The organism is Burkholderia ubonensis (assembly GCF_001718695.1).
GTDB classification, from domain to species: domain Bacteria; phylum Pseudomonadota; class Gammaproteobacteria; order Burkholderiales; family Burkholderiaceae; genus Burkholderia; species Burkholderia ubonensis_B.
Genome location: NZ_CP013422.1, coordinates 630,056 through 687,726 on the forward strand (window position 1 = coordinate 630,056; position 57,671 = coordinate 687,726).

The following is a 57,671-nucleotide window of genomic DNA, read 5'->3' on the forward strand; positions in this document are numbered from 1 at the left end:
CCGCTCGCCGCGCTCACGAGCGTGCTCGCGTTCGCATGGCTGCCGGCCGACGCGCCGGACGGCAACCCGCCGGCGCTGGACTTTCGCGGCCTCGGGTTGAGCGCCACGGCGCTCGTCGCGCTGCTGTTCGGCCTGACGTTCGCCGGCCAGCCGGGTGCGGGCGGCGACGCGCTCGTGCCGCTCGCGATCGCGATCGCGGCCGGCGCCGCGTATGTCTTGCATGCGCGCCGCGCGGCCGCGCCGCTGCTCGATCTCGGCCTGCTCGCGCAGCCGCTGCTGCGCATCGGCGTCGTCATCTATCTGTGCGTGCCGGGGGTATTCGCGGGCGTCAATCTCGTCGCCGCGCTGTACCTGCAGAACGGCCTCGGGCTGAGCGCCACGCACGCGGGCGCGCTGATGGCGCCGTGGGCGATCGCGTCGTTCGCCGCCATCGCGACGACGCGCCGGGGCTTGCCGCGCTGGGGCGCGAAGCCGCTGTTCGTCGTCGGCATCGTGGTGGACTGCGCGGCATCGTGCTGCTCGCGACGCCGCTGGCCGCGCTCGAAGCGGGGCGCGTGGCCGCGTTCGCCGCGATGGGGTTCGGCGCCAGCCTGTGCACGAGCACCGCGCAAAGCGCGGCGTTCGTCGACGTGCCGGCGGAGCGCATGGGCGACGCGAGCGTGCTGTGGAACCTGAACCGGCAACTGAGCTTCTGTGTCGGCGTCGCGGTGCTCGGCAGCGCGCTGAACCTGCTGCTGTCGCTGCAGGGCGGCGCCGCGCAGCTGCCTTACCAGCAATGCTTCGGGCTGGCCGCGCTGGCGACGCTGCTGCCGCTGCCGTTCGTCGCACGCCTCGCCACGCATCGTGCGCCTGCCGCGCGCGCGGCTTCCCAACGTTCGTGAGTTCCAGCATGAATCCGTCAAACCCGTATTTCCAGGAAGTCGCCGACGCGCACGTCGACATCGAAGCATGGCTGTCCGGCCGCGCCACGCGCGACGCGCTCGCGCCGCTGCTCGCGCGCTTCTCGCGCGCGTTCTCGATGATCTCGCTGCAGGGCCATGCGCTCGACTACGCCGATATCGACATCCTGTTCTCGCGCGGCTACGGCGCGCGGCCCGGCCTGCGCATCGCGATCGACGAGCTGCACGAAGTGAGCGCATGGCAGCGCGGCGCGGTGATCGGCTATCGCGAGACGCAGACCGACGAAGCCGGCCGGCGTACCGTGCGCCGCTCGACCGTCGTGTTCGAACGCGATGCGGACGGCCGCATCGGCTGGCTGCGGCTGCACGAAACACCGGTGACGGGCTGACCGTTACCCGCAACGACGCGTGCCGCGCGGTGCGGCGGCACGCGCATGCGCTTCCGGGCGCCATATCAAGCAGAACCTGAGAGATGACAACAAAAGCAATCGACACCGCGCGCCGCGCCGGCGCGCGGCGTTCGCGCGTGCGCAGCCGGAGGCACGCATGACGGCGCAACCGTTCATCGACGAGCCGGCGTCGCTCGTGCGCGACACCGAGGTGCACAAGGACCTCTATCTGTCGCCGCGCATCTTCGAGCTGGAGATGCGCGAGCTGTTCCGCAACACGTGGGTCTACGTCGGCCACACGAGCCAGATTCCGCGGACGGGCGACTACGTGACGACGACGATCGGCGCGGAGCCGGTCGTGATGGTGCGCCACGACGACGGGTCGGTGCGGGTGCTCCACAATCGCTGCTCGCACAAGGGCACCCAGCTGGTGACGGACGCGTGCGGCAACACGGGCGCGTTCTTCCGCTGCCCGTATCACGCGTGGTCGTATCGGACCGACGGCAGCCTCTACGCGATCCCGCTGCGGCGCGGCTACGAGAACACGGGCTTCGCATCGTGCGAGGCGAGTAAGGGGATGCAGGCGGTCGGCGCGGTGCATGACCATCGCGGCTTCGTGTTCTGCCGGCTGAACCCGTCCGGCGTCGATTTTCACGCGTATTTCGGCGACGCGCTGTCGTCGCTCGACAATCTGGTCGACCGTTCGCCGGAAGGGCGCGTCGAAGTCGCCGGCGGCGTGTTCCGCTACGTGCACGGCTGCAACTGGAAAATGCTGGTCGAGAACCAGACCGACACCTGTCATCCGATGGTCGCGCACGAATCGTCGGCCGGCACGGCCGTGCGCGTGTGGGAGCGCGACGGCGCGCAGCACGCGAAGCCGATGGCGGTCGAACTGCTCGAGCCGTTCATCCAGCCGCACGCGTTCTTCGAGCAGATGGGGCTGCGCGTGTGGCCCAACGGGCACGGGCATACCGGCACCGCCGATTCGATCCATGCGCGCTATACGCCGATTCCCGGCTATCACGAGAAGATGGTCGCCGCCTATGGCGAAGCGCGCGCCGCGCGCATTCTCGGCGAGGTGCGTCACAACACCGTGCTGTTCCCGAATGCGATGGTGAAGGGGCCGATCCAGATCCTGCGCGTGTTCAAGCCGCTTGCCGTCGATCGCACGCTGGTCGAGTCGTGGTCGTTCCGGCTGGTCGGCGCACCGGACTCGCTGTTCGAGCGCACGCTCGCGTACAACCGCCTGATCAATGCGCCGACGTCGATCGTCGCGCACGACGATCTCGAGATGTACGAGCGCGCGCAGCGTGGGCTCGCGACGCAGTCGCGCGACTGGGTGCACGTCGGTCGTCTGTTCGATCCGCAGGAGTTCGCGCAGCCGACGTTCGTGACGAACGGCACCAGCGAGCAGCAGATCCGCAACCAGTTCCGCGCATGGCTGCGCTACATCGCGCCCGCGTCGACGCAGGAGGCCGCCGATGCGCGTATTCAGTGACGATGAGCTCGTCGCGTTCGTCTATCGCGAGGCGCGCCTGCTCGACGAGCGGCGCTACGACGAATGGCTCTCGATGTACGCGGACGATGCGCGCTACTGGATGCCGCTGTCGCCGGATCAGCCCGACACCGAGCTGCACGGCGCGCTGATGGACGAGGACCTGCTGCTGCTGCGCATCCGCATCGAGCGGCTCGGCGGGCGCCGCACGTTCTCGCAGCAGCCGGCGAGCCGCGGTCATCATCTGCTGCAGCGGCCGCAGGTCGATCGCGCTGAGCCCGATCACGGCGCGTACCTGCTGCGCACGCCGTTTCACTACGTCGAAACACGGCGCGACGAGCAGACCTTGTTCGCCGGCTGGTACACGCACGCGCTGGCGGTGCGCGACGACGCGTTGCGCATCCACGTGAAGCGCGTCGATCTCGTCAATGCCGACGCGCCGCTCGGCAGCATCCAGCTGCCGATGTGACCGCGTGCGCCGCGCACGCTCCTTACCGACCCCGATCCCATGAACGCTCCTGAATTTCTGTCGCGCACGCTGCCGTACATCGACACGCTGTACGACTACGGCGCCTTCCTGGCCCGCACCGGCGGACACCTCGGCACGCTGCCGGCGGATGGCGCGCGCGACGCGCGGATCGCGATCGTCGGCGCTGGCGTGGGCGGCCTCGTCGCCGCGTGCGAGCTGCTGCGCGCGGGTGCGCGGCAGCTCGTCGTGTTCGAGGCGAACCCGGCGCGCGTGGGCGGCCGGCTGCTGTCGCAGTCGATCAATCCCGACCATCCGCACCTGCTCGCCGAAATGGGCGCGATGCGTTTCCCGCCATCGCAGGCCGCGCTGTACCACTATCTCGAGCGGTTCGGCATCGACAGCTCGTCGACGTTTCCCGATCCGGGTGTCGTCGATACCGAGATCCATTACCAGGGGCACGCGTATCGCTGGCCCGCGGGCGAGCGCCCGCCTGCGCTGTTCGACCGCGTCGACCGCGGCTGGCGCGCGTTCATACGCGACGGCGTGCGGCTCGACGACGGCACGCAGCTGCCCGCGCCGGCCGAGCTGACGGCGCTGCTGCGCGCGCATTGCTACGACGACGCGCGTCGCGGCTGGCAGCAGTACATCGACCGGTTCGGCGACGAGTCGTTCTACTCGGCGATCGTCAAGATCTTCACGGGCGCGACGCCGCCCGGCGGCGTGCGCTGGCGCAGGAGCGAGGACCTGCGGCTGTTCGGCACGCTCGGGATCGGCTCGGGCGGTTTTCAGCCGGTCTATCGCGCGTCGTTCCTCGAAATCCTGCGGATCGTCGTCAACGAACTCGAAGTCGACCAGCGGCTGATTCCGGCCGGCATCTTCGCGCTCGCGCAGCGGTTGCTCGACGACGGCGGGCAAGCCGCGCGCGTACGCGACCGGGTGGTGCACGCGGCCGTGCGGCGCGTCGAGAAGCAGCCGGACGGCACCTTCGCGCTGACGCTCGACGATGGGACGACGCAGGTGTTCGACCGCGTGATCGTCGCGACGACGACGCGGGCGATGCAGGTCGGCATGGGCATCACCGGCATCGCGAACCTGTTCGCGCCCGAGGTCGTGCGCGCGATCAACGATACGCACATGGTCAGTTCGTCGAAGCTGTTCGTGCTGACCCGCGACAAGTTCTGGCTCAAGCACGGGCTGCCGCACAACATCCAGACCGACACGCTGGCGCGCGGCATCTACTGCCTCGACTACGCGCCCGACGATTGCGACGCGCACGGCGTCGTGCTGATCAGCTACACGTGGGAAGACGATTCGCACAAGATCCTGTCGCTCACGGACAAGGTCGAACGGTTCCAGCGCCTCGTGGCCGAGATCGGTGTCGTGTCGCCGGCGTTCGCCGCACACCTGCGTCCGCTCGACGACGATTACGCGCGCAACGTGACGAGCCACGACTGGCTGTCGGACCGCTATGCGCTCGGCGCGTTCAAGCTGAACTATCCGGGCGAGGACATCCATTCGCAGGCGCTGTTCTACCAGTTCCAGACGGCCGTCGAGCCTTCGACGGACCGTGGCATTTACTTGGCCGGCTGCTGCTGCTCGTTTACGGGCGGCTGGATCGAGGGCGCGGTGCAGACGGCGATCAATGCGGCGAGCGCGGTGATCCACAGCCTCGGCGGCGTGCTGGCCGACGGCAATCCGCTGGACGCGATGCGCAACCGCTATCGCTACGGCGACTGACGCGGCATGCGCCGCTAGCTGTCGAGCTCGGCGTAGTGCCGGAAGATCCCCATCTCGTTGAACGCGATGCGGCGCTCCGATGCCAGATAGCGCGCGACGCCCGGATGCTCGGCGACGCGGTCGTGCAGCGCGACGAGGCCGCCGACTTTGCGCGCTGCATGCTTCATCGCGTTCGGAAACGCGTAGCGCAGCCCTTCGATCAACTGGAACATCGACAGATCCACGTAGCTCAACGCATCGCCCGCGATGTAGCCGCTGTCGTGTGGATTCTGCGCGAGGACGCGGTCGAAGTAGCCGAGGAATTTAGGTAGCCGGTGGGCGATGAAATCGGCCGCGCGCTCGGCGGCCTCCGCCTTTTGATCTTCGTAGTACAGGCCGCTGCCGATCGGATGATGCGTGTCGTGAATCTCGGTGACGAAGTCGGTCACCGTCAACTGGAGCTGGTGGACCCACAACCGCCCTGCTTCGTCCTGAGGCGCGAGGCCGTGCCGGCCGCCGAGGAACAGCAGGATGTTGGCGGTCTGCCCGATGATCTGGTCGCCGGCTTTCAGGAACGGCGGCGCGAACGGCAGGCAGGTTTCGGTCGCGCTCTCCAGCACGCGCATCATGGCCGGCATGCCCATGCCGCGCCCGGATCGGCGCGCGACGTCCACGTAGTCGGCTTCGGCCGCTTCAAGCGCGAGCCGCACGAATTCGCCGCGGCCCTGGATGCCGGGCCAGTAATAGAGTTCGTATCGCATCCGGTGCTCCTGTCGGGCGATGCGCCGCGTGACGTGCGCATCGCGATGGCGGGAAGGGCGGCCGTGCGCCGCTCGTCGGGAATAGACAGTGTAGGAGATTGGGGGGAATGCGGCGTGAGGCGCGGGTGGTAGGGGGTGGGTATGTCGCGTGTGTCGCCGTTCGGGCCGTCGATTGACACCCACGTCGAGCGATCGTTGGAGAAGCCGATGAAACGGTGCGGCGCGAACGCGCGGACGAATAGCACGTCGCTGGCGTGCCACTGCACATTCTCGCCGGTCGCACAATGAAGCGCGACGCGTCCGCCGTGATCGCGTAGATCTCGTCGCACGTAAGCGGCGTTTGGCGGTCGTCGCCGCGCGCGGTACAGCTCGATATCGAGCGTGCCGTGGCGTAACAGCGTCGTGAATGGCGCGCCTTCGGTGTCGAGGCGGGGCGAGCGAGGTGCGGATGCCGAGCTTCATCGCGGCGGGCTCCCGGTTCGGCGAGACGGGACGTGCCGAACTGCGTGAATCGGTCGTATGCGCGAATCGCGCGCAGGCAGACCGGGGCGTTCCGGTGCGTCGCGATCCGGGCGTGGGCGGGTTTGGCTGGTAATGCCGATACAGGTATTGCCACTACCAGCCAAACCACTGTTTTTAATGGGTTTTTCGCGCCCGCACTGCGCGGCGGCGCGTTGCGCGTGGCATAATCGACCGCATCCGCAAGGCTTGTAAGTCACAACGACCCCGCATACCCATGGCACAGACTCTCTACGACAAACTGTGGAATACCCACGTGGTCCACACCGAGGACGACGGCACGGCATTGCTCTACATCGACCGTCAGCTGCTGCATGAAGTCACGAGCCCGCAGGCGTTCGAAGGGCTGAAGATCGCGCACCGCCCGGTGTGGCGCATCAGCGCGAACCTGGCCGTGTCGGACCACAACGTGCCGACGACGGACCGCAGCCACGGCATCGCCGATCCGGTCTCGAAGCTGCAGGTCGACACGCTCGACGCGAACTGCGACAGCTTCGGCATCACCCAGTTCAAGATGAACGACGTGCGCCAGGGCATCGTGCACATCATCGGCCCGGAGCAGGGCGCGACGCTGCCCGGCATGACGATCGTGTGCGGCGATTCGCACACGTCGACGCACGGCGCGTTCGGCGCGCTCGCGCACGGCATCGGCACGTCGGAAGTCGAGCACGTGCTCGCGACGCAGACGCTGCTGCAGAAAAAGAGCAAGAACATGCTCGTGAAGGTCGACGGCGCACTGCCGCGCGGCTGCACCGCGAAGGACATCGTGCTCGCGATCATCGGCAAGATCGGCACCGCGGGCGGCACCGGCTACGCGATCGAATTCGGCGGCTCGACGATCCGCGCGCTGACGATGGAAGGCCGGATGACGGTCTGCAACATGGCGATCGAAGCGGGCGCGCGCGCCGGCATGGTCGCCGTCGACGACACGACGATCGACTACCTGAAAGGCCGTCCGTTCGTGCCGACCGGCGCGGAATGGGACCAGGCCGTCGAGTACTGGCGCCAGTTCACGTCGGACGACGGCGCGCAGTTCGACCGCGTCGTCGAGCTGAACGCAGCCGAGATCGTCCCGCAGGTCACGTGGGGCACGTCGCCGGAAATGGTCACGTCGATCGACGGCCGCGTGCCCGATCCGGAACGCGAGAAGGATCCGGTCAAGCGCGACGCGATGGAGCGCGCGCTCGCGTACATGGCGCTCGAGCCGAACACGCCGATCGAATCGATCAACGTCGACAAGATCTTCATCGGCTCGTGCACGAACGCGCGCATCGAGGACATCCGCGCGGCCGCGTACGTCGTGAAGAAGCTCGGCCGCCGCATCGCGCCGAACGTGCGGCTCGCGATGGTCGTGCCGGGCTCGGGCCTCGTGAAGGCGCAGGCCGAGCACGAAGGGCTCGACAAGGTGTTCACGAACGCCGGCTTCGAATGGCGCGAGCCGGGCTGCTCGATGTGCCTCGCGATGAATGCCGACCGCCTCGAGCCGGGCGAGCGCTGCGCGTCGACGTCGAACCGCAACTTCGAAGGCCGGCAGGGCGCGGGCGGCCGCACGCACCTCGTCAGCCCCGCGATGGCGGCGGCGGCGGCGATCGAAGGCCACTTCGTCGACATTCGCAAGCTGGGGTAACGGGACGGATCATGGAAAAATTCACAGTGCATACCGGCGTCGTGGCGCCGCTCGATCGCGAGAACGTCGACACGGACGCGATCATCCCGAAGCAGTTCCTGAAGTCGATCAAGCGCACCGGCTTCGGCCCGAACGCGTTCGACGAATGGCGTTACCTCGACCACGGCGAGCCGGGCCAGGACAACTCGAAGCGTCCGCTGAACCCGGACTTCGTGCTGAACCAGCCGCGCTACCAGGGCGCGTCGGTCCTGCTCACACGCAAGAACTTCGGCTGCGGCAGCTCGCGCGAACATGCGCCGTGGGCGCTGCAGCAGTACGGCTTCCGCGCGATTATCGCGCCGAGCTTCGCGGACATCTTCTACAACAACTGCTTCAAGAACGGCCTGCTGCCGATCGTGCTGACCGAGCAGCAGGTCGATCACCTGTTCAACGAGACATACGCGTTCAACGGCTATCAGCTGACGATCGATCTCGACGCGCAGGTCGTGCGCACGCCGGACGGCCGCGAATACGCGTTCGACGTCGCCGCGTTCCGCAAGTACTGCCTGCTGAACGGATTCGACGACATCGGCCTGACGCTGCGTCACGCGGACAAGATCCGCCAGTTCGAAGCCGAGCGGCTCGCGAAGCAGCCGTGGCTGAACCACAAGCTGGTCGGCTGACGTCGTCCTTCGGGCGGGCGCACGCCGTGCGTGCGCCGCTTCGCATACACAACCTACCCAGTCAGGAATAACGCATGAAGATTGCAGTGCTGCCCGGCGACGGCATCGGTCCGGAAATCGTCAAGGAAGCGGTGAAGGTGCTGAACGCACTCGGCGAGACGTTCGAGCTCGAGGAAGCGCCGGTCGGCGGCGCGGGCTACGAGGCGAGCGGCCATCCGCTGCCGGACGCGACGCTGAAGCTCGCGAAGGAAGCGGACGCGATCCTGTTCGGCTCGGTCGGCGACTGGAAGTACGACTCGCTCGAACGCGCGCTGCGCCCCGAGCAGGCGATCCTCGGCCTGCGCAAGCATCTCGAGCTGTTCGCGAACTTCCGCCCGGCGATCTGCTACCCGCAGCTCGTCGACGCGTCGCCGCTGAAGCCGGAGCTGGTCGCGGGCCTCGACATCCTGATCGTGCGCGAGCTGAACGGCGACATCTACTTCGGCCAGCCGCGCGGCGTGCGCGCTGCGCCCGACGGCCCGTTCGCCGGCGCGCGCGAGGGCTTCGACACGATGCGCTATTCGGAGCCGGAAGTGCGCCGCATCGCGCACGTCGCGTTCCAGGCTGCGCGCAAGCGCGCGAAGAAGCTGCTGTCGGTCGACAAGTCGAACGTGCTCGAAACGTCGCAGTTCTGGCGCGACATCATGATCGACGTGTCGAAGGAGTACGCGGACGTCGAGCTGTCGCACATGTACGTCGACAACGCGGCGATGCAGCTCGCGAAGGCGCCGAAGCAGTTCGACGTGATCGTGACGGGCAACATGTTCGGCGACATCCTGTCCGACGAGGCGTCGATGCTGACCGGCTCGATCGGCATGCTGCCGTCGGCGTCGCTCGACAAGAACAACAAGGGCCTGTACGAGCCGTCGCACGGCTCGGCGCCCGACATCGCGGGCAAGGGCATCGCGAACCCGCTCGCGACGATCCTGTCGGCCGCGATGCTGCTGCGCTACTCGCTGAACCGCGCGGAGCAGGCCGATCGCATCGAGCGCGCGGTGAAAAAGGTGCTCGAGCAGGGCTACCGCACCGGCGACATCGCGACGCCGGGCTGCCGGCAGGTCGGCACGGTCGCGATGGGCGACGCGGTGGTCGCAGCGCTGTAAGAAGGCGGTAAAGGGTGCGAACGCGGCCGTGAAAAAACGGCCCGTTCGCGCCGGATTGGCCGTTGTGCGGCCAGAAAGGTTTGTGTAGACTCGTGCGATGGCGCTGATTTCCCTGATCTCCCCGGTCTTGAAACTCCACGGCAACACTGCCCGTGCGGTTACGCGCGCCGTCGTCATCACGAAAACCATTACCACGAAAACGATCATTAAACGCTGATCGTCCGTCGTGCCCGCCTGTTTCCCCGCGCGGTCACGCCGGGGGCGGAAATGGCGGGGAAGCTCCATTCAAAGGGTTAGTCATGAACGTAGGTCTCGTAGGTTGGCGCGGCATGGTCGGCAGCGTCCTGATGCAGCGCATGCAGGAAGAGGGCGATTTCGACCTGATCGAACCGGTGTTTTTCAGCACCAGCAACACGGGCGGCAAGGCGCCGTCGTTCGCGAAAAACGAGACTACGCTCAAGGACGCGACCAACGTCGACGAGCTGAAGAAGTGCGACGTGATCATCACGTGCCAAGGCGGCGACTACACGAACGACGTGTTCCCGAAGCTGCGCGCGGCCGGCTGGAACGGCTACTGGATCGACGCGGCGTCGTCGCTGCGGATGAGTGACGACGCGGTCATCATCCTCGACCCGGTCAACCTCGACGTGATCAAGGACGCGCTCGTCAAGGGCACGAAGAACTTCATCGGCGGCAACTGCACGGTCAGCCTGATGCTGATGGCGCTCGGCGGCCTGTTCCGCGAGAACCTCGTCGACTGGATGACGGCGATGACCTACCAGGCCGCATCGGGCGCGGGCGCGCAGAACATGCGCGAGCTGCTGTCGCAGATGGGCGCGCTGAACGGCGCGGTGCAGGAGCAGCTGGCCGATCCGGCGTCAGCGATCCTCGACATCGACCGCCGCGTGCTGGCCGCGATGAACAGCGATGCGATGCCGACCAGCCACTTCGGCGTGCCGCTCGCGGGCTCGCTGATTCCGTGGATCGACAAGGATCTCGGCAACGGGATGTCGAAGGAAGAGTGGAAGGGCGGCGCGGAAACCAACAAGATCCTCGGCAAGCCGGCGATGGGCGAGCCGGGCTCGATCCCGGTCGACGGCCTGTGCGTGCGGATCGGCGCGATGCGCTGCCACTCGCAGGCGCTGACGATCAAGCTGAACAAGGACGTGCCGCTCGACGAGATCAACGGCATCCTCGCGTCGGCGAACGACTGGGTGAAGGTCGTGCCGAACGAGCGTGAAGCGTCGATGCGCGACCTGTCGCCGGCGAAGATCACGGGCACGCTGTCGGTGCCGGTCGGCCGCCTGCGCAAGCTCGCGATGGGCGGCGAATACCTGTCGGCGTTCACCGTCGGCGACCAGCTGCTGTGGGGCGCGGCCGAGCCGCTGCGCCGCATGCTGCGCATCCTGCTCGACAAGTAAGCATCGGGCCGCGCACGCGCGCCGCCGGCGCGCGAAGCGAGACGCCTGCCAGCCCGTTCGCGGGCGGCAGGCGTTTTTGTTGATGTCCGGCGCTGGATGCGCCCATGAGCAGGCCGGGGCCGCGCCGCCGATACCGCGGCTTCGCGGCCGGCGCGGACGTGGACGTGGATGTCGATGGCGGCCGCGTTCGTTCCCGCCAGAACGCCGCCGGCGACATTCAGGCTGACGAATGGCACGTGCTCGATCATGCGCGCCGCGCGCGATCCCGCGATCCATTGGCGAATCGGTCGGTCGGCCGTATCGGCCGGCGACGAATTCGGCCCGAATCCGGGCGCGTGAAGTAAACTACGCGGTTACGACGCGCAGACCAGCGGAAAGCGTCGCGTTCCGCGCGGCGCTTTTGCATTTCTGCGGCGACTTTTTTGACGCTTCCAAACGCGAATCCGAGCCGCGCGCCAGCGTGGCGATAGAGCCAACGATGTCCCGAATTTTCTTGTTTCCGCGTCAGTCCCGTCTGGCGCGCGCCGTGTGCGGCGCGCTGGCGGTCCTGGCGCTCGGCGCGGCCGCTTCGGCCGGTGCGGCCAGCCCCGGCGAACAGCCGGCGTCGGCCGCCGGCGGCGCCGTTCCGCTCACCGTGACGGTCCAGCCGGGCCAGTCCCTCAACGACATCGCGATTGCGGCCACGCAGTCGCACGATCCCGGCGTGATCGCCCGGGCCGGGCGCGCGCTGTTCGATGCGAATCCGCAGGCGTTCATGAAACGCGATCCGAGCCGCCTGAAGGTCGGCGCGGCGCTGACGGTGCCGGCGCTGGACGCCACCGGCGCCGCGCTCGTGCCGGCCGGTGCCGGCGCGGCATCGGGCGCATCGGCCGGGTCCGCGGCAGGTGGGGGCTCCGCCACGGTGGCGGGTGCGCAGCACGGCGCGTCGGCTGCCCATCCCGGCTCGGCCGCCGTGGCCGCGCCGACGGCATCGGCCGCGTCGAGCGCCCCGATCGCACCCGCAGCGCCGGCCGCTCCCACGAGCAGCACGAACGCCCCGGCCGCCAACGGTGCATCGACTTCGGCCGGCGCATCGGCGACGCATGGTGCATCGTCGGCCGCAACCGCTCAACCGGCGGCGCCGGTCGGCGGCGCCAGCGGGCCGCACGTCTGGAATGGCGCGATCCAGTCCGCACCGTCGTCCGCGAGCGAGGCTGCGGCGCAGCCCGCCGCGGGTGGTGCGGCTCAGCACGCACAGCAGCAGCCCGCAGCGGCGCCTGCTGCGGGTGCGTCGCAGCCGCGGCCGTCGAGCCTTCAGCAACTGCTCGCGCTGAAGAACCGCGTGCTGATGGAGTTGCAGAAGCACGGCATCGGCAAGCCGGCGCCATCCGGCAACGTCGCGCCCGCGCCGGCCGCTGTGCGTCCGGTTCAGGGCGATGTCGCGGCATCCGGTGCTGCGTCGTCGGCGGTCGCGGGCGACGCGGCGTCCGGTGCGGCGTCCGGTGCCGCCGCCAGCGCAGTGGCGCCGGCGTCGGCCCCCGTGCCGCCGGTCGTGACGAGCGTTGCGCCGCCGTCGTCGCCTCGCGCGACCGGTCAGATGGACTGGCGTCCGGCCGCAGCAGCCGGCGCGGCCGTTGTCGTCCTCATTGCGGGGTTTGCATGGCGCAAGCGCAGGAAAGCGCGCGCCGCGGACGCCGCTGCGGCGTCGTCCGCCGACGTGCCGCCGGCGCAATCCCGTGATACGGCACCCGTCGACACCGACCTTGACGCATCGCCGCGTGCCGTCGAGCCCGTGCCGCCGACGCTGCCCGCCACACCGTTTTCCCGCGATGCGGCGACCGACGTGAGCCTCGTGACGGCCGCCGCGGTCGCGGCAGAGACGGCCGACGTGCGGGAGGCCGATGTCGCGCCGCCGCCGGAAGAGGCGTCGACGCACGACGATCACGCCGAAGCCGAAGCCGAAGCCGAAGCCGAAGCCGAAGCGCCCGCAGCAGCGCTCCCGCCCGACGTGCCTGCTGCTGCGCCCGCCGCTGCAGACGCGCCGGCTGAAACGGCGCCCGCGGCTCCTACACCGACCGACACGCAGCACGAGGCGCTGATGCAGAACGCGATCAACGCGTTGAATAGCCTCGACATGCCGTTGCCGCCGCGCATCGGCGACGAGCACGCCGTGCCGCAAGCGCCGCAAGCCCCAACCGAAAGCGAGCAATCAGCAACTAACGGTCAACCCGCCCCGCGCCCGCCGCTGGGCGCGACCGAAGCGTCGGATGAACGATCCGTCGAGCACGACGACGAGTTCGATTGGGACCCGGATGCGACCACGCCTGCCGAGCAGGCGGGAGGCGCGTCCACGGTGCCCACGCCGTCACCGCTGCCGCCGCTCGGCGCCCGGTTCGGTGCATTGAAGCTCGACTTCGATCTCGACCTGCCGTCCGCCCCCGATGCCGAGCTGCCCGCACTGACGCCGGAGGAGCTTGCGCGCATTGCCCGCAACAAGCTGGATCTGGCGTTGGAATACGTCGAGCTGGGCGATCTGGCCGGCGCACGGACGCTGCTGCAGGAAGTGATCGACGCGAACGACGCTGCGACGCGCGACGACGCGCGCGCGCTGCTGGCGAAACTGGCGGACGAGGCGTGATGCGGATCGCGCTGGGCATCCAATACGACGGCGCGGCGTTTTGCGGCTGGCAGTCGCAGCCGCACGGCAAGACCGTGCAGGACGCGCTCGAGCGCGCGCTGGCCGAGTTCGCGCAGACGCCGCTGCATACGACGGTGGCGGGGCGCACCGACACCGGCGTGCACGGCCTCGGGCAGGTCGTGCACTTCGACACCGAGCTGGACCGCGCCGACTTCTCGTGGGTCCGCGGCACCAACGCGTTCCTGCCGTCGACGGTCGCGGTGCAGTGGGCGAAGCCGATGCCGGACGCGTTCCACGCGCGCTTCTCGGCGTTCGAGCGCACCTACTACTACGCGCTGTACGTGCATCCGGTGCGCTCGCCGATGCTCGACGCGCGCGCCGGCTGGATTCACACGCCGCTCGACGACGACGCGATGCGCGCGGCCGCGGCGCACCTGATCGGCGAGCACGACTTCTCGGCGTTCCGGTCGTCGGAATGCCAGTCGAAGACGCCGGTCAAGCACCTGTACCAGATCGACATCCGGCGCGCTGGCCACTTCCTGCATTTCCGGTTCCGCGCCAACGCGTTCCTGCACCACATGGTGCGCAACCTGATGGGCTGCCTCGTCGCGGTCGGCCGCGGCCGCTATCCGGCCGAATGGATCGCGGACGTGCTGGCCGGGCGCGACCGCAACCGCGCGGCGCCCACGTTCATGGCCGACGGGCTGTATCTCGCCCACGTCGGCTACCCGGCGGAATTCGCCGTCCCGTCCGCGCAGCTCGGCAGCGTGCCGTGGAGCGGCGTCTGGGCTGACCTGGATCCACAAACATGACGGACCGCGCCTCCAATTCCTCCGCGCCGCCGCGCACGCGCATCAAGCTGTGCGGCCTGTCGCGTCCCGACGACGTGCTGCATGCGGCGGCGCTCGGCGCCGACGCGATCGGCCTCGTGTTCTACCCGAAGAGCCCGCGCGCGGTCACGATCGCGCAGGCGGCGGAGCTTGCACGCCTCGCGCCGCCGTTCGTGTCGGTCGTCGGCCTGTTCGTGAACGCGACGGCCGACGAGATCGCGGCGGTAGTGCGCGACGTGCCGCTGACGCTGCTGCAGTTCCACGGCGACGAAACGCCGGAGCAATGCGACGCGCTCGGCCGCGCGGCGCGGCTGCCGTGGCTGCGCGCAGTGCGCGTCGGCCCCTCGACGCAGTCGGCCGATTTGGTAGAATCGGCACTTCATTATTCGAAAGCGCGCGGCCTCCTGTTCGACACCCTCGTGCCGGACTACGGCGGCAGCGGCAAGGTCTTCGATTGGTCACTTATTCCCGCAGAGCTCGCGCGTCGGGCCGTTTTGAGTGGTGGCTTGAACGCGCAAAACGTCGGTGACGCGATCCGCCAGCTGCGTCCTTTCGCTGTCGATGTCTCGAGCGGCATCGAAGTGGAGGGCGCAAAGGGCGTGAAGGATCACGCCCGGATGGCGGCGTTCGTGCGCGCGGTGCGCGAAGCGGACGCCGGGTGATGCATGCCGGTGCGGCGCCCCCCGGGAACCGGGGCGCGCACCGACCGATCGAGAGTGACACCATGTACAACCTTCCTGACGATCGCGGCCACTTCGGCCCGTATGGCGGCGTGTTCGTCGCCGAGACGCTGATTCACGCGCTGGACGAACTGCGCGCGGCGTACGAGAAATTCCAGCACGATCCCGGCTTCGTCGCCGAATTCGAGCGCGAGTTGAAGCACTTCGTCGGCCGTCCGTCGCCGATCTACCACGCGCAGCGCTGGAGCGACACGCTCGGCGGCGCGCAGATCTACCTGAAGCGCGAAGACCTGAACCACACCGGCGCGCACAAGATCAACAACGTGATCGGCCAGGCGCTGCTCGCGAAGCGGATGGGCAAGAAGCGCGTGATCGCCGAGACGGGTGCCGGCCAGCACGGCGTCGCGACCGCGACGATCTGCGCGCGCTTCGGGATGGAGTGCGTCGTCTACATGGGCGCCGAGGACGTGCGCCGCCAGGCCGCGAACGTCTACCGGATGAAGCTGCTTGGAGCTACGGTCGTGCCGGTCGAATCGGGCTCGCGCACGCTGAAGGACGCGCTGAACGAAGCGATGCGCGACTGGGTCACGAACATCGAGAACACGTTCTACATCATCGGCACGGTGGCGGGCCCGCACCCGTACCCGATGATGGTGCGCGACTTCCAGCGCGTGATCGGCGACGAGTGCAAGGTGCAGATGCCCGAGCTCGCGGGCCGGCAGCCGGACGCGGTGATCGCCTGCGTCGGCGGCGGCTCGAACGCGATGGGCATCTTCTATCCGTACATCGACGATGCGTCGGTGCAGCTGATCGGCGTCGAGGCGGCGGGCGACGGGCTCGACACGGGCCATCACGCGGCGTCGCTGATCGCCGGCAGCCCCGGCGTGCTGCACGGCAACCGCACGTACCTGCTGCAGGACGACAACGGCCAGATCATCGAGACGCATTCGGTGTCGGCGGGCCTCGACTATCCGGGCGTCGGCCCCGAGCACGCATGGCTGAAGGACAGCGGCCGCGCGCAGTACGTGCCGATCACCGACGAGGAAGCACTCAAGGCGTTCCACGACTGCTGCCGGATCGAGGGGATCATCCCGGCGCTCGAATCGAGCCACGCGATCGCGTATGGCGTGAAGCTCGCGCCGACGCTGCCGAAGGACAAGATCCTGCTCGTCAACCTGTCGGGCCGCGGCGACAAGGACATGCACACGGTCGCCGAGCGATCGGGCATTTCGCTCTGACCCCCCGACCGATGCGTGACCTGATCGAAGAGCCGGCGGGCGGCGCCGCGAGCGAAGCGCAGGCGGTGCAAGCCGCCGTCGCCGAGCCGCGCGCGCTGCGCGCCGGCATCGAATTGCACAACCGCGATTTCATGACCGAAGCCGCCCGTTTGCCGGACGCGTCGATCGACCTGATCGTCGCCGATCCGCCGTACGGGCTCGGCAAGGACTACGGCAACGACTCGGACAAGCGCTCGGGCGACGACCACCTCGCGTGGACGCGCGCATGGCTGGAGCTGGCGATTCCGAAGCTCAAGCCGAGCGGGTCGATGTACGTGTTCTGCACGTGGCAGTACGCGCCGGAGATCTTCAGCTTCCTGAAGACGAAGCTCACGATGATCAACGAGATCATCTGGGACCGGCGCGTGCCGAGCATGGGCGGCACGACGCGCCGCTTCACGTCGGTGCACGACAACATCGGCTTTTTCGCGGTGTCCAAGGCGTATTACTTCGATCTCGATCCGGTCCGCATCCCGTACGACGCCGATACGAAGAAGGCCCGCTCGCGCAAGCTGTTCGAAGGCAGCAAGTGGCTGGAGATGGGCTACAACCCGAAGGACGTCTGGTCGGTCTCGCGCCTGCACCGGCAGCACGCGGAGCGCGTCGATCATCCGACCCAGAAGCCGCTGGAAATCATCGAGCGGATGGTGCTCGCGAGCTGCCCGCCGGGCGGCCGCGTGCTCGATCCGTTCATGGGCAGCGGCACGACCGCGGTGGCCTGCGCAAGGCAGGGGCGCGACTTCGTCGGCTACGAGATCAACGAAAGTTATTGCGCGATCGCGCACGAGCGCGTTGCCGCGCTCGACGCGCAGGCGTGCGCGTGAGTCGCGCCGCCGTTTCGCCGAACGAATCGAGGAAAATTGCCATGTCCCGTATCCAGCAGACCTTCGCAGCGCTCGCCGAACGAGGCCGCAAGGGCCTGATCCCGTTCATCACCGCGGGCGACCCCGATCCCGCGAAGACCGTCGACTTCATGCACGCGCTCGCCGAAGGCGGCGCGGACGTGATCGAGCTCGGCGTGCCGTTCTCGGACCCGATGGCCGACGGCCCCGTGATCCAGCGCTCGTCGGAGCGCGCGCTCGAACGCGGCGTCACGCTGAAGAGCGTGCTCGCCGACGTGAAGCGCTTCCGCGAGACCAACCAGACGACCCCCGTCGTGCTGATGGGCTATGCGAATCCGATCGAGCGGATGGGCGTCGACGCATTCGCCGAGCAAGCGCATGCGGCCGGCGTCGACGGCGTGCTCGTCGTCGACTATCCGCCGGAAGAGGCGGGCGTGTTCGCGGAAAAAATGCGCGCCGCGCAGATCGATCCGATCTTCCTGCTCGCGCCGACGTCGACCGACGAGCGCATCGCGGACGTCGGCAAGATCGCGAGCGGCTACGTGTATTACGTGTCGCTCAAGGGCGTGACCGGCGCCGGAAATCTGGATGTTTCGAGCATTGCGGGTAAAATCCCGGCCATCAAGTCGCGTGTGCCGGTTCCGGTGGGCGTCGGCTTCGGCATCCGCGACGCCGAAACGGCGCGCGCGGTGGCCGAAGTGTCGGACGCCGTCGTGATCGGCAGCCGTCTGGTGCAGCTCCTCGAGAGCGCCGCGCCGGAAGGCGCCGTCGCCGCGCTGAAGGCGTTCGTCGCCGAGGTGCGCGCCGCGCTGGACGGCGCGGGCAAGACGGCGCGTAAATAAACAACCTAGCAACCTAGGAAGGCGGGTCCGGGCGCATGTTGCCCGGCCCGCCACGGAACAGGAAATCAAACGATGAGCTGGCTCGACAAACTGTTGCCGCCGAAGATCAAGCAGACCGACCCGAAAAGCCGCAAGGGCATTCCGGAAGGCCTGTGGGTCAAGTGCCCGTCCTGCGAGGCCGTGCTGTACCGCAACGACGTGGACGCGAACCTGCACGTGTGCCCGAAGTGCGATCACCACATGCGGATCGGCGCGCGCGAGCGCCTCGACGCGCTGCTCGATCCGGAAGGCCGCTACGAGATCGGCCAGGAGATCGTGCCGGTCGACTCGCTGAAGTTCAAGGACAGCCGCAAGTATCCGGATCGTCTGAAGGAAGCGATGGAAGACACCGGCGAGACCGACGCGATGGTCGTGATGGGCGGCGCGATCCACACGCTGCCGGTCGTCGCCGCGTGCTTCGAGTTCTCGTTCATGGGCGGCTCGATGGGCTCGGTGGTCGGCGAGCGCTTCGCGCGCGGCGCGCAGAACGCGCTCGAGCAGCAGGTGCCGTTCATCTGCTTCACCGCTTCGGGCGGCGCGCGGATGCAGGAAAGCCTGCTGTCGCTGATGCAGATGGCGAAGACCACCGCGATGCTGACCAAGCTGGCGGAAGCGAAGCTGCCGTTCATCTCGGTGCTGACCGATCCGACGATGGGCGGCGTGTCGGCGAGCTTCGCGTTCCTCGGCGACGTGGTGATCGCCGAGCCGAAGGCGCTGATCGGCTTCGCCGGCCCGCGCGTGATCGAGCAGACGGTGCGCGAGAAGCTGCCGGAAGGCTTCCAGCGCGCGGAATTCCTGCTGAAGACGGGCGCGATCGACATGATCGTCGACCGTCGCAAGCTGCGCGACGAGATCGCGCAGCTGCTCGCGCTGCTGCAGCGCCAGCCGGCCGACGCGCTGGCCTGATCGGCGCCCGAGGGTGTGAACCGCGCGCGTCGCCTGGCTCGATCGCCAGGCGGCGCGCTTCGTTTTTTTGCGTAGTGGCGGTACCGATTCAGATTTGATCCGATGAGCACTTTTCCCACTCTCGACGCGTGGCTTTCGCATCTCGAGCGCGCGCACCCGGTCGGCATCGACATGGGCCTCACCCGCATCGGCCAGGTCAAGGCGGCGCTCGGGCTCGAATTCGCGTGCCCGGTGATCACGGTCGGCGGCACCAACGGCAAGGGCTCGACCTGCGCGTTCCTCGAGACGATCCTCGTGCGCGCCGGCTACAAGGTCGGCTGCCACACGTCGCCGCACCTGCTCGCGTTCAACGAGCGGGCGAGGGTGAACGGCGAGACGGTCGCCGACGACGCGCTGCTGCCGCACTTCGAGGCCGTCGAGGCCGCGCGCACGTCGCTGCCGGAGCCGGTGTCGCTCACGTACTTCGAATTCACGACGCTCGCGATCCTGCACCTGTTCGCGTCGCGCGGGCTCGACGCGGTGATCCTCGAAGTCGGCCTCGGCGGCCGGCTCGACGCGGTCAACATCATCGACACCGATTGCGCGATCGTCACCAGCATCGATATCGACCACACCGAATACCTCGGCGATACGCGCGAGCAGATCGCGTTCGAAAAGGCCGGGATCTTCCGGCCGGGCAAGCCCGCGATCTGCGGCGATCCGGCCGTGCCGCAAACGCTGATCGACCACGCGGAAGCGATCGGCGCGGACCTGTGGCTCGTCGGCCGCGATTTCCGCTACGAGGCGCAGCCCGGCGCGGAGCGCCAGCAGTGGAGCTACCTCGGCCGCGACAAGCGCTATCCGGCGCTCGCGTACCCGGCGCTGCGCGGCGCGAATCAACTGATCAATGCGTCGGCGGCGCTCGCCGCGCTCGAATCGCTGCGCGCGGTGCTGCCGGTGTCCGCGCAGGACATCCGGCTCGGGCTCGCGAACGTCGAGCTGCCGGGCCGCTTCCAGGTGCTGCCGGGCAAGCCGGCGATCGTGCTCGACGTCGCGCACAATCCGCACGCGGCGGCCGTGCTCGCGCAGAATCTCGGCAACATGGGCTTCTTCCCGTACACGTACGCGGTGTTCGGCGCGATGCACGACAAGGACATCGACGGCGTGCTGCGGCACTTGAAGGGCGAGATCGACCACTGGTGCGTGACGGACTTGCCGCTGCCGCGCGCGGCGAGCGCCGGGCAGCTCGAAGCCGCATTGCGCCATGCGGGCGTCGAGGACGGCCCCGATTCGAGCGTCACGCGCCACGCGTCGCCGGCCGATGCGTTTCGCGATGCACTAAAAAGAGCATCGGAGAATGATAGAATCGTGGTTTTCGGCAGTTTCCATACGGTAGCTGGCGTGATGGCCTATCGTAAATCGCAGCAACACTGACTGACGGGCAGTTTCGGACTCAGCCATTCATGGGAATTTTCTCGTTCGGCAAGAAAGACGACGACGCGCCCACCCGGCGCGGCGGTCGTACCGGGACCTCCCGGAACGTGCGTAGCGAGCGTAGCGAGCGCACTGAACGCACAGAACGCGTCGAGCGGCGCTCGCGCCGCACCGAGCGTCCGGAATCGGACGCACTGCTCCTCGATCCGACCCTTCCAGAAAAGCAACGCGCGCGCCGCCGCCTCGTCGGCGCGATCGCGCTCGTGGTGGCCGCCGTCATCGTGCTGCCGATGGTGCTCGATTCGCACCCGAAGCCGGTGACCGACGACATCGCGATCGACATTCCCAACCGCCCCGCGCACCATGCGGCTCCGTCGCGCGACGAGGATGCGTCCGACGTGCAGGCAGGCGTCGCGCACGACGAGCCGCCCGCGTCCGAGACGGCCGCTGCGGCCGTTGCCGCCTCGCCGGCGCCTGCGGCGACGGACGTCGCGAAGGATGCCGCCAAGCCGGCGGCGAAACCCGACACCGCCGCGACCACCGCAAGCGTCGCGCCGAAGCCCGCTCCGGCGCCGGCCGCGCCCGCTCAACCCGCCAAGCCGGCCAAGCCGGCGGCGCCGAAGCCCGCGCCCGCGGCCGTCGCGCATGCCGACGACGGCGGCGACACGGCGACGCCGTCGTCGCCCGCCGGCGCGCGGTTCGCGGTGCAGCTCGGCGCGTTCAAGGACGACGCGACGGCCCGCTCGTGGGCGACCAAGTTGAAATCGGCGGGCGTGCCCGCATATGTCGAGCACCGCAAGCAGGCGGACGGCAGCACGGCTACACTGTTGCGTGCCGGCCCGTTCGCGGATCGCGCGGCGGCGTCCGCGGCGATCGCGAAGGTGCGCGAAGCCGGGCTGACCCAGTAACGCGCGATGCTGACGGCTTTTGACTACGCTGTATTGGCGGTGATCGCGTTGTCGGCGCTGCGCGGTGCGTGGCGCGGCTTCGTTTCGGAGATTTTCGGGCTGATCGGCTGGATCGCGGCGATCGTGATCGCCAGCCGCTACGTCGGGCTCGTGGTGCCGTATATCCCGGCAACCTGGCCGGGCGGCGCGCTGACGCAGTGGGTGCTCGCGTTCGCGCTGCTCGTGATCGGCGTCGTGTTCGTCGCCGGCGTCGCGAACGCGCTGCTGTCGCGGATCGCGCAGGTGTCGGGGCTCGGCGGCGTCGACCGGTCGCTCGGCATGATGTTCGGGCTCGTGCGCGGCGGCGTGCTGGTCGTGCTGCTGGTCGCCGCTGCCGGGCTGACCGAGCTGCCCAAACAGGAATTCTGGCGCAATGCGCTTTTGCGTCCGCTGGCCGAAGAGGGCGTGCACGAGCTGAAGTCGCTCCTGCCCGACGGCATGGCCCAGTACGTGCGCGTGTGATGACCGCGCGGCCGGGCAGGACGGAACCGTTTTTGTATTCTCTGAAGGACATGCCATGTGCGGCATCGTAGGTGTTATCTCCCAATCCCCGGTCAACCAGCTGATCTATGACAGCCTGCTGCTGCTGCAGCACCGCGGTCAGGATGCGGCAGGCATCGCGACGGCGGACGGCAGCAATTTCCACATGTACAAGGCGAACGGCATGGTGCGCGACGTGTTCCGCACGCGCAACATGCGCAGCCTGCCCGGCACGTACGGCATCGGCCAGGTCCGCTATCCGACCGCCGGTTCCGCGTCGAGCGAGGCGGAGGCGCAGCCGTTCTACGTGAACGCGCCGTTCGGGATCATCCTCGCGCACAACGGCAACCTGACGAACTGGCAGCAGCTCAAGGACGAGATGTTCCGGATCGACCGCCGGCACCTCAACACCAACTCCGACAGCGAGGTGCTGCTCAACGTGTTCGCGCACGAGCTGCAGCTGTCGACGACGGGCCTCGAGCTCGATCCGGCCGCGCTGTTCAAGGCGGTCGCGGGCGTCCATCGCCGCGTGGAGGGCTCGTACGCGATCGTGTCGCTGATCGCCGGCTACGGCCTGCTCGCATTCCGCGATCCGTTCGGCATCCGTCCGCTCTGCATCGGCAAGCTGGAAACCGAGCACGGCACCGAATGGATGCTCGCGTCGGAATCGGTCGCGGTCGAAGGCATCGGCTTCGAGTTCGTGCGCGACGTGCAGCCGGGCGAGGCGATCTTCATCGACCAGGCCGGCAACTTCCACAGCCAGCAGTGCGCGGACGCGCCGACGCTCAACCCGTGCATGTTCGAATACGTGTATCTCGCGCGTCCGGATTCGTGCCTCGACGGCGTGCCGGTCTACAACGTGCGCCTGCGCATGGGCGACTATCTGGCCGAGAAGATCAAGCGCGAGCTGCCGAACGTGCCGATCGACGTCGTGATGCCGATTCCCGATTCGTCGCGGCCGGCCGCGATGCAGGTCGCCGCGAAGCTCGGCGTCGAGTATCGCGAAGGCTTCTTCAAGAACCGCTACGTCGGCCGCACGTTCATCATGCCGGGCCAGGCGGTGCGCAAGAAGTCGGTGCGCCAGAAGCTCAACGCGATGAGCATCGAGTTCAAGGACAAGCACGTGCTGATCGTCGACGACTCGATCGTGCGCGGCACGACGTCCCACGAAATCGTGCAGATGGCGCGCGATGCGGGCGCGAAGTCGGTGATCTTCGCGTCGGCGGCGCCGCCGGTGAAGTTCCCGAACGTGTACGGCATCGACATGCCGACGCGCGGCGAGCTCGTCGCGCACGGCCGCAGCGACGACGAAGTCGCGAAGATCATCGGCGCCGACCACCTGATCTACCAGGACGTCGACGACCTGCGCCGCGCGGTGCGCGACATCAACCCGAAGCTCGAGCGCTTCGAGGCGTCGTGCTTCGACGGCAACTACATCACCGGCAACGTGACGCCCGAGTATCTCGATTCGATCGAGCGCGCGCGTCTCGCGCCGGCGTCGCAGGCCGACCGCGACACGAGCGAGCGGCGACGGCGCCGCGCGCTCGCAGATGAACCTGCAGCTGTCGGTCGAGTGACGCCGCTGCACGCCGTCGTACAGGCGTGATAGGATGTGGCCTTGCGTCGATTTGATTTCAGCTTGCGGACGCGGGGCTTCATCCCAAAACAGCTAAAGCGAAGGCCGGCGGCAGCCGGCCCGAGTCGACCGCTGTCGTACCGCACGAAGCCCGCTGATGCTGACGCATGGCGGGCTTTTTTGTTTGGTCTGGTCCGTGCGGCGCAGCACGGACATCGAAAACGGAAAACGGAACATGGACGACTCCCTCAACTTCGACACGCTTGCCGTGCGCGCGGGCACGCTGCGCAGCGACTTCAACGAGCACTCGGAAGCGCTGTTCCTCACGTCGAGCTTCTGCTTCAAGAGCGCGGCCGAGGCGGCCGAGCGCTTCGCGAACTCGGAAGACTATTTCACGTATTCGCGCTTCACCAATCCGACCGTGACGATGTTCCAGGACCGCCTCGCGGCGCTCGAGGGCGGCGAGGCGTGCATCGCGACCGCGTCGGGGATGGCCGCGATCATGTCGGTCGTGATGGCCGCGCTGCAGGCGGGCGACCACCTCGTCAGCTCGCGCAGCCTGTTCGGCTCGACGCTCGGGATGTTCTCGCAGATCTTCAGCAAGTTCGGCATCACGACGACCTTCGTCGATCCGACCGACCTGAACGCGTGGCGGGAAGCGGTGCGCCCGGAAACGAAGATGTTCTTCCTCGAGACGCCGTCGAACCCGCTGACCGAGCTCGCCGACATCGAAGCGATCGGCAGGATCGCGAAGGCGGCGAACGCGCTGTTCGTCGTCGACAACTGTTTCTGCAGCCCGGTGCTGCAGCAGCCGCTGAAGCTCGGCGCGGACGTCGTGATGCACTCGGCGACGAAGTTCCTCGACGGCCAGGGCCGCGTGCTCGGCGGCGCGCTGGTCGGCTCGAAGGAATTCATCATGGGCAAGGTGTTCCCGTTCGTGCGCAGCGCGGGGCCGACGCTGTCCGCGTTCAATGCGTGGGTGCTGCTGAAGGGGATGGAGACGCTGTCGCTGCGCGTCGAGCGGCAGTCGGCGAACGCGCTGGAGATCGCGCGCTGGCTCGATGCGCACCCGGCCGTCGCGCGCGTGTTCTATCCGGGGCTCGAATCGCATCCGCAGCACGCGCTCGCGAAGCGCCAGCAGAAGGCGGGCGGCGCGATCGTATCGTTCGAGCTGAAGGGCGACACGCCCGAACAGCAGCGTGCGAACGCGTGGCGCGTGATCGACGGCACGAAGCTGATCTCGATCACCGGCAACCTCGGCGACACGCGCACGACGATCACCCATCCGGCCACCACCACGCACGCCCGCATCACGCCGGAAGCGCGTGCGGCGGCGGGGATCACCGAAGGGCTGATCCGGCTCGCGGTCGGTCTCGAAGACGCGACGGACTTGCGCCGCGATCTCGCGCGCGGGCTCGAAGGCTGAGCGTGGCGATGCGGCGTGGCGGGCGGTTGACCGACGCTCGCCACCCGCCGGAACGTGTCAGGCGTGCGCGGCCTGCGCGCCGCGCATCGCGCCCACCATCCAGCGCAACGTCTCGTCGAGCGGCGTGACGGGCAGCTCGCCCACCGCGCGCCGCAGCCTGGCGCGCGAGCCGCTCAGGCTCTTCACTTCGTTGTCCCGCACGAAGCGCGGATCGACCGTCACGTCGATCACGTAGCCCGCGATGCGCGACAGCATCACCAGCACTTCCTTCAGCGAATACGCGCGCTCCGAGCAGACGTTGAACGTCTCGCCGGCCGGCGCCGCCTCGATCAGCCGCAGGTAGGCGGCCGTCACGTCGCGCACGTCCGAGAAATCGCGGCTCACGTCGAGATTGCCGAGCGAGATGCGCGGTTCGTTGCGCGCATAGTGCGCGACGAGCTTCGGCAGCAGGTACGCTTCGCTCTGGCCGACGCCCGTGTAGTTGAACGGGCGCGCGATCACGATCGGCAGCCGGTCGTGCCACAGTTTCGCCGCATATTCCATCGCGAGCTTGCTGACCGCGTAGTCGTTCGCGGGCGCGGGCGCGACGGTTTCGTCGAGCACGCCGGGCGTCGCGTTGCCGTAGACGTTCGCGCTGCTCGCGAGCAGCACCGCGGACGGGCGGCGGTCGAGGCCCGCGACGGCGGCCAGCAGATTGCGCGTGCCGACGATGTTGACCTGGTACGTCTGCGCCGGATCGTCCTGCGCGACGTGCGCGCGCGCGGCGAGGTGCACGACCGCGTCGGGCCGCGCATCGGCGGCCGCGGCGCGCAGCGCGTCCGCATCGAGCAGGTCGACGCTCAGCAGCGTGCAGTTCGCGAGCGCCGGATCGTCGGGCCGCGGCGCGCCGGGCGCCGTCGTGCCCCACACCTCGTAGCCGGCCGCTTCGAGGCGTTGCGCCATGTAGCGGCCGGTGAAGCCGGTCAGGCCCGTGACGAACGCACGGCGCGACGGGTGTTCAATACGTGTCATGGTGGCGATTGCGCGTCAAATCCGCTTCGACCATCATCTGGCAAAGTTGTTCGAGCGTCGTCTTCGGCGCCCAGCCGAGCTTGGCTTTGGCCTTGTCCGCGCAACCGATCAGCAGGTCGACTTCGGCCGGCCGGTAGAACTTCGGATTCACCTCGACGAGCACGTTGCCCGTCGCCGCGTCGAGGCCGCGCTCCTGCTCGCCCTTGCCGGTCCATTCGATCTGGTAGCCGGCGGCCGCGAACGCCATCCGCACGAAGTCGCGCACGGTCTCGGTGCGGTTGGTCGCGAGCACGTAGGTGTCGGGCTCGTCGACCTGCAGCATCCGCCACATCCCTTCGACGTATTCGAGCGCGAAGCCCCAGTCGCGCTTCGCGTCGAGGTTGCCGAGCTCGAGGCGCGTCGCCTTGCCGAGCTTGATCTTCGCGACGGTGTCGGTGATCTTGCGCGTGACGAATTCGCGGCCGCGCAGCGGCGACTCATGGTTGAACAGGATCCCGCTGCTGCCGAACAGGCCGTACGACTCGCGGTAGTTCACGGTCGTCCAGTGCGCGAACAGCTTCGCGACGCCGTACGGGCTGCGCGGGTAGAACGCGGTGGTTTCCGTCTGCGGAATCGCCTGCACCTTGCCGAACATTTCGGATGTCGAAGCCTGGTAGAAGCGCGTCTTCGGCGTGACCACGCGGATCGCCTCGAGCAGGTTCAGCGTGCCGAGGCCGGTCACCTCGGCGGTCGTCGACGGCTGGTCGAACGACACGCCGACGAAGCTCTGCGCGGCCAGGTTGTAGAGCTCGTCCGGCTGCGTGCGTTCGAGCAGGCGCAGGCTCGAGCCGGCGTCGGTCAGGTCGTGCTCGACGAGGGTGAGGTTCGGATGCGTGTCGACGCCGAGCTCGGCGATGCGCCAGAAATTGACCGAGCTGGTGCGGCGATAGGTGCCCGTGACCTGGTAGCCCTTGTCGAGCAGCAGCTTGGTCAGGTAGGCGCCGTCTTGCCCCGTCACCCCGGTAATGATGGCGCGAGTTTGGCTCATGGCGATGTCCTAGTCGAAACGATGGAGAAAATCAGGCGGTGGTGCGCGCCGCCGCCGGCAATGCGCTGCGCGCGGGGCCGCGCGTCAGGCGCCGCTCGAAGCCGTACCAGCTCGCGGTCGCATACGCGAGCGTGATCGCGAGCGCAAGCACGGCGGTGAGGTAGCGGTTCAGGTGCAGCGGCCAGAGCGCGTACAGCACGCTCAGGTGGATCAGGTACACGGTGTAGCTGACGGTGCCCACGTAGACGAGCGCGGGGTTCGTCAGCACGCGCTGCACGAGGCCGCGGCCGCGCAGCGCGATCACGACGATCGACGTGCACAGCAGCAGCGAGACGCTGTAGAGCGCCGCGTTCGACAGCGGCGTGTTCGCCGCGCGAAAGCGCGGGAACGACAGGTGCAGCCAGCCGAGGATCGCGAGCGACACGAGCGCGCCGGCGATCGCGAGCGGGTAGAACGGCTCCAGCGCGCGCCGGTCGCGCCGCAGCACGATCGCGAGCAGCGCGCCTGCGGCGAGCAGATCCATGCGGAACGGCGTCAGGTAGTAGATCGGCCAGAACGAGTCGAACCACGGCGTCGCGAGCGCGCGCAGCGCCGGCGCCGCGACGATCAGCGCGGCCGCAATCCAGAGCAGCGCGCGCTCCGAGCACCACAGCACGACGAACGGCCAGAAGATGTAGAACTGCTCCTCGACCGCGAGCGACCACAGCACGTTGAGGCTGTCGTGGCCGATGCCGCCGAGCGACAGCCCGATGTTGGTCGAGAAGAACGCGAACCACGGCCAATGCGGCAGCCAGCTCGCGCCGAACAGCAGCGTCGACACGACGAGCAGCAGCACGTACGGCGGCAGGATGCGGCGCACGCGCCGCGCGTAGAAATGGCTGAAGTAGGACTGCCCGCGCGCCTTGCGCTCGAGCAGGATGCCGGTGATCAGCAGCCCGCTCAGCACGAAGAACAGGTCGACGCCCATCCACAGCGGCGCCTTCAGCGCATGCTGCAGGAACACCGCGCCTACGGCGATCGCGCGCAACCCGTCGAGCTGGACGATGCGGCCGTGGTGCGGCACGGGCGTGTCGGCGGCGCGCCGCGCAATCGATGCGTGAACGTCATTCATGCGATTAGGTGATATATCGAATCGAAATCGATTCTAGGGAAAAGAAATCGGCAAAAAAACGCGCGTCATTGGGTTGATGGAAATCATCCGGTTTCCTTTCACGCGCATTGCTTGAAGATAATTTCCTGGCCGGGATGCCCGGGCCGGACGCTTCGGCGCGGCATTTTCTACAGCTTCGAGCGCATCGGGCGGTCGTTCTTGCCGCCTCGCCGGGTATTTCGGAATGGGTTCCGGCTCGATATTTCACGCGGAAACATCCCCAAATATTTCCAAATTTCTTGTGATTATTTTTGCTTGTAACCTGCATCGAGACGTTTGAAACCCATTTAGCGATGCGGCATTCGCGCGGCCTGCGGCCGCCGCGCCGGATCGCTGAAGCATCGAGTGGAGAAGCGCATTGCAACGTCTGATACTGGCCGCCATCGCGATGTGCGCGGCATGGCTGACGTGGGCCGCGCCGGCCGAAACGGTGCTGCCCGCGACGACGTCCTGGATCGGCAATACGTTCGGCTACGGCGACGGCTCCTGGACGCAGATCGACATCCGCGCGATCGCGGTGACGCCTGACGGCAAGGTGTATACGAACGCGCCGTGGGACGAGAGCGGCGCGGAAGCGAGCGTCTACCAGGACGGCAAGATGCTCGGCTTCGCCGGCGGCACGCACGGCTGGGGCAACCTCGGCGGCAATGCGGTCGCGGTGAACGGCAAGTATGCGTACGTCGCGATCGGCGTCGGCAACGAGCGCGGCCACCTTGTGTCGCCCGGCATCTGGCCTGACAAGGGCAAGCAATGGTTCGGCATCTCGCGGCGCGCGCTCGGCGACATGAAGCAGCCTGCGCCGTTTCGCGCCGCACCGCAGGTTGCGGCCGGCGGGCGCGCGGACGCCGGCCGCGCGCGGATGGCCGCGAGCTTCATGGTGATGAACGAGGTGGCGGCGCCGGCACGCTCGGAGGTGGGCGAGTCGAAGGCGGAAGTCGGCGGTCTCGCGGCCGACGACAAGACGCTGTTCGCGACCAATCCGACGCATGACGAAGTCGTCGTGTACGACGCCGAGACGATGCAGAAGAAGGGCGCGTGGAACGCGCACGAGCCGGGCCGGATCGCGCTCGCGGCCGACGGCACGGTATGGCTGCTGACCGATACGCTGAACGGGCCCGCGCATCTCGTGCACCTGCGCGCGGATGGCCGCAGGATCGACGACGCGCCCACGCTGCCGGACAACGCCGACGCGGTCGACGTCGCGGTCGATGCGAAAGGCCGCGTGCTCGTCGCCGACAACGGCCCGCGCCAGCAGGTCCTGATCTTCGCGAAAAGCGACAAGGGCTATGCGCTGTCGGGCACGCTCGGCGAGCGCGGCGGCATCTTCTCGGGCGCGGTGCCGGGCCGGCCGGGGCCGCAGCGCTTCAACGGGCTGACCAGCGTGGGCGTCGATCGCGCCGGCAACATCTACGTCGCGACCAACGGCATCGGGCCGCGCCACGACACGATCGGCGCGGGCCTCGGCGCGACGCTCGAGAGCTACGCGCCGGACGGCAAGCTGCGCTGGCAGGTGCAGGGCCTGCTGTTCGTCGACGGCGCGTGGATGGACCCGGCGCGGCCGAACAGCGTGTACACGGGCAACAAGCGCTTCGAGCTCGACCTGTCGAAGCCGCCCGGCCAGGAGTGGAAGTACGCGGGCTTCCTGTCGAACCGCTTCAAGTATCCGGACGATCCGGTGTTCCACACCGACCAGTGGCCGGGCACGCCGATGGCGCGCCGGCTCGACGGCCGCACGTTCCTGTACCTGACCGACATGTACGCGGACCACCTGAAGATCTACCGCTTCGATCCGAAGCGCGACGGCGAGGTCGCGATTCCGTCGGGCCTGATCGCGGGCCGCGCGCGGCCGGTCGACAAGGTGCCGAACAAGCCGCCGGGCGGCGACTGGCTGTGGCGCGACGCGAACGGCAACGGCCGCCTCGACGCCGACGAGTTCGACATCAACACGACCGGCAAGGCGAAGGCGGGCGGCTGGGGCTGGTGGGTCGACACGAAGGGCGACATCTGGCGCACGAGCGACGTGCGCGGCATCCACCGGTTCCGCTACGGTGGCGTCGACAAGGCCGGCAACCCGGTCTACGCGTACGACAAGGTCACGACCTATCCGATGCCGCAGCCGTTCACGCAGCTGCGCCGCGCGCTCTACGAGCCGCAGACCGACACGCTGTACGTGACCGGCTACACGCCCGATGCGCCGCCGCAGCCCGGCATCAACAAGGAAGTCGGCCGCGTGCTGATCCGCTTCGACAAGTGGTCCACCGGCTCACCGGTCGCGCGCTACACGGTCGCGCTGCCGTGGCAGCCGGACGCGAAGCCGATCCTGACGCTGGCGAGCATCACGGTCGAGGGCCGCTACATCTTCGCGGTGGAGCCGGTCGGCAAGATCCACGTGTACGACAAGGAAAGCGGCAAGGAGCTCGGCGTGATGAACCCGGGGCCTGAGGTCGGCCGGGCGTCCGGCTGGGTCGACGTGCCGTTCGGCATCAGCGCGTACCGGCGCGAGAACGGCGAGTACCTCGTGTTCGTCGAGGAAGACGCACGCGGCAAGGTGCTGATGTATCGCTGGAAACCGTGACGGACGGGAGCATGGACAAAGGCATTCTCAAGAACGTTTCGATCAATTTCATCGGGCTGATCCTGCCGACCTTCGTGTCGCTGGTGACGGTGCCCGCGTACATCCACGCGCTCGGCGTCGAGCGCTATGGCGTCGTCAGCCTCGTGTGGACGCTGATCGGCTATTTCGGGATCCTCGATCTCGGGATGAGCATGGCCGCGCAGAACCACATTTCGAAGGCGCTCGCGAGCGGTGACGATGCGCAAAGCGCGCGCGTGTTCTGGAGCGCGTTCTGGCTGAACCTCGGCACCGGCATCGCGGGCGGGCTGCTGATCTACTTCGGCGCGTTCGTCTATACCGCGTATTTCACGAAGGTGACGGCCGCGATGCAGCACGAGGTGTATCTCGCGCTGCCGTGGCTCGCGCTCGCGATTCCGCTCGCGAACGTGTCGTGGGTGTTCGCCGGCGCGATCAACGGCGCCGAGCGCTTCGGCGTGTTCAACACGAACCAGACGATCGGCACGTTCCTGTTCCAGCTGCTGCCGCTCGGCGCCGCATGGTGGATCGCGCCGAACCTGCAGACGGTGCTCGCCGCGGCGGTCGTGGCGCGCCTGATCGCCGCGGTGATGCTCGGCCACGCGAGCATCAAGGTGCTCGGCATCCGCCGCATCGACCCGCCGCAATGGGGCACCGCGAAGGGGCTGTTCAACTTCGGCGGCTGGATGCTGATCGCGAGCACGACCAGCATGATCGCCGACACGCTCGACCGCGTGATGCTCGGCGCGGGCATGGGCGCGAAGTTCGTCACCTACTACACGGTGCCGCAGAACCTCGTCACGCGCCTGAACATGCTGCCGAACGCGCTCGTGCGCACGCTGTTCCCGCGCCTGTCGGCGGTCGGCCGCGACCACGCGGATGCGCTCGCGCGCCAGTCGCTCGAATTCCTGAACGGCGTGTTCACGCCGGTCGCCGTCGTCGCGATCTTCGCGCTCGGGCCGTTCCTGGCGCTGTGGGTCGGCGCCGATCTCGCCGCGCATTCGGCGCCGGTCGGGCGCGTGCTGGTGATCAGCGTGTGGCTCGTCGGGCAGGCGAGCGTCACGCGCATCCTGATCCAGTCGCAGGTCAATCCGTCCCGCGCGGCGTTTGCCGGCCTCGTCCAGATGCCGTTCTTCGTCGGCGGGCTGTGGCTCGGCATCCACTATTTCGGGCTGATCGGCGCGGCGGTCGTCGTCGCCGCGCGCGCGCTCGTCGATTACGGCGTGCTGCTCTACCTGTCGGCGATCCGGATGCGGGCGATCGTGCTCGACATGGCCGCGCATCTCGCGTTCCTGCTTGCGAGCCTCTATCTTGCGCATACATGGCCGGGGCTCGTCGAATCGATCGTCATCTGCGCGGTCGTGCTGGCGCTGAACGTCGCGTGGTCGCTCACGATGACGCCGGGGCTGCGCACGCTGGCCCGCGGCCTGATCGTCCGTCTCAATGCGAGGAAAACAGTATGAATCGCGATCTGGCGGAACACGCCATCCTGAACGCGGCCACGGTCGAAGCGCCGGTGACGGCCGACGCCGTCGCGCCGCGCCAGGCCGCGTCCCGCGAACCCGCGGGCGCGCGCCATCCGGCCCGGCCGCTGCGCGTCGCGATCGTCCACGACTGGCTCGTCACGTACGCGGGCGCCGAACGCGTGCTCGAACAGATCATCGCGTGCTTTCCCGACGCGGACCTGTTCAGCCTCGTCGATTTTCTCGACGACCGCGCGTTCGTGCGCGGCAAGCCGGTCACGACGTCGTTCATCCAGAAGCTGCCGTTCGCGCGCACCAAGTACCGCAGCTACCTGCCGCTGATGCCGCTCGCGATCGAGCAGCTCGACGTGTCGGGCTACGACCTCGTGATCTCGAGCAGCCATGCGGTCGCGAAGGGCGTGCTGACCGGGCCCGACCAGGTGCACATCAGCTACGTGCATTCGCCGATCCGCTATGCGTGGGACCTGCAGCACCAGTACCTGGAGCAGTCGAACCTCACGCACGGGCCGAAATCGCTGCTCGCGCGGATGATCCTGCATTACATCCGCAACTGGGACACGCGCACCGCGAACGCGGTCGACGGCTTCGTCGCCAACTCCGCGTTCATCGCGCGGCGCATCAGGAAGGTGTACCAGCGCGACGCGGCGGTGATCTTCCCGCCGGTCGACGTCGACGCGTTCTCGCTGAACGCGGCCAAGGAGGATTTCTACCTGACCGCGTCGCGGATGGTGCCGTACAAGAAGATCGACCTGATCGTCGAGGCGTTCTCGCGGATGCCCGAGCGCAAGCTGGTCGTGATCGGCGACGGGCCGGAAATGCAGCGGGTCCGCGCGAAGGCCGGGCCGAACGTCGAGATCATGGGCTACCAGCCGTTCGCGGTGCTGCATGACCGGATGCGCCGCGCGAAGGCGTTCGTGTTCGCGGCCGAGGAGGATTTCGGCATCTCGGTGGTCGAGGCGCAGGCGTGCGGCACGCCCGTGATCGCGTACGGCAAGGGCGGCGCGCTCGAAACCGTGCTCGACCCGCAGTCGGGCGCGCGGCCGACCGGCCTCTTCTTCGACGAGCAGACCGCGCGCGCGATCGTGTCGGCGGTCGACGAATTCGAACGCGCGCCGCAGCGCTTCACGCCGCAGGCGTGCCGCGCGAATGCGGAGCGGTTTTCCGCCGACACGTTCCGGCGGCGCTTTCTCGACTACGTCGAGGCCGCGCTGCCCGGCGCGACCGCGCAGCAGGGCGCCGGTATTGCAGGGCGCCGGTATTGCGCAGATGTCTGCGCCGCCGCCCGCCGCGCGCGGCCCGGCGACGCTGGTGCTCGACCAGAGCGGCGTGCTGGGCGGCGCCGAGCTGTCGCTGCTCGAGATCATGAAGCACATGCGCGCGAACGCCGACGTGCTGCTGTTCGCCGACGGGCCGTTTCGCGCGGCGCTCGACGAGATCGGCGCGCGCGTCGACGTCGTCGAGCAGGGCGCGCTCGCGGGTGTGCGCAAGCGGGGCGGCGTGTCGGCCGGCGCGGTGAAGCAGCTGCTGCGGCTCGTGCGCGACGTCGCGCGCCGCGCGCGCCGCGCCGAGGTGATCTACGCGAACACGCAGCGTGCGATGGTGGTCGCCGCGCTGGCCGGGCGGCTCGCGCGCAAGCCGGTGGTCTGGCATCTGCGCGACATCGTCAGCGACGATCACTTCGGCCGCAAGCAGCTGCTCGCGATCAAGCATTGCGCGCGGCTCGGCGTGACGCGGGTGATCGCGAACTCCGACGCGTCCGCGCAGGCGTTCCGCGCGCTGACCGGCTTCACGCCGCAGCACGTCGACGTCGTGTTCAACGGCATCTCGGCCGAGCCGTTCGACGCGCTGGCCGGCGTCAGCCAGGCCGCGCTGCGCGCGCGCTTCGGGCTGCCCGAGCACGCGTGGCTGGTCGGCTCGTTCAGCCGGCTCGCGCGCTGGAAAGGCCAGCACCTGCTGCTGGAAGCCGCCGCCGGCCATCCGGACATGCACGTCGTGCTGGTCGGCGCGCCGCTGTTCGGCGAGGACGACTACGCGGCGCAGCTGCACGAAACCGTCGCGCGGCACGGGATGGACGACCGCGTGCATTTCCTCGGCTTCCAGCGCGATGTGGCTGCGTGCATGAAGGCGGTCGACGTCGTCGCGCACACGTCGATCACGCCCGAGCCGTTCGGGCGCGTGATCGTCGAGGGGATGCTCGCGAAGCGGCCGGTCGTCGCGGCGCGCGCGGGCGGCGTCGTCGAGATCATCGAGCACGACGACAACGGCCTGCTGTGCGAGCCCGGCAACGCGGCCGCGCTGGCCGATGCGCTCGGCAGGCTCAAGCACGACGGCGCGCTGCGCGAGCGCCTCGTCGCGAGCGGGCGGGCGACCGCGGTGCGGCGGTTCGGCACCGAAACCTATGTCGAGCGGGTCGAGAAGATCCTCGCCGATACGGCGAAGGCCGCGAAGGCGAAGAAGCGCTAGGCGCGAGGCGTCGAGGCGTGTCGATTCTTGTCGGCACGAGGCGGCGAGGAGGGGCCCTCATGCAGTGGTGCGCTGCATGAGGGCCTCTTGTTGTTTGGCGCGCACGATGCGGCGCGCGGGGCGTCATCGTAGCCGTAGTCGAAGATGCGCAACGCCGGCTCGTCGATCGGTGCTCTCTCGGCGGGTGCGGTTTTGCTTCTGGTTCCGCTTTGGTTTCTATGTGCCGCGTCGGGGCAGCCGACGCGTGGCTGTGGGCGGGAGCGAGTGGTCGTTTGCGGGGTAGCACGAGACGCGGCCGGAAGGCGGCGCTGATGCAGAGCCGGCTCGGTCCGCCTCTGGGGCAACTGCGGCAACAGCGGCAACAGCGGCAACAGCGGCAACAGCGGCAACAGCGGCAACAGCGGCAACAGCGGCAACCCCGGCAACCCCGGCAACTGCCGTGCAGCGGTCCGGCCGGCGTCGCGGCGGTTCCGCGTGGCGCCTGCATGCACGTGCGTGGAGCTTGCGCGCCGGCGTGTGCATGCTATCCAAGCGTACGCAGGACAGCATCCCATCCAAGCCCAGCGCTTCGCCGACGCTGCAAGCGCCAACTGTCCGCCCCATCGCGACGCACCTTGGCGGGCGGATCGCCGCGCTGCCGCTGAAACGGCGCCGCCCGGCCGAAGTCGGGCCGAGCGGGAGTGCCGCGTTCAGGCGGCCCGTTCGGGCGCCGGCGCGACGACGCGCGCGCCGCGCGACGGCTTGAGGCTTGCCGACCACGTCATCGCGGGCCGTTCGAACAGCCGGTAGAACAGGTAGGCGACCGGAATCGCGAGCGCCATGAACGCGAACGACGGCCAGATCGACAACTGCAGTTCGGAGCGATAGAGCACCGAGCCCAGGCAGACGAACAGCGGCAGGTGGATCAGGTACAGCGAATAGCTGAAATCGCCGAACCAGCCGAGCATGCGCAGTGGCGGCGTGGTGCGCGGCGGCCGGGCGAGCGCGCGGTACAGGAAGCACGCGAAGCCGGCCGCCCATAGCTGGAACGCGCCGTACTGGCCGTAGCGGAACGCCGCGCAGCCGGCGGCGAGCAGCACGGCGGCCGCGGCGTACCACGCGCGCGACGGCGCGGCGGCCCCGTTCTTCTGCTGCGCGCGCACGTCCGCGATCCACGCGCCGATCGTCCACGACAGCCAGTACGACGTGAAGAACTGCAGGTCGTGCCGTTCGAGCAGCCAGGCCGACGCGACGTTGACGAGCGCGATGCCGGCCACGACGGCAGGCATGCCGATGCGCCGCCGGATCGCGAACAGCAGCGGATAGATCGCGTAGAACTGCACTTCGAGCGACAGCGTCCACAGCGCGCCGTTCGAGCCGTACGTGTAGCCGGCGACGCCCTGCAGCGAGAACAGGTTCACGAGGAACGCGCTCAGGCCGACGTCGCGGATCTTGTGGCTGACGGGCTCGATCTGCAGGCTGATCGCGTCGAGCGCGAGCGTGAACAGCAGCGCGGCGAGCAGCACCGGATAGATGCGCGCGAAGCGGCGCGCCCAGAAATTCGGCGCGTTCAGCCGGTAGGCGGGATCGGCGGCGAGCTTGAGCGCCGCGTTGCGGTGGATGCAGTAGCCGCTGATCACGAAGAAGATCGGCACGCCGGCCGAGCCCCACGCGAACGGAAACGTCAGGTAGCCGACGATCACGCCCGGGTCGAGCGCGTGGCCGTAAGCGCGATGGAAGCTTTGCATCCCGACCCAGACGACTTGCCGGCAGTGGAAATAGGCGACGAGCAGCGCCGCGAAGCCGCGCATCGCGTCGATCACGTGCTCCTTGTGATCGGCGGCGGGCGGCGCATTCAAAGTCGATCCGCTGAATGCTTGCATGCGATTCGGTTCCTTGCGACGGATGAAGGGGAAGTTTCGCACCATCGTAATCCGCAAGAATTCGCGCAATGAATAAAAAAATCCCGTCGTGGAATAATCGCATTCCGGATTGCGGTTTTATGTAGGGACGATATCGGTTTCAGCTCGCGGCCAATTATTTGTCGATTTTTTTCTGATAGCTTGAAGCTCCAGTTGATAGACGCAAGGAGCGGCAAGATGGACATGCATTGGATCGCGAGCGCGGCGGTATTGGTGGTCATGGCCGTGGTGTCGGCATACCGCGAAGCGCTGAAGAACGAGCCGATTCGACCGCGCTTCGAGTGGGGCGGCGCGCCCTATGTCGAGGAATTCGAATCGTAAAAATTTGTATCCGGAGAATCGGTAAATTGTCGCTGGTCGATACGGCTGACCGGCAATATCGACCGGTTTGGCGACGATTATCCATTAATCGAACCGGCGGCGCGATTAAGCGTTGCCGTAAATAGCGGCGGGCTGAATTCAATGTGCCGTTGAATCGTGCCGCGCCATCCGGACATTCATTGTGCCGTATCGCGAAACGATGCGACGCGGCGCGCTCAACGCAATCAGGATGCAATCATGTTGAAAGTTACCAAGGCCGTGTTCCCCGTTGCCGGTCTCGGCACACGGTTCCTGCCGGCGACCAAGGCGAGTCCGAAGGAGATGCTGCCCGTCGTCGACAAGCCGTTGATCCAGTATGCGGTCGAGGAAGCGATCAATGCCGGCATCACGGAAATGATCTTCGTCACCGGTCGCAGCAAGCGCGCGATCGAGGATCACTTCGACAAGTCATACGAAATCGAGGCGGAGCTCGAGGCGCGCGGCAAGGAGAAGCTGCTCGACCTGGTGCGCAGCATCAAGCCGAGCCATGTCGACTGCTTCTACGTGCGCCAGCCGGAAGCGCTCGGTCTCGGCCACGCGGTGCTGTGCGCGGAGAAGCTGGTGCACGGCGAGCCGTTCGCGGTGATCCTCGCCGACGACCTGCTGCACGGCGAGCAGCCGGTGCTCAAGCAACTCGTCGACGTGTTCAACCACTATCACAGCTCGGTGATCGGCGTCGAAACCATCGCGCGCGAGGACAGCCGCTCGTATGGCGTCATCGAGGGCCGCGAGTGGGAAGAGGACATCATCAAGCTGTCGGGCATCATCGAGAAGCCGTCGCCCGAGGATGCGCCGTCGAATCTCGGCGTGGTCGGCCGCTACGTGTTCATGCCGACGCTGTTCGATCACCTGCGCAAGATCAAGCCCGGTGCGGGCGGCGAGCTTCAGCTGACCGATGCGGTGCAGTCGCTGCTCGCGCACGAGCAGGTGCTCGCGTATCGCTACTACGGCACGCGTTTCGATTGCGGCAGCAAGATCGGCTACCTCAAGGCGACCGTCGAGCTGGCGCTCCAGCATCCGGAAGTGAGCCGCGAGTTCGAGGCATACCTGCGGACCTGTTTGCCCGCGCTGGCTGCCGTCGCTTAGCAGCCCTGCGCGTCACGTTTCAGGTGGTGGTTGTTCCGTTGGCCCCGGCCGCTTCGCGCGCCGGGGCATTTTTGCGTGCGTACGTGCGATGCGGTGGCAACGGTGGGGTGGTGGGCGCGTCATGCGCGCGGTCGATCGGCCGCTGTCCGGGGGAGTGGGCTACGCGTGCGGCTGCCGGGCCGCTGCGTTGCGTGTCGCGACCGGCTGCGCGCGCGGGGTGGGGTGCGTGGCGGGTGCGCGCGTCGGGACGCGCACATGGGGGCACACACGTCCGCACGGACATGTCGGGACGCATATGTCGGGAGACACACGTTGGGGCGGCCACGTCGGGACACGCACGCCGGAGCGTACCCGGCGGGACACACGCGCCGGGACGCATATGTCGGAACCCACCTGTCGGGTCGGCCGTGTCGGGACGCACACATCGGGACGAGCACGTAGGCGCGCGTGTAGGGATGCACCCGTCAGGGCCTCTATGTTGGGATACGCACATCGGGACGCACCGGTCGGTCGCATATGCCAGGACGCACATCTCGCGATGCACCCATCGAAGCGCGCACGTCGAGCCGCATCGGCCAGCGCTTACGGTTGGATGCGCGTGGCGGTTCGAGCACGTCGGCACGGAACGCGTATGCAACAAATCCATCGCGGCAACGTTAGCCGGGCTCGCAATCAACCACCCAACCCGCCGCGCGAACGTCGCCGGCCATAGCGCCGTCGTCGCTAAGATCCGCCGTTCCGTCAGCGCGCAGACGCGCTCGGCCGCGCCACGAAGTACCGCGCGAGCATCGCGGCGATCGGCTTCTTGCGGTCCAGCAGGCGTTTTTCGAGATAGCGCCAGGAAAGATGCGCGAGCAGCACGGCGAGCCCGAATTGCAGCAGCTCGGGCAGCGCGTCGCGCACGAACGCGGGCATCGGCACGCGCGCGAACAGCGCGGGCATCGTGCCGAAGCGCGCGGGGATCAGGTTGTGGAACAGGTAGAAGCCGTAGCTGATCGTGCCGAGGTAGACGAGCGGCGGCCACTCCAGCAGCGCGACGGCGGGATGGTCGGGCTCGCGGACGATCCACAGCAGCAGCGCGCCGAGCGACGCGGAGAGCCCGAGATCCGCGAGCCCCGTGACGACGTCCGGCAGCGGCGTGAGCGCGGGCAGCGCGAGAAAGAACACGACGCCCGCCGCGCCGACCCATCCCGGCGGCACGCGACGCAGGACGCCGCGGCCGTGATCCGCGAGCGCCATCGCGCCGATGCCGCCGAGCGCGATCAGCGCGAAATTCCACGGGGAAAACGCGTAGATCAGCACCGGCGACGCATCGGCGAGATAGAGGCCGAGATGCACGGCCGCGCAGAGCGCGACCGCCGCGATGCCGAGCGCGATGTGCCGCGACGCCCGCGTCGCGAGCAGCGCGAGCGGCGCGATCAGGTAGAACTGCTGCTCGACGGCGAGACTCCAGAAATGCGACGTGGTGCCGGGCCAGCCGTTCTTGACGACGCCGATCCACAGGTTCGACAGGAACAGGGCGTGCCACGCGAGGCCGAGGTCGACGCCGCGCTGGTAGAACAGCGCATGCGCGATCGCGAGCGACGCGAGCAGCAGGTAATACACGGGGAAGATGCGCAGCGCGCGCTTGGCGAGGAACAGGCTGAGCGCATGGCAGCGCGACAACGTGCCGCGCTCGATCGCGTGGCGGCTGCGGTGCAGCTCGCCCACGATCAGGAAGCCGCTGATGTAGAAAAACGTCCACACGCCAAGCCTCCCCACGTCGATCGCGAGGACGTGGCCCTTGTGGGACAGGAAGACGAGGATGACCGCGATGGCTCGCAGGCCGTCGAGTCCCTTGACGTGTCTGACTTCGCGCATGAAGGCATCCGGGGCACTGAGCGAGGCCAGTATAGGTGCGCAAATATCGAACGTAATTCGCGTTCGGCTGCGTTCGAGCACTGCGTTCGACGCATACGTGCAGGCGTTTTTCGATGCTCGAACGTCGGCGAAGTCGGTCGAGCGCAACAAAACCTGCAGAAAACCCGCGGAAAACGCGTAAAAGTACTCCACGAAGCGTCGACGCGCTTGTAGAATCCGGCGTTGAAGCGCGCACGTCGTGCGTTTCGTGTATCCAACGACCACACCTGGTAGGAGAAACATGGCGACTTCCGCAAAAAAGGTGGCCAAGAAGGCTGCCGCACCGGCCAAGAAAGTGGCTGCCAAAAAAGCAGCGCCCGCGAAGAAAGTAGTGGCCAAGAAGGCCGTCGCGAAGGCGCCCGCCGCTCCGACGCCGCTGAAGGACAAGTTCACGAAGGCATCGCTCGCGGCGCACATCGCTGAGCGCGCAGCTGTCGAAGTGAAGGCTGTCAAGGCAGTGCTGGCCGCACTCGAGAACGTCGTGCTGGGCTCGGTCCACAAGAAGGGCGCAGGCGAGTTCACGCTGCCGGGTCTGCTGAAGATCACGGCGCAAGCCGTGCCGGCGAAGAAGAAGCGCTTCGGCAAGGATCCGTTCACGGGCGTCGAGCGCTGGTTCCCGGCCAAGCCGGCCAGCGTGCGCGTGAAGGCACGTGCGCTGAAGAAGCTGAAGGACGCGGCTGCGTAATGCAGCGTGACGGTCGCCGCGTCCACGCCGGCGACCGTTGCAACGTCCGACGATCCCCGTACGCGAAAGCGTGCGGGGATTTTTCATTGATGGCGTCGGCCGCCCGGCCGATCGTGTGCGGCACGACGCGATGTGCTCGCGCCGACCGATGCGCTCACGCGTGCAGCGCACGCGGCAAACGTGGCGAACGCGGCGCGCTGCAGCATGCAGTAGCCGGCGGCACGCGCGTGGCGGCTGGCGTCAGCTCGCGGTCCCGGCGTACGCAGCCTGCAACGCGGCGACGTCGAACTTCGTCATTTGCATCATCGCGCCGGCCACGCGCGCGGCCTTGACCGGGTCGGGGTCGGCCATCATCGCGATGAGATCGTCCGGAACGATCTGCCACGACACGCCGAAGCGGTCTCTCAGCCAGCCGCAGCCGTCGGCCGTGCCGCCTTCGAGCAGCGCGCTCCAGTAGCGGTCGAGCTCCGCCTGGTCGCGACAATTGACCATCAGCGAGATCGCGTGGTTGAACGGCTCGGTGCGCTCATGGCTCATCGCGATGAACGGCTGCCCGAACAGTTCGAATTCGACCATCCGCGTGCCGGCGGTCCCCGGTGCCGCGGTGACGCGCACGACCCGCGAGTTCGGGAAAATGCCCGCATAGAAGGCGGCGGCCTCTTCGGCCTCGGTGGCGTACCAGAGAAAAGGCGTGATCTTCTGAATCGTCATCGAGCGTCTCCTGTCAGGTGTCGGGGAAGGCTGGCAATGCGCCTCCCGCCATCGTTACGACGCACGACGTACGTCGAAATCGACAGCTGGCAGCATACGCGGTTCAGGTTCGGGCGGACGCCGGCAACTCGTAGTGCCGGGCACGGGTTCGGCATGCGCTCCGGCATGCGACAGAGGGCCCGAGCGCCGCTGTCGAACGCCGCCGATACTGTCCGTCACTGGACGCGCATCGGGCGGCCGACATCGCGCCGCCACGCACGGGACGAAAAAAAACCAGCCGCGGCCGAAGCCGGGGCTGGTTTTGCAGTTCGGCGACATGGCGTCGAAGACGCCATGCACACCGGAAACGTACTTCTTAGAACTTGTGGCGCAGGCCGAGTGCGACGATTTCCTGCGAGCTCTTGCCCGCGAAGCCGTACGAGCCGATCGCTGCTTGCGCATCGGTGCCGTCCGCGTTCTTGCCGCTGGCGTGCTGGTAGGCACCAAGCAGGTAGACGTCCGTGCGCTTCGACAGCGAGTAGTCCGCGCCGAGCGAAACCTGGTGGTACTTCGCGTCCGTGTCGCCGCTCGCCTTCGTGTACGCGTAGCCGAGGCCCAGCAGCAGCGGTGCCGACGCCTGGTACGTGACGAACCCGCGACCCGTGTTGTACTTCTGGTTCGTACCGAACGTCGAGTTCGCGTCTGCCTTGTACTGCGCGAAGCTGTAGCCGGCGCCGAACGTCACCGGGCCGAACGCGTACTGCGCGGCAACCTGAGCGATGCCGATCGACGCCGCCGACGTGAACGCGTTGTTGATGAACGTGGTGCCCGAATCGCCGTCGAAGATCGAGTCCGACGTGCCTGCCCAGCCGGTGCGCTGGCCAGCCGCATTCAGTGCCGACGCGTTGCTTGCGTGGAAGTAGCCTGCAGCCACGCCGAGCGGGCCGTTGTTGTAGGCTGCTGCCGCTGCCCACGTCTGGCCCTTGCCGGTTGCGCCAGCGACGCCGCCGAGTGCGTACATGCCTTCGAATTGCAGACCGCCCCAGACCGGCGACGTGTACTTGATCGCGTTGTTGACGCGGATGCTGTTGTCGTTGTTGTCGACGTCACCCGGCGTTGCGAAGTAGGCGCCGAAGTAGTTGTCGGCCGTCACGGCCTGGACCAGGTCGACGCTCGGGTCGTACTGGCGACCCAGCGTCAGCGTACCGTACTGGTCGCTCTGCAGGCCGACGAATGCCTGGCGGCCGAACATGCGCTGGCCTTGGCCCAGTGCGCCGTTCGTCGAGTTGAAGCCGTTTTCCAACTGGAAGATCGTCTTCAGGCCGCCGCCCAGGTCTTCGGAGCCCTTCAGGCCCCAGCGGGCACCTTGCAGGTTGCCGCTGCCCATCGACCACGAATTGTTGCCTTGACCAGCGTTACCGTGAATGTAGGTGATCGACGTGTCGATGACGCCGTACAGCGTGACGCTCGATTGAGCTTGTGCAGCGCCGGCAGCACCCAGCAGTGCGAGCGAGAGGGTAGACAGAGCGAGTTTCTTCATCGTTGAGTTTCTCCACGCGAGTGAGTCGTTATTTGTTGCGGGATGCAGAATAGCGCAGTGCCATCCGCGCGAGAAAGCTCAAAAAATAAAGTGTCTCCAAAAGGTAACAGAGCGAAAAAATCCATATATATCAAGCACATCAACAACTGTTCCTGTTTTTGAAACAGTTGACAAGTTGTGCGCTGCGATTGTTGCAACAGTTGATGCGCCGTGCAGCAACAGCACGTATTTCGCCGTTGTGTGCACAGAAATCGAAGTGTGCAAACGTTTGCCGATGCAGATGGCGGCGGCACGCGATGCAAACGGCATCTCAACGCGTCACGAAAGGGGCGACGGCGCGGGGCTTGCGAAACGCTGCGCGTTCGCGTAATGGCACGCGGCCGCTACGGCGTCAGTTGCCGGGCGCGCGCTTGGCGGGAGGCTGCGGCTGCGCCGATGCAGCGGGCAGCGGGTCGCCGCGGCGATGCGCATCGCCGCGCGCCGCCGCGAACTCCGCGCCGAGCAGCAGCACGGCGGCGGAGAAGTACAGCCACATCAGCAGCACCGCGAACGACCCGGCCGCGCCGAACGCGCTCGCGGTGCCGGCATGCGCGAGATACAGCGCGAACAGTTTCTTGCCGCCGGAAAAGAGGATCGCGGACACGGTGCCGCCGATCGCGGCGTCGCGCCACGCGACGCGCGCATCCGGCAGGAACTTCATCAGCGCGGCGAACGCGCCCGCGAGGACCGCGATGCCGACGAGGAACTGCAGCAGGTCGGTGATCGCGATATAGGGCGAATCGCCCCACAGCCAGGTGCCGACGAACGTGATCGCGGTGTCGAGCACGAGCGACGCGATCAGCAGGAACGCGACGCCGAGCACGAGCCCGAACGAGATCAGCCGCACCCGCACGAGGCCGAGGACGCTCGACCAGCGGCTCTCGGTCGCCGGCCAGATCACGCTCAGCGCGGCGCTGAGCGACGAGAACGTGGCCGACGCGCCGAGCGCCAGCGCGCCGAACGAGATCAGCGTCGCGAGGCCGCCGCGGTTGCCGCTGTGGTGCGCGTTCTGGACGATGGTCTGCACGCTCGCCGCCGCATCGTTGCCGATCAGCTGGTGTGCCTGCTGGAACACCAGGCCGCGCGCGGCGTCGTCGCCGTAGAACCAGCCGGCCACCGCGATCACCATCACGAGCATCGGCGCGAGCGAGAACGCGGAGTAGAACGCGATGCTCGCCGCCATCGTCGTGCAGCGGTCGGACGAGAAGCGCCGGAAGGCGGTCAGCGCCCAGTGGGCATGGTGATGCGCGATGCGTGTGGCTCGATCCGGAATCCGTGGTTTCATGGCGTGTCGGGCGCCGACGCGGGGGCGCCGGCGATTTGTGAAGAACAGACAATTCACTATTGATACGAGGATTCGAACATAGTTGCGCAAACTGTCTATAATTGCTTTCAATTCCCCCCCACAATAAAGCCGAGACCATCATGCTACAAATGTCCCGGCGCCAGTTCCTGAAAGTGACCGCCACGTCGCTCGCCGGATCGAGTCTTGCCCTCATGGGCTTCTCGCCGACCGAAGCGCTCGCGGAGGTCCGTCAGTACAAGCTGGCGCGAACCGTCGAAACGCGCAACACCTGTCCATACTGCTCCGTCGGCTGCGGCATCCTGATGTACAGCCTGGGCGACGGCGCGAAGAATGCGCAGTCCAGCATCATCCACATCGAAGGCGATCCCGACCACCCGGTCAATCGCGGCACGCTGTGCCCGAAGGGCGCGAGCCTGATCGACTTCATCCACAGCCCGAGCCGCCTGATGCATCCGGAATACCGTGCACCGGGCTCGGACAAGTGGGAGCGCATCTCGTGGAGCGACGCGCTCGACCGGATCGCGAAGCTGATGAAGGCCGACCGCGACGCGAACTTCGTCGAGACGACCGACGACGGCGCGAAGGTCAACCGCTGGCTGACGACCGGCATGCTGGCTGCGTCGGCGGGCAGCAACGAGGTCGGCTACCTGACGCACAAGGTCATCCGCAGCACGGGGATGCTCGCGTTCGACAATCAGGCGCGTGTCTGACATGGCCCGACGGTGGCAGGTCTTGCCCCGACGTTTGGCCGTGGAGCGATGACGAACCATTGGGTCGACATCAAGAACGCGGACGTGATTCTCGTGATGGGCGGCAATGCAGCCGAGGCCCATCCGTGCGGATTCAAGTGGGTGACGGAGGCGAAGGCGCACCGCAAGGCGCGGCTGATCGTCGTCGACCCGCGCTTTACGCGCACCGCCTCGGTGGCGGACTATTACGCGCCGATTCGCACCGGCACCGACATCGCCTTCCTGGGCGGCGTCATCAACTACCTGCTGACGAACGACAAGATCCAGCATGAGTACGTGAAGAACTACACGGACTTCTCGTTCATCGTGCGCGAGGATTTCGCGTTCAACGACGGCATCTATTCCGGCTACGACGCGGAGAAGCACGCGTACCCGGACAAGTCGAGCTGGGACTACGAGCGCGGCGACGACGGCTTCGTGAAGGTCGACCCGACGCTCGCGCACCCGCGCTGCGTCTACAACCTGCTGAAGCAGCACTACGCGCGCTATACGCCCGAGATGGTCCAGCAGGTGTGCGGCACGCCGAAGGACAAGTTCCTGAAGGTCTGCGAGATGCTCGCGACGACGGCCGTGCCCGGCCGCGCCGGCACGATCCTGTACGCGCTCGGCTGGACGCACCACTCGATCGGCGCGCAGATGATCCGCACCGGCGCGATGGTGCAGCTGCTGCTCGGCAACATCGGCATCGCCGGCGGCGGGATGAACGCGTTGCGCGGCCACTCGAACATCCAGGGGCTGACCGACCTCGGCCTGATGTCGAACCTGCTGCCGGGCTACATGACGCTGCCGATGCAGTCCGAGCAGGACTTCGAAGGCTACATCAAGAAGCGCACGCAACTGCCGCTGCGGCCGAACCAGCTCAGCTACTGGAAGAACTACAAGGCCTTTCACGTCAGCTTCATGAAGTCGTGGTGGGGCGATGCGGCGACCGCCGAGAACAACTGGGGCTACGACTACCTGCCGAAGCTCGACAAGCAGTACGACCTGCTGCAGACGATCGAGCTGATGAATGCCGGCAAGATGAACGGCTATATCTGCCAGGGCTTCAACCCGCTCGCGGCGGCGCCCTCGAAGGTGAAGACGGCCGCAGGGCTCGCGAAGCTGAAGTGGCTCGTGATCATGGATCCGCTCGCGACCGAGACGTCGGAGTTCTGGAAGAACCACGGCGACTACAACGACGTCGATTCGTCGAAGATCCAGACCGAAGTGTTCCGTTTGCCCACCACGTGCTTCGCGGAGGAAAACGGCTCGCTGGTCAGTTCGAGCCGAGTGCTGCAATGGCACTGGAAGGGCGCGGAGCCGCCGGGCGAGGCGCGCAGCGATCTCGAGATCATGTCGGGGCTGTTCCAGCGCATGCGCGATGCGTACAAGAAGGACGGCGGCAAGTTCCCCGACCCGATCGTCAACCTGACCTGGCCGTACGCGAACCCGGAAAGCCCGACGCCCGAAGAGCTCGCGAAGGAGTTCAACGGGAAGGCGCTGGCCGACCTGCCCGATCCGAAGGATCCGGCCAAGACGCTCGTGAAGAAGGGCGAGCAGCTCGCCGCGTTCGCGCAGCTGAAGGACGACGGCACGACGGCGAGCGGCTGCTGGATCTTCTGCGGGTCGTGGACGCAGGCCGGCAACCAGATGGGACGGCGCGACAACTCGGATCCGACCGGCATCGGCCAGACGCTCGGCTGGGCGTGGGCATGGCCCGCGAACCGGCGGATCCTGTACAACCGCGCATCGTGCGACGTCAACGGCAAGCCGTTCGACCCGACCCGGAAACTGGTCGGCTGGAACGGCAGCGCGTGGTCGGGCCCGGACATTCCCGACTACAAGGCCGACGAGTCGCCCGAGACCGGCATGGGCCCGTTCATCATGAACCCGGAAGGCGTCGCACGCTTCTTCGCGCGCGCCGGGATGAACGAAGGTCCGTTCCCCGAGCACTACGAGCCGTTCGAGACGCCGCTTGCCGCGAACCCGTTCCATCCGAACAACCCGCAGGCGCTGAACAACCCGGCCGCCCGCGTGTTCCCGGGCGACCGCGCGTCGTTCGGCAAGGTCGCGGAATTCCCGCACGTCGCGACGACCTATCGCCTGACCGAGCATTTCCACTACTGGACCAAGCATGCGCGGCTGAACGCGATCATCCAGCCCCAGCAATTCGTCGAGATCGGCGAAGACCTCGCGAAGGAAGTCGGCGTCGCGCATGGCGATCGCGTGAAGGTGTCGTCCAAGCGCGGCCACATCGTCGCGGTCGCGCTCGTCACGAAGCGGATCAAGCCGCTGACGGTCGACGGCAAGAAGGTCCAGACGGTCGGCATCCCGTTGCACTGGGGCTTCAAGGGGTTGACGAAGCCCGGCTATCTCGCCAATACCCTGACTCCGTCCGTGGGCGACGGCAACTCGTACACACCGGAATTCAAGTCGTTCCTGGTGAAGGTCGAAAAGGCGTAAGGGGAACGAGATGGCATTGCAATCGCTGGATATCAAGCGCGTCTCGGCCACCACCACGCCGCCGCCCACGGCGCGCGAGCCGGTGACCGGGAGCGTCGCGAAACTGATCGACGTATCGAAGTGCATCGGCTGCAAGGCGTGCCAGACGGCCTGCATGGAGTGGAACGACCTGCGCGACGAAGTCGGCACCAACGTCGGCGTGTATGACAACCCGGCCGACCTGTCGGAGCACTCGTGGACGGTGATGCGGTTCGCCGAATACGAGAACCCGGACGGCAACCTCGAATGGCTGATCCGCAAGGACGGCTGCATGCACTGCGAGGACCCGGGCTGCCTGAAGGCGTGTCCGTCGCCGGGCGCGATCGTGCAGTACAACAACGGGATCGTCGATTTCCACGAGGAGAACTGCATCGGCTGCGGCTATTGCGTGACCGGCTGCCCGTTCAACATCCCGCGGATCTCGAAGAAGGATCATCGCGCGTACAAGTGCACGCTCTGCTCCGACCGCGTCGCGGTCGGCCAGGAGCCGGCCTGCGTGAAGACCTGCCCGACGGGCGCGATCGTGTTCGGCACCAAGGAGGACATGAAGCAGCACGCGGCCGAGCGGATCGAGGACCTGAAGGAGCGCGGCTTCGAGCACGCGGGGCTGTACGATCCGCAGGGCGTCGGCGGCACGCACGTGATGTACGTGCTGCACCACGCCGACAAGCCGTCGCTGTATCACGGCCTGCCGGACAACCCGTCGATCAGCCCGATGGTGAAACTGTGGAAGGGCTTCGCGAAGCCGCTGGCGGTCGCGGGCATCGCGCTGACGGCGCTCGCGGGCTTCTTCCACTACATCCGGGTCGGCCCGAACGAGGTGACCGACGAAGAGGAAGCCGCCGCCCGCGACGAGGCGCGACGCATCAAGGAGGACGTGAAATGAAGCATGACGACCCCAACCTGATCGTCCGCTACACGGCGAACGAGCGGACCAACCACTGGATCACCGCGCTCACGTTCGTGCTGCTCGCGCTGTCCGGGCTGGCGCTGTTCCATCCGTCGATGTTCTGGCTGACCGCGCTGTTCGGCGGCGGCCAGTGGACGCGGATCCTGCACCCGTTCGTCGGCCTCGTGATGTTCGTGTCGTTCGCGGTGATGGTGGTGCGCTACTGGCATCACAACGTGCTCGACCGGGACGACGTGCAGTGGCTGCGCCAGATCGACGACGTGCTCGCGAACCGTGAGGACAAGCTGCCGGAGATCGGCCGCTATAACGCCGGACAGAAGCTGCTATTCTTCGTGTTGGTGGCGTGTCTGGCGCTGTTGCTGCTGTCCGGCATCGTCATCTGGCGGCGGTATTTCTCGTTCTACTTCCCGATCGGGGTGATCCGGCTCGCGGCGGTAGTCCATGCCGTCGCGGCGTTCGTGCTGATCGTCGGCATCGTCACGCATATCTATGCGGCGCTGTGGGTCAAGGGCTCGATCGGGGCGATGGTGCGCGGCACGGTCACCCTCGGCTGGGCGCGCAAGCACCACCCGAAGTGGTTCCGTGAAAGCGTGAAGTAGCGCGCCGGGACGGGGTGGCGCGCCGCCCCGTCCGTCGTCGGAACCGCCGAAGCGCCGATACGTCGGCGCTTGTTTTTTTTGGGACAACACTCTCGTGACACAACGCATTCTCGAACCGAATGAAATCTCGGCGCTCGATCATTCGGCGATCCCGCGCTTCCGCCTGCCGGAACGCGCAACGGTTTTCTCCGCGCGCGCCGCGCGCCTGCGCCAGCTCGCGGACCTGAACCCGATCAGCGGCTACCTGCGGCTGATGGCGGTGGTCGCGGACGCGCAGCATGCGGTGCTGCAGGACTTCGCCGCGCAGATGCCGTCGCAGGACGCGATCGCGCGCGCGCAGCAGCATTCGATGCCGCTCGTGCCGGCGCTCGGCGGCGAGCGCGATCCGCAATGGCGGGCCGTGCTGTATGAACTGCTCGACCGCGTCGAAGGCGCCGGGCTCGTCAATCCGCCGCTCGCGAAGCTGCTCGACCGGCTTCGCCTGATGGCGCCGGCCGAGCTCGACGCGCAGGCCGACGCGATCCTCGCGCTGCGCTTCGCCGAAGTCGACCCGGCCACCGCGCCGTTCCTGATGGCCGCGCTGCAGGTAGTCTGGACCGACCTCGCGAGCCGCACGCAAGCCGGCCGACGTGCCGTTCCTCGACCAGCCGGGGCTGTGCCCGGTGTGCGGCATGCACCCGGTCGCGAGCGTCGTGCGCGTCGGCGGCCAGTACGAAGGCTACCGGTTCCTGCAATGCGGGCTGTGCACGACCGAATGGCACATGGTGCGCACCAAGTGCTCGCACTGCGATTCGACCAAAGGCATCGCGTATCACGGCATCGAGGGCGGCAGCGAAGCCGTCAAGGCCGAATCGTGCGACGAATGCAAGACGTACCGCAAGATCGGCTACCAGAACAAGGACTACGACTTCGAGCCGCTCGCGGACGATCTCGCGAGCCTCACGCTCGACCTGCTGATGAACGAGGCCGGCTACCAGCGCAGTTCGCCGAACCCGCTGCTGTGGCCCGACGTGTCGCGCGAAGCGGACGCCGACCGAGCAGACTGAGCGCGTGACACCGCAGCCCGCCGCGCGCCGGCTGCGGGCCGCGCATCGAAATGGAGCCACTTCGACGTGACCGAACCCGGTTTGAATGAACTGAATGCCGTCCTCGCGCGCGTGCCGTCCGTCGAGCGCGTGCTGTCGTCGGCGCCGCTGCAGCCGGTGCTGGACGAATACGGCCGCACGCGCGTGCTGCAGGCGGTGCGCGCGGAGCTCGAGTGCTGGCGTACCGCGGCGCAGCATGACCCGGCGGCGGCCGAGCCGCTCGACGAAACGCGCATCGCCGCGGCCGTCGCGCGGACGCTGGCCGCGCAAAGCGCCGGCGCGGTGCGCCCGGTGTTCAACCTGACGGGCACGGTGCTGCACACCAATCTCGGCCGCGCGCTGCTGCCCGACGACGCGGTGCGCGCGGTGGTCGCCGCACTCACGCAGCCGCTGAATCTCGAATTCGACCTCGCGACGGGCCGCCGCGGCGACCGCGACGACCTGATCGACGATCTGCTGTGCGAACTGACCGGCGCCGAGGCGGCGACCGTCGTCAACAACAACGCGGCCGCGGTGCTGCTGACGCTGTCGGCGCTCGCGCCGAAGCGCGAAGTGATCGTGTCGCGCGGCGAGCTGGTCGAGATCGGCGGCGCGTTCCGCATTCCCGACATCATGAGCCGCGCGGGCGCGCGGCTGCGCGAAGTCGGCACGACCAACCGCACGCATCTGCGCGACTACGCGGAGGCGATCGGCCCGCGCACCGCGCTGCTGATGAAGGTGCATTGCAGCAACTACGCGATCACCGGCTTCACGAAGGAAGTGACGCTGCCCGAACTCGCGCCGCTCGCGCGCGAGCACGGGCTGCCGGTTGCCGTCGATCTCGGCAGCGGCACGCTCGTCGATCTCACGCAATGGGGGCTGCCGCGCGAGACCACGGTGCGCGAAACCGTGGCCGGCGGCGCAAACGTTGTCACATTCAGCGGCGACAAGCTGCTCGGCGGGCCGCAGGCCGGCCTGATCGTCGGCGATCGCGCGCTGATCGGCAAGATCAAGAAGCATCCGCTCAAGCGCGCGCTGCGCGTCGGCAAGCTGACGCTCGCCGCGCTCGAGCCCGTGCTGCGCCTGTACCAGGCGCCGGAATTCCTGCGCGAACGGCTGACCACGCTGCGCCTGCTGACGCGCCCGCAAAGCGGAGATCGCGGCGGCGGCCGCGCGCGTGCAGCCGGCGCTGCAGGCGGCGCTCGGCAGCGGCTACGCGGTCGGCGTCGAGGCGATGTTCAGCCAGATCGGCAGCGGCGCGCTGCCGGTCGACCAGTTGCCGAGCGCGGGGCTCGTCGTGCGCACGCCGGACGGCAAGCGCGGCGGCCGCGCGCTCGCGCAGCTCGAGAAGCGGCTGCGCGGATGGCCGCGCCCGGTGCTCGGGCGCATCGCCGACGGCGCGCTGCGGCTCGACCTGCGCTGCCTCGAAGCCGCCGACGAGGCGGCGTTCGTCGCGCAATGCGCGCGCATCGCGGAGCCGTCGGCATGATCGTCGGCACCGCGGGGCACATCGATCACGGCAAGACGACGCTGGTGCGCGCGCTGACCGGCGTCGACACCGATCGCCTGAAGGAAGAGAAGGCGCGCGGCATCTCGATCGAGCTCGGGTATGCGTATGCGCCGCTCGACAACGGCGACGTGCTCGGCCTGATCGACGTGCCCGGACACGAAAAACTCATCCATACGATGGCGGCCGGCGCGTGCGGGATCGACTTCGCGCTGCTCGTGATCGCCGCCGACGACGGCGTGATGCCGCAGACGCGCGAGCATTTCGCGATCCTGCAGTTGCTCGGCGTCACCCACGGCGCGATCGCGCTGACGAAGGGCGATCGCGTCGACGACGCGCGGCGCGCGCACGTGCGCGACGAGATCGCCGCATGGCTGCACGATTCGACGCTGGCCGAGGCGCCGGTCTTCGAAACCTGCGCGACCGATGCGGCCGATACCGGCGTCGCGGCGCTCAAGCGTCATCTGGCCGATGCGGCGATCGCGTGGCGCGCGCGGCGCGACGACGGGCTGTTCCGGCTCGCGGTCGACCGCGTGTTCACGCTGGCGGGGCAGGGCACGGTCGTGACCGGCACCGCGTTCGCCGGCCACGCGAACACCGGCGAGACGCTCGCGATCGTGCGCACCGGCCGCGCGGCGCGCGTGCGCAGCATTCATGCGCAGAACCGGCCGGTCGACGTCGGACACGCGGGCGAGCGATGCGCGCTGAATCTCGCCGGCGTCGACAAGGCCGACGTCGAGCGTGGTGACACGGTTGCGGATGCGCGGCTCGTCGCGACGTCGCCGCGCATCGACGTCGAGTTGACGCTGCTCGCGGATGCGGGGTTGACGCTCACGCACTGGGCGCCGCTGCACGTCCATCTCGGCACGCTGCATCGGGTCGCGCACGTCGCGCTGCTCGACGGCGATTCGCTCGCGGCGGGCCAGCGGATGCGCGTGCAACTGGTGTTCGACGAGCCGGTGTTCGCGCTGCCGGGCGACCGCTTCATCGTGCGCAATCCGCAGGCGACGCGCACCGTCGGCGGCGGCCGCGTGCTCGATCCGTTCGGCCCCGCGCGCAAGCGCCGCACGCCCGCGCGCCGCGCGTGGCTCGACGCGCTCGCGGCGTGGCTCGACGAGGGGCGGCTCGACGCGCTGCTCGCACAGGCGCCGCTCGGCCTTCCGCGCGCGACGCTCACGCACCTGACCGGTTTCGCGCCGGACGCGCTGACGTTGCCCGACGACGCGCTGGCGATCGGCCAGCACGGTCCCGCGGCGAACGACGGCTGCGTGATCGCGCGCGAGCACTGGCGTGCGCTGCAGGCGAAAACGCTCGACACGCTGCGTGCGTATCACGAGCGCGTGCCGGACGAGCAGGGGCTCGATGCGGCGCGTTTGCGCCGGATAGCCGCGCCGCTCGTCGACGACGTGCTGTGGCGTGCGCTCGTCGACGTGCTGGTCGACGGCGGCGAAGCGGCGCGAAGCGGCCCGTGGCTGCATCTGCCGTCGCACGCGGTGAGTCTGGATGCGCGCGAGGAGGCGCTCGCGCAGACGCTGTTGCCGCTCGTGCGGGACGTTTCGATCCGCCGTGGGTGCGCGATCTCGCCGGCGCGACCGGCGCGGCCGAGGAGGCGGTGCGCGCGCTGCTGCGCAAGCTCGCGCGGCGCGGCGACGTGCATCAGGTCGTGCGCGACCTGTTCTATCACGCGGACGTGGCGCGCGAACTGGCCGTGCTCGTTGCGCAGCTCGCGCAGGCGCGCGCGGGCGGCGTGGATGCCGCGACGTTCCGCGATGCAACGGGGCTCGGCCGCAAGCGCGCGATCCAGATCCTCGAATTCTTCGATCGGGTTGGGTATACTCGCTTCCACCGCGATCTTCACTTCCTGCGCCCTGATAGCGGCTGGCTCGATACGACGGCGTAGGTATCTGTTTTTTCTCCCAAGGAAGGCATTCGTATCCGGTGGTACGGCCGGACTTCAAATCCGGTTAGGGGCGTCAGACGCTCCTGGGTAGGTTCGACTCCTGCTGCCTTCCGCCAGTCAACGCTTGTCGCGCATTCCGCGCGACTTCCGTAAATGCGCCTCAGGCCGCTAATGCCGCTCAGTTGAGCAACTGAACGGCATTTTCGTTTTACGAAGAGCGCGGTAGTAGAGGCTGCCCTGAGAGGTCGACTTTTCGGCACGATGCTGAGCTTGCGAATATGCCATCACCGCGCCGGCGACATCATCAGAGCGTCATTTCGACTGGAACGTCGGTGCGCGCTTGTCGAGAAAAGCCGCCGTACCTTCGGCCTTGTCCTCCGTCGCCGCGCACACCGCGAACAGCGCACGCTCGAGGCTCAAGGCCTGCTCGAGGCTCGCCTCGACCCCCTGGTTGACGGCCGTGATGGCGAGCCGCGTTGCGATGGGAGCATTCGCGGCGATCTGATTCAGAATCTGCTCCGCGCGCGCGATCAACTTGTCCGCTTCCACCACCTCGTTGACGAGGCCGATGCGATGCGCTTCGTTGGCGTCGATGAGCGCCGCGGTCAGGATCAACTGCATCGCGATTCCCTTTCCGACGAGCCGCGGAAGCCGCTGGGTACCGCCGAAGCCCGGAATGATGCCGAGCTTGACCTCCGGCTGTCCGAACTTGGCATGTTCGGACGCGATGCGCATGGTGCAGGCCATGGCCAGCTCGCAGCCGCCGCCCAGCGCGAATCCGTTCACAGCGGCGATGACCGGCTTGCCGAGCGTCTCGATCAGATTCATGGTCGAATGCCCGAGCCCTGCAAATTTCTCCGCGGCGACGGCCGACAGTGCGGCGATCTCGGAGATGTCAGCCCCTGCGACGAACGCCTTGTTTCCCGAGCCCGTTACGATCACGCCATGAACGGCATCGTCGTCGCGTGCGTCCTCGAACGCCGCGGTGATTTCAGTGAGCGTCTGGAAATTCAGTGCGTTCAACGATTTGGGGCGATCGACGGTGACGTACGCAATACCCGACTTCTTTTCGTATTGGATGTTCTGGAAATTCGACATGTTCGAAGAGCTCGACTTGAGTGTATGAGGATGCGTGTGCGTGCAATGCAATGCGGCCGTTGCGGTCCGCGATGCAGACGTCGCGAACGCATGAATGTGACGGCCGCCATCTCGTCGGTGCGACACGTGCGCCTGACGCGTTCATGAACGTAAGCGGGCGGCCATCGGATTCAGGTGTCGAGACATCCTAACTCGGTGGAGTCGATATGTTCATGTCCAAGCCTGCCGTTTCTATGGCAAAACCGGTCAAACGGCAGGCCGTAACCCAGCCAGACATCCGGCAGCGACGATCGCACGGCTGCTCCGAGTGATAGGAGTCGTCGCCGGCTCGGACGATGGCCGTCACTGCGGCGAACGACAACGCGTCATGGACGCACTCACGCAGGCAACGCGCAAGCCCCGTCGCGCAACTTCAGTGCGATTTCGAGCTTGGCGATCCATCGCGCGTCGTCCAGCTTCGCGCCGAGAATGCTCTCCACCCGTTCGAGCCGATGGTCGAGCGTATTCGGATGGATGTCGAGCGCGGCCGCCGTCACTTTCCGACGCCGTCTGTTGGTGAAGAACGCCTCGATCGTGCGGGTCGCGCCCGACTCGACCGACAGTTCGTTCAGCAGCGAAAGAAAGTAATTCAGCGCGCTGTCGTTCCCTCGGATGCATTCCTCGATGACGATGTCCGAGTAGCGATGCACCTTCTGATCCGGCGCGAAGCGATTGCCGAAATCCAGCGCGCGTATCGCCTCGTCGGCCGATGCGGCCCAGCCTTGTGCGCCGACGCCGGCGAGGCCGATCCCGATCGACGTGACGGACGGCAATCGTTCCTGCAGTGTCGCCATGTATTCCGCGACACGTCTGTCGCTCGCGCTCGCGGATTCCTGCTGTATCGACGGAACCCAGATGACGAGGCGATCGTGATGGCGGGCGTCGACCAGCGTATCTCGCGAGGTCTTGAGGATGCCCGCCGTCACTTGCACGATCTGATCCAGTGCGCGATCGGCCTGAATCGGCTCGCCGTCCAGCGCCGACGACACCAACGCAACCGCGATTCTCGGCACGGCATGATCGAGGCCCAGCGCCTTGGTGATCTTGCGAAACGCATCGTCGTCGCGCGATCTGCTGAAGACCACGTCGTGCAACTGGTATCGCAACGATTCCTGCCAGCGCGCCTGCCGGTACTGCTCATCCAGATAGGCGGAGGAGATCAGTTGCGACATGTGGTCGAAGTAGTCCATCAGGTACGGCGAAATCTCGAACAGCAGTTCGTCGCGCAAGATGTCGTGCTTGCTGCCCAGATCGGCGCATGCGCGCCAAACCTCTCTAAGCGCCATCCGGAAGGCTCGCAGCAGCGACTGCAGAGAAATGCCCTGATGAACTCTTCGTCGTCCGAAGTCCTGAAACGTCTTCAGACTTTCATTGTCGGGAAACTCGCCATCGACGATCGATTGGAACCACAGGCGCTCCGAAATCGATATGGAGTCGACGATGTCTTTCTTCACAGAGATGGGGAGATCCTCGTAGCCGTCGATATCGCCTAATGCTGCATAAGTGCGCTCGATCACCGTCGACAGATCGTCGGAGATTGTCTTGATCTGTTGCCGCAATAACGCAGACGGCGACGGAACATGTATCACTCTCATTGTGGCCAATCGTTCTCTAGGGTGGTGCCGGACCAGAAATTCTCGGGTGCCTCGGTCTCGATGGCACATACGCATTGCGCGACGCCACGTGCAAATTCCATTGCATGTGTCGTTTGCGCTGAGCTTTGCGTTCACGGGCCGAAGACTATCACCGATCGAAAAATTGCTCTCTGAAGCGCAGGGCATCGTGCGGCGAAAGTCGGCGTTCGAGTTGGCGGATTGTGACAAACCACATGCGGGTCGGAGACATCTCCCATGTCGGTCGTCTGCGCACCGGGATAAGGTATCGGCAGTTGGCGAGCACCAAAAGTCCGAGTCACCCATACAACACGCAGAGTACCTGCTACAGACATCATGCAGAACCCCGACAGCATTTTTTCTGAAGTCAAAGTCGTTGATTTCGCAAGCTATATCGCCGGTCCCGCGGCAACCACGATACTGTCCGATTTCGGTGCGACGGTTATCAAGGTAGAGCCGCCCGGCACCGGCGACCCCTATCGAAACCTCTACAAGCTGGCGCCGAACCCCGTCTGCGACACCAACTATCCCTGGCAGCTCACCAACCGCAACAAGCAGAGTCTTGCACTCGATCTCAAGTCTCCCGCAGCAAAAGACATTGTCGAAAAACTGGTCAAATGGGCCGATGTCGTCGTGGTCAATTTCCCGCTCAGCGTCCGCGACAAACTCGGCATCTCCTACGAAGCGCTCGCGCCGCTGAACGACCGTCTCATCTACGCGGACATCACCGGTTATGGCTTGAAAGGCCCCGAGGCCAACCGTCCCGGCTTCGACGTGACGACCTATTGGGCGCGCTCCGGGCTGATGGAAGTGACGCGCGACGGCGATAGCCCGCCCGCCGTTCCCATCCCCGGGATTGGCGATCACGCGACGGCCAGCACGCTGTTCTCGGCGATCGTGACGGGCCTTTATCATCGCGAGAAGACGGGCAAAGGCTCGCGCGTCTCCACCTCGCTCATTGCCGAAGGCGCATGGGCCTCGGCGCTCTGGACCGAGGGCGCGCTCAACGGCGCGAAGTTCTACGGCGCGCATACGCGCAATGCGCCGCTCAACGCGCTGTTCAATCCGTACCGCACCGCGGACAACCGCTGGCTGCTGCTGATGTTGCTCCAGGCGAACAAGGAATTCCCCGGCCTGTGCAAGGCAATGGATCTGCCGTCGCTGCTCGAAGACCCGCGCTTCGCGGACTCCGAGGGCCGCACCAAGCACGCCACCGAACTCGTCGGCATTCTCGACAAGGCATTCGCCGGCCATTCGCTCGAATACTGGAAAAAGACCTTTGACGAGGCGCGGGTCATTTACGGTGTCGTGCAAGTCGCCGACGAAGTCGTCAAGGACGAGCAGATGTATGCGAACGAGGTGTTCGTCCCGCTGGGCGAAGCCGGCGAGAAGACGACCTATACGGTCAATAGCCCGATGCAGATCTCTGGTGTCGACAAGGTGAAGCCGCGCCGCGCGCCGGATCTCGGCGAGCACAGCCGGGACGTGCTCGCAACGCTGGGCTA

General features: G+C 67.4%; 42 protein-coding genes, 1 tRNA gene and 6 pseudogenes (2 of these 49 running past the window's edge). 37 read left to right on the forward strand and 12 right to left on the reverse strand.

From position 1 onward, the window contains the following. From WJ35_RS22710 to WJ35_RS22730, 5 genes and pseudogenes are all read left to right on the forward strand, one after another. Positions 1-881 (forward strand): annotated as a pseudogene (locus tag WJ35_RS22710) (MFS transporter) (it extends 501 nt beyond the left edge of the window). An 8-nt stretch (positions 882-889) separates the two neighbouring features. Beyond that, positions 890-1,288, forward strand: a complete 399-nt coding sequence (locus WJ35_RS22715; protein ID WP_069240052.1) for a DUF4440 domain-containing protein — start codon at positions 890-892, stop codon at positions 1,286-1,288. A 157-nt stretch (positions 1,289-1,445) separates the two neighbouring features. After that, on the forward strand, positions 1,446-2,786 hold the full coding sequence (locus tag WJ35_RS22720) for a Rieske 2Fe-2S domain-containing protein (RefSeq protein ID WP_041494102.1): 1,341 nt from the start codon (positions 1,446-1,448) through the stop codon (positions 2,784-2,786). After that, the gene (locus tag WJ35_RS22725; protein WP_011881729.1) at positions 2,770-3,252 is read left to right on the forward strand and encodes an aromatic-ring-hydroxylating dioxygenase subunit beta; all 483 of its coding nucleotides are present in this window, start codon (positions 2,770-2,772) and stop codon (positions 3,250-3,252) included. The genes WJ35_RS22720 and WJ35_RS22725 overlap by 17 nt, the downstream gene beginning before the upstream one ends. A gap of 39 nt (positions 3,253-3,291) precedes the next feature. Further along, complete coding sequence (locus WJ35_RS22730) at positions 3,292-4,989, forward strand: flavin monoamine oxidase family protein (RefSeq protein ID WP_069240053.1); 1,698 nt, start codon at positions 3,292-3,294, stop codon at positions 4,987-4,989. A 14-nt stretch (positions 4,990-5,003) separates the two neighbouring features. Here WJ35_RS22730 and WJ35_RS22735 read toward each other — a convergent pair whose 3' ends face one another. Then, a complete protein-coding gene (locus WJ35_RS22735; protein WP_069240054.1) occupies positions 5,004-5,729 on the reverse strand; it encodes a glutathione S-transferase family protein in 726 nt (241 codons plus the stop codon). 448 nt (positions 5,730-6,177) lie between these two features. On the opposite strand from WJ35_RS22735, the gene WJ35_RS31525 reads away from it, so the two are divergent. The 18 genes and pseudogenes from WJ35_RS31525 to WJ35_RS22820 all read left to right on the forward strand — a co-directional run bounded on the left by WJ35_RS31525 (position 6,178) and on the right by WJ35_RS22820 (position 24,975). After that, the gene (locus tag WJ35_RS31525) at positions 6,178-6,324 is read left to right on the forward strand and encodes a hypothetical protein (RefSeq protein WP_155121960.1); all 147 of its coding nucleotides are present in this window, start codon (positions 6,178-6,180) and stop codon (positions 6,322-6,324) included. A 141-nt stretch (positions 6,325-6,465) separates the two neighbouring features. Next, the gene (gene leuC, locus WJ35_RS22740) at positions 6,466-7,875 is read left to right on the forward strand and encodes a 3-isopropylmalate dehydratase large subunit (RefSeq protein WP_010099618.1); all 1,410 of its coding nucleotides are present in this window, start codon (positions 6,466-6,468) and stop codon (positions 7,873-7,875) included. A gap of 11 nt (positions 7,876-7,886) precedes the next feature. Then, positions 7,887-8,537: a 3-isopropylmalate dehydratase small subunit gene (gene leuD, locus WJ35_RS22745; RefSeq protein WP_060233958.1), complete on the forward strand. Its 651-nt coding sequence runs from the start codon at positions 7,887-7,889 to the stop codon at positions 8,535-8,537. A gap of 74 nt (positions 8,538-8,611) precedes the next feature. Next, positions 8,612-9,679: a 3-isopropylmalate dehydrogenase gene (leuB, locus tag WJ35_RS22750; protein ID WP_010099620.1), complete on the forward strand. Its 1,068-nt coding sequence runs from the start codon at positions 8,612-8,614 to the stop codon at positions 9,677-9,679. Between the two features lie 299 nt (positions 9,680-9,978). Next, the gene (gene asd, locus WJ35_RS22760) at positions 9,979-11,100 is read left to right on the forward strand and encodes an aspartate-semialdehyde dehydrogenase (RefSeq protein WP_010099623.1); all 1,122 of its coding nucleotides are present in this window, start codon (positions 9,979-9,981) and stop codon (positions 11,098-11,100) included. Positions 11,101-11,204: 104 nt separating this feature from the next. Then, positions 11,205-11,444, forward strand: a complete 240-nt coding sequence (locus WJ35_RS31530) for a hypothetical protein (RefSeq protein ID WP_155121961.1) — start codon at positions 11,205-11,207, stop codon at positions 11,442-11,444. Positions 11,445-11,578: 134 nt separating this feature from the next. Further along, positions 11,579-13,717, forward strand: coding sequence for a FimV/HubP family polar landmark protein (locus tag WJ35_RS22765; protein ID WP_069240055.1), 2,139 nt, complete (start codon positions 11,579-11,581; stop codon positions 13,715-13,717). Then, on the forward strand, positions 13,717-14,529 hold the full coding sequence (gene truA / locus WJ35_RS22770; RefSeq protein WP_060233962.1) for a tRNA pseudouridine(38-40) synthase TruA: 813 nt from the start codon (positions 13,717-13,719) through the stop codon (positions 14,527-14,529). Before WJ35_RS22765 ends, truA begins: the two co-directional genes overlap by 1 nt. Then, on the forward strand, positions 14,526-15,209 hold the full coding sequence (locus WJ35_RS22775; protein WP_060233963.1) for a phosphoribosylanthranilate isomerase: 684 nt from the start codon (positions 14,526-14,528) through the stop codon (positions 15,207-15,209). The genes truA and WJ35_RS22775 overlap by 4 nt, the downstream gene beginning before the upstream one ends. 62 nt (positions 15,210-15,271) lie before the next feature. Next, positions 15,272-16,465 carry a tryptophan synthase subunit beta gene (gene trpB, locus WJ35_RS22780; RefSeq protein ID WP_010089188.1) on the forward strand — a complete coding sequence of 398 codons (1,194 nt, stop codon included), beginning with the start codon at positions 15,272-15,274 and terminating at the stop codon, positions 16,463-16,465. A gap of 11 nt (positions 16,466-16,476) precedes the next feature. Then, positions 16,477-17,328 carry a DNA-methyltransferase gene (locus WJ35_RS22785; protein WP_060233964.1) on the forward strand — a complete coding sequence of 284 codons (852 nt, stop codon included), beginning with the start codon at positions 16,477-16,479 and terminating at the stop codon, positions 17,326-17,328. Between the two features lie 41 nt (positions 17,329-17,369). Then, positions 17,370-18,188: a tryptophan synthase subunit alpha gene (trpA, locus tag WJ35_RS22790; RefSeq protein WP_069240056.1), complete on the forward strand. Its 819-nt coding sequence runs from the start codon at positions 17,370-17,372 to the stop codon at positions 18,186-18,188. Between the two features lie 72 nt (positions 18,189-18,260). Next, entirely contained in the window at positions 18,261-19,133 is an 873-nt protein-coding gene (accD, locus tag WJ35_RS22795; protein ID WP_010089191.1) for an acetyl-CoA carboxylase, carboxyltransferase subunit beta, read from the forward strand. Between the two features lie 102 nt (positions 19,134-19,235). Then, positions 19,236-20,546 (forward strand): bifunctional tetrahydrofolate synthase/dihydrofolate synthase, encoded by a 1,311-nt coding sequence (folC, locus tag WJ35_RS22800; protein WP_010089192.1) that lies wholly within the window; start codon positions 19,236-19,238, stop codon positions 20,544-20,546. Between the two features lie 29 nt (positions 20,547-20,575). Beyond that, a complete protein-coding gene (locus WJ35_RS22805; protein ID WP_069240057.1) occupies positions 20,576-21,454 on the forward strand; it encodes an SPOR domain-containing protein in 879 nt (292 codons plus the stop codon). Between the two features lie 6 nt (positions 21,455-21,460). Then, on the forward strand, positions 21,461-21,955 hold the full coding sequence (locus WJ35_RS22810; protein ID WP_060233967.1) for a CvpA family protein: 495 nt from the start codon (positions 21,461-21,463) through the stop codon (positions 21,953-21,955). A gap of 55 nt (positions 21,956-22,010) precedes the next feature. Then, positions 22,011-23,550 (forward strand): annotated as a pseudogene (gene purF / locus WJ35_RS22815) (amidophosphoribosyltransferase). A 234-nt stretch (positions 23,551-23,784) separates the two neighbouring features. After that, a complete protein-coding gene (locus tag WJ35_RS22820; RefSeq protein ID WP_059673517.1) occupies positions 23,785-24,975 on the forward strand; it encodes an O-succinylhomoserine sulfhydrylase in 1,191 nt (396 codons plus the stop codon). Positions 24,976-25,032: 57 nt separating this feature from the next. On the opposite strand, the gene WJ35_RS22825 is transcribed toward WJ35_RS22820, so the two are convergent. Genes WJ35_RS22825 through WJ35_RS22835 form a run of 3 tightly spaced genes read right to left on the reverse strand, consistent with a single transcriptional unit; the run spans position 25,033 to position 28,124 of the window. Beyond that, a complete protein-coding gene (locus WJ35_RS22825; protein ID WP_060233969.1) occupies positions 25,033-25,986 on the reverse strand; it encodes an NAD-dependent epimerase/dehydratase family protein in 954 nt (317 codons plus the stop codon). After that, entirely contained in the window at positions 25,973-27,013 is a 1,041-nt protein-coding gene (gene gmd / locus WJ35_RS22830; protein ID WP_069240058.1) for a GDP-mannose 4,6-dehydratase, read from the reverse strand. The genes WJ35_RS22825 and gmd overlap by 14 nt, the downstream gene beginning before the upstream one ends. Positions 27,014-27,044: 31 nt before the next feature. Next, complete coding sequence (locus WJ35_RS22835) at positions 27,045-28,124, reverse strand: acyltransferase family protein (protein WP_010089200.1); 1,080 nt, start codon at positions 28,122-28,124, stop codon at positions 27,045-27,047. Positions 28,125-28,521: 397 nt separating this feature from the next. Between WJ35_RS22835 and WJ35_RS22840 the strand changes: the two genes are divergently transcribed. From WJ35_RS22840 to WJ35_RS22850, 3 genes and pseudogenes are all read left to right on the forward strand, one after another. After that, positions 28,522-30,738, forward strand: coding sequence for a hypothetical protein (locus WJ35_RS22840; RefSeq protein ID WP_155121963.1), 2,217 nt, complete (start codon positions 28,522-28,524; stop codon positions 30,736-30,738). An 11-nt stretch (positions 30,739-30,749) separates the two neighbouring features. Beyond that, a complete protein-coding gene (locus WJ35_RS22845; RefSeq protein ID WP_060233970.1) occupies positions 30,750-32,216 on the forward strand; it encodes an oligosaccharide flippase family protein in 1,467 nt (488 codons plus the stop codon). Further along, positions 32,213-34,700 (forward strand): annotated as a pseudogene (locus tag WJ35_RS22850) (glycosyltransferase family 4 protein). The gene WJ35_RS22845 and the pseudogene WJ35_RS22850 overlap by 4 nt, the downstream one beginning before the upstream one ends. Before the next feature lie 689 nt (positions 34,701-35,389). Here WJ35_RS22850 and WJ35_RS22855 read toward each other — a convergent pair. Beyond that, positions 35,390-36,562, reverse strand: a complete 1,173-nt coding sequence (locus WJ35_RS22855) for an acyltransferase family protein (protein ID WP_042588756.1) — start codon at positions 36,560-36,562, stop codon at positions 35,390-35,392. 216 nt (positions 36,563-36,778) lie between these two features. On the opposite strand from WJ35_RS22855, the gene WJ35_RS31880 reads away from it, so the two are divergent. Together WJ35_RS31880 and galU are read left to right on the forward strand one after the other, a co-directional pair. Next, the gene (locus WJ35_RS31880) at positions 36,779-36,922 is read left to right on the forward strand and encodes a hypothetical protein (protein WP_010099202.1); all 144 of its coding nucleotides are present in this window, start codon (positions 36,779-36,781) and stop codon (positions 36,920-36,922) included. 237 nt (positions 36,923-37,159) lie between these two features. Next, positions 37,160-38,047 (forward strand): UTP--glucose-1-phosphate uridylyltransferase GalU, encoded by an 888-nt coding sequence (galU, locus tag WJ35_RS22860; RefSeq protein ID WP_010099203.1) that lies wholly within the window; start codon positions 37,160-37,162, stop codon positions 38,045-38,047. Positions 38,048-38,788: 741 nt separating this feature from the next. On the opposite strand, the gene WJ35_RS22865 is transcribed toward galU, so the two are convergent. Continuing rightward, positions 38,789-39,907 carry an acyltransferase family protein gene (locus WJ35_RS22865; RefSeq protein WP_069240059.1) on the reverse strand — a complete coding sequence of 373 codons (1,119 nt, stop codon included), beginning with the start codon at positions 39,905-39,907 and terminating at the stop codon, positions 38,789-38,791. 280 nt (positions 39,908-40,187) lie between these two features. Between WJ35_RS22865 and WJ35_RS22870 the strand changes: the two genes are divergently transcribed. Beyond that, positions 40,188-40,631, forward strand: a complete 444-nt coding sequence (locus tag WJ35_RS22870) for an HU family DNA-binding protein (RefSeq protein WP_060233974.1) — start codon at positions 40,188-40,190, stop codon at positions 40,629-40,631. 240 nt (positions 40,632-40,871) lie between these two features. Here the strand turns inward: WJ35_RS22870 and WJ35_RS22875 are convergent, their stop codons facing one another. From WJ35_RS22875 to WJ35_RS22885, 4 genes are all read right to left on the reverse strand, one after another. Beyond that, complete coding sequence (locus WJ35_RS22875) at positions 40,872-41,342, reverse strand: VOC family protein (protein ID WP_069240060.1); 471 nt, start codon at positions 41,340-41,342, stop codon at positions 40,872-40,874. A 355-nt stretch (positions 41,343-41,697) separates the two neighbouring features. Beyond that, complete coding sequence (locus tag WJ35_RS22880) at positions 41,698-42,861, reverse strand: porin (RefSeq protein WP_069240061.1); 1,164 nt, start codon at positions 42,859-42,861, stop codon at positions 41,698-41,700. A gap of 78 nt (positions 42,862-42,939) precedes the next feature. Next, positions 42,940-43,170, reverse strand: coding sequence for a hypothetical protein (locus WJ35_RS31535; RefSeq protein ID WP_155121964.1), 231 nt, complete (start codon positions 43,168-43,170; stop codon positions 42,940-42,942). 82 nt (positions 43,171-43,252) lie between these two features. Further along, the gene (locus WJ35_RS22885) at positions 43,253-44,185 is read right to left on the reverse strand and encodes a YihY/virulence factor BrkB family protein (protein ID WP_069240062.1); all 933 of its coding nucleotides are present in this window, start codon (positions 44,183-44,185) and stop codon (positions 43,253-43,255) included. A gap of 140 nt (positions 44,186-44,325) precedes the next feature. Here WJ35_RS22885 and fdnG point away from each other — a divergent pair, with 140 nt between their 5' ends. The 7 genes and pseudogenes from fdnG (at position 44,326) to WJ35_RS22920 (ending at position 53,532) form a co-directional block, all read left to right on the forward strand. Further along, positions 44,326-47,397 (forward strand): formate dehydrogenase-N subunit alpha, encoded by a 3,072-nt coding sequence (fdnG, locus tag WJ35_RS22895; protein WP_080436634.1) that lies wholly within the window; start codon positions 44,326-44,328, stop codon positions 47,395-47,397. A gap of 10 nt (positions 47,398-47,407) precedes the next feature. Further along, a complete protein-coding gene (gene fdxH / locus WJ35_RS22900; protein WP_010099216.1) occupies positions 47,408-48,322 on the forward strand; it encodes a formate dehydrogenase subunit beta in 915 nt (304 codons plus the stop codon). After that, positions 48,319-48,945, forward strand: a complete 627-nt coding sequence (locus WJ35_RS22905) for a formate dehydrogenase subunit gamma (protein ID WP_045564663.1) — start codon at positions 48,319-48,321, stop codon at positions 48,943-48,945. Before fdxH ends, WJ35_RS22905 begins: the two co-directional genes overlap by 4 nt. Positions 48,946-49,039: 94 nt before the next feature. Beyond that, positions 49,040-49,991 (forward strand): annotated as a pseudogene (gene fdhE / locus WJ35_RS22910) (formate dehydrogenase accessory protein FdhE). A gap of 66 nt (positions 49,992-50,057) precedes the next feature. Next, positions 50,058-51,498 (forward strand): annotated as a pseudogene (gene selA, locus WJ35_RS30665) (L-seryl-tRNA(Sec) selenium transferase). Continuing rightward, positions 51,495-53,416: pseudogene (gene selB, locus WJ35_RS22915) on the forward strand (selenocysteine-specific translation elongation factor). Before selA ends, selB begins: the two co-directional pseudogenes overlap by 4 nt. Positions 53,417-53,436: 20 nt before the next feature. Then, positions 53,437-53,532 (forward strand) — tRNA-Sec (locus WJ35_RS22920). 196 nt (positions 53,533-53,728) lie between these two features. Here WJ35_RS22920 and WJ35_RS22925 read toward each other — a convergent pair. Further along, the gene (locus WJ35_RS22925) at positions 53,729-54,514 is read right to left on the reverse strand and encodes an enoyl-CoA hydratase-related protein (protein ID WP_011881868.1); all 786 of its coding nucleotides are present in this window, start codon (positions 54,512-54,514) and stop codon (positions 53,729-53,731) included. A gap of 377 nt (positions 54,515-54,891) precedes the next feature. Next, complete coding sequence (locus tag WJ35_RS22930) at positions 54,892-56,148, reverse strand: PucR family transcriptional regulator (protein ID WP_069240063.1); 1,257 nt, start codon at positions 56,146-56,148, stop codon at positions 54,892-54,894. A 354-nt stretch (positions 56,149-56,502) separates the two neighbouring features. On the opposite strand from WJ35_RS22930, the gene WJ35_RS22935 reads away from it, so the two are divergent. Next, positions 56,503-57,671 carry the 5' portion of a CaiB/BaiF CoA transferase family protein gene (locus tag WJ35_RS22935; RefSeq protein ID WP_011881870.1) on the forward strand. 76 nt of this gene lie beyond the right edge of the window, so only the first 1,169 of its 1,245 coding nucleotides appear in the window; the start codon lies at positions 56,503-56,505; its stop codon lies off the right edge, out of view.

What these genes read in the sequence shown, in the direction of transcription:
- WJ35_RS22715 (WP_069240052.1), top strand. Translation starts at nt 890, where the DNA reads ATGAATCCGTCAAACCCGTATTTCCAGGAAGTCGCCGACGCGCACGTC.
- WJ35_RS22720 (WP_041494102.1), top strand. Translation starts at nt 1,446, where the DNA reads ATGACGGCGCAACCGTTCATCGACGAGCCGGCGTCGCTCGTGCGCGAC.
- WJ35_RS22725 (WP_011881729.1), top strand. Translation starts at nt 2,770, where the DNA reads ATGCGCGTATTCAGTGACGATGAGCTCGTCGCGTTCGTCTATCGCGAG.
- WJ35_RS22730 (WP_069240053.1), top strand. Translation starts at nt 3,292, where the DNA reads ATGAACGCTCCTGAATTTCTGTCGCGCACGCTGCCGTACATCGACACG.
- WJ35_RS22735 (WP_069240054.1), bottom strand. Translation starts at nt 5,729, where the DNA reads ATGCGATACGAACTCTATTACTGGCCCGGCATCCAGGGCCGCGGCGAA.
- WJ35_RS31525 (WP_155121960.1), top strand. Translation starts at nt 6,178, where the DNA reads ATGCCGAGCTTCATCGCGGCGGGCTCCCGGTTCGGCGAGACGGGACGT.
- leuC (WP_010099618.1), top strand. Translation starts at nt 6,466, where the DNA reads ATGGCACAGACTCTCTACGACAAACTGTGGAATACCCACGTGGTCCAC.
- leuD (WP_060233958.1), top strand. Translation starts at nt 7,887, where the DNA reads ATGGAAAAATTCACAGTGCATACCGGCGTCGTGGCGCCGCTCGATCGC.
- leuB (WP_010099620.1), top strand. Translation starts at nt 8,612, where the DNA reads ATGAAGATTGCAGTGCTGCCCGGCGACGGCATCGGTCCGGAAATCGTC.
- asd (WP_010099623.1), top strand. Translation starts at nt 9,979, where the DNA reads ATGAACGTAGGTCTCGTAGGTTGGCGCGGCATGGTCGGCAGCGTCCTG.
- WJ35_RS31530 (WP_155121961.1), top strand. Translation starts at nt 11,205, where the DNA reads ATGAGCAGGCCGGGGCCGCGCCGCCGATACCGCGGCTTCGCGGCCGGC.
- WJ35_RS22765 (WP_069240055.1), top strand. Translation starts at nt 11,579, where the DNA reads ATGTCCCGAATTTTCTTGTTTCCGCGTCAGTCCCGTCTGGCGCGCGCC.
- truA (WP_060233962.1), top strand. Translation starts at nt 13,717, where the DNA reads ATGCGGATCGCGCTGGGCATCCAATACGACGGCGCGGCGTTTTGCGGC.
- WJ35_RS22775 (WP_060233963.1), top strand. Translation starts at nt 14,526, where the DNA reads ATGACGGACCGCGCCTCCAATTCCTCCGCGCCGCCGCGCACGCGCATC.
- trpB (WP_010089188.1), top strand. Translation starts at nt 15,272, where the DNA reads ATGTACAACCTTCCTGACGATCGCGGCCACTTCGGCCCGTATGGCGGC.
- WJ35_RS22785 (WP_060233964.1), top strand. Translation starts at nt 16,477, where the DNA reads ATGCGTGACCTGATCGAAGAGCCGGCGGGCGGCGCCGCGAGCGAAGCG.
- trpA (WP_069240056.1), top strand. Translation starts at nt 17,370, where the DNA reads ATGTCCCGTATCCAGCAGACCTTCGCAGCGCTCGCCGAACGAGGCCGC.
- accD (WP_010089191.1), top strand. Translation starts at nt 18,261, where the DNA reads ATGAGCTGGCTCGACAAACTGTTGCCGCCGAAGATCAAGCAGACCGAC.
- folC (WP_010089192.1), top strand. Translation starts at nt 19,236, where the DNA reads ATGAGCACTTTTCCCACTCTCGACGCGTGGCTTTCGCATCTCGAGCGC.
- WJ35_RS22805 (WP_069240057.1), top strand. Translation starts at nt 20,576, where the DNA reads ATGGGAATTTTCTCGTTCGGCAAGAAAGACGACGACGCGCCCACCCGG.
- WJ35_RS22810 (WP_060233967.1), top strand. Translation starts at nt 21,461, where the DNA reads ATGCTGACGGCTTTTGACTACGCTGTATTGGCGGTGATCGCGTTGTCG.
- WJ35_RS22820 (WP_059673517.1), top strand. Translation starts at nt 23,785, where the DNA reads ATGGACGACTCCCTCAACTTCGACACGCTTGCCGTGCGCGCGGGCACG.
- WJ35_RS22825 (WP_060233969.1), bottom strand. Translation starts at nt 25,986, where the DNA reads ATGACACGTATTGAACACCCGTCGCGCCGTGCGTTCGTCACGGGCCTG.
- gmd (WP_069240058.1), bottom strand. Translation starts at nt 27,013, where the DNA reads ATGAGCCAAACTCGCGCCATCATTACCGGGGTGACGGGGCAAGACGGC.
- WJ35_RS22835 (WP_010089200.1), bottom strand. Translation starts at nt 28,124, where the DNA reads ATGAATGACGTTCACGCATCGATTGCGCGGCGCGCCGCCGACACGCCC.
- WJ35_RS22845 (WP_060233970.1), top strand. Translation starts at nt 30,750, where the DNA reads ATGGACAAAGGCATTCTCAAGAACGTTTCGATCAATTTCATCGGGCTG.
- WJ35_RS22855 (WP_042588756.1), bottom strand. Translation starts at nt 36,562, where the DNA reads ATGCAAGCATTCAGCGGATCGACTTTGAATGCGCCGCCCGCCGCCGAT.
- WJ35_RS31880 (WP_010099202.1), top strand. Translation starts at nt 36,779, where the DNA reads ATGGACATGCATTGGATCGCGAGCGCGGCGGTATTGGTGGTCATGGCC.
- galU (WP_010099203.1), top strand. Translation starts at nt 37,160, where the DNA reads ATGTTGAAAGTTACCAAGGCCGTGTTCCCCGTTGCCGGTCTCGGCACA.
- WJ35_RS22865 (WP_069240059.1), bottom strand. Translation starts at nt 39,907, where the DNA reads ATGCGCGAAGTCAGACACGTCAAGGGACTCGACGGCCTGCGAGCCATC.
- WJ35_RS22870 (WP_060233974.1), top strand. Translation starts at nt 40,188, where the DNA reads ATGGCGACTTCCGCAAAAAAGGTGGCCAAGAAGGCTGCCGCACCGGCC.
- WJ35_RS22875 (WP_069240060.1), bottom strand. Translation starts at nt 41,342, where the DNA reads ATGACGATTCAGAAGATCACGCCTTTTCTCTGGTACGCCACCGAGGCC.
- WJ35_RS22880 (WP_069240061.1), bottom strand. Translation starts at nt 42,861, where the DNA reads ATGAAGAAACTCGCTCTGTCTACCCTCTCGCTCGCACTGCTGGGTGCT.
- WJ35_RS31535 (WP_155121964.1), bottom strand. Translation starts at nt 43,170, where the DNA reads ATGCCGTTTGCATCGCGTGCCGCCGCCATCTGCATCGGCAAACGTTTG.
- WJ35_RS22885 (WP_069240062.1), bottom strand. Translation starts at nt 44,185, where the DNA reads ATGAAACCACGGATTCCGGATCGAGCCACACGCATCGCGCATCACCAT.
- fdxH (WP_010099216.1), top strand. Translation starts at nt 47,408, where the DNA reads ATGGCATTGCAATCGCTGGATATCAAGCGCGTCTCGGCCACCACCACG.
- WJ35_RS22905 (WP_045564663.1), top strand. Translation starts at nt 48,319, where the DNA reads ATGAAGCATGACGACCCCAACCTGATCGTCCGCTACACGGCGAACGAG.
- WJ35_RS22925 (WP_011881868.1), bottom strand. Translation starts at nt 54,514, where the DNA reads ATGTCGAATTTCCAGAACATCCAATACGAAAAGAAGTCGGGTATTGCG.
- WJ35_RS22930 (WP_069240063.1), bottom strand. Translation starts at nt 56,148, where the DNA reads ATGAGAGTGATACATGTTCCGTCGCCGTCTGCGTTATTGCGGCAACAG.